The organism is Rhodopseudomonas sp. NSM (assembly GCF_052445935.1).
Taxonomy (GTDB): domain Bacteria; phylum Pseudomonadota; class Alphaproteobacteria; order Rhizobiales; family Xanthobacteraceae; genus Rhodopseudomonas.
In genome coordinates, this window is sequence record NZ_JBQTCH010000011.1 from 1 (window position 1) to 55,224 (window position 55,224).

The 55,224-nt window shown below is 67.0% G+C and carries 55 protein-coding genes and 1 riboswitch (1 of these 56 only partly in view); of the genes, 21 read left to right on the plus strand and 34 right to left on the minus strand.

Features of this window, described 5'->3' with window-relative positions; all coding sequences use genetic code 11:
• Positions 1-148 precede the first annotated feature (148 nt).
• Genes ACTZWT_RS22565 through ACTZWT_RS22575 form a run of 3 tightly spaced genes read right to left on the minus strand, consistent with a single transcriptional unit; the run spans position 149 to position 3,134 of the window.
• Complete coding sequence (locus tag ACTZWT_RS22565) at positions 149-1,075, minus strand: SGNH/GDSL hydrolase family protein (protein ID WP_444771924.1); 927 nt, start codon at positions 1,073-1,075, stop codon at positions 149-151.
• Positions 1,075-1,854, minus strand: coding sequence for an SGNH/GDSL hydrolase family protein (locus ACTZWT_RS22570; RefSeq protein ID WP_444771925.1), 780 nt, complete (start codon positions 1,852-1,854; stop codon positions 1,075-1,077). Before ACTZWT_RS22570 ends, ACTZWT_RS22565 begins: the two co-directional genes overlap by 1 nt.
• Entirely contained in the window at positions 1,851-3,134 is a 1,284-nt protein-coding gene (locus tag ACTZWT_RS22575; RefSeq protein ID WP_444771926.1) for an OpgC domain-containing protein, read from the minus strand. Before ACTZWT_RS22575 ends, ACTZWT_RS22570 begins: the two co-directional genes overlap by 4 nt.
• 217 nt (positions 3,135-3,351) lie before the next feature.
• Here ACTZWT_RS22575 and apaG point away from each other — a divergent pair, with 217 nt between their 5' ends.
• Positions 3,352-3,744, plus strand: coding sequence for a Co2+/Mg2+ efflux protein ApaG (gene apaG, locus ACTZWT_RS22580; RefSeq protein ID WP_444771927.1), 393 nt, complete (start codon positions 3,352-3,354; stop codon positions 3,742-3,744).
• 200 nt (positions 3,745-3,944) lie between these two features.
• Here apaG and ACTZWT_RS22585 read toward each other — a convergent pair whose 3' ends face one another.
• From ACTZWT_RS22585 to ACTZWT_RS22595, 3 genes are all read right to left on the minus strand, one after another.
• The gene (locus ACTZWT_RS22585) at positions 3,945-5,015 is read right to left on the minus strand and encodes an Hsp33 family molecular chaperone (RefSeq protein WP_444771928.1); all 1,071 of its coding nucleotides are present in this window, start codon (positions 5,013-5,015) and stop codon (positions 3,945-3,947) included.
• Positions 5,016-5,235: 220 nt separating this feature from the next.
• The gene (gene argF / locus ACTZWT_RS22590) at positions 5,236-6,162 is read right to left on the minus strand and encodes an ornithine carbamoyltransferase (RefSeq protein WP_444771929.1); all 927 of its coding nucleotides are present in this window, start codon (positions 6,160-6,162) and stop codon (positions 5,236-5,238) included.
• Positions 6,163-6,209: 47 nt separating this feature from the next.
• Entirely contained in the window at positions 6,210-7,421 is a 1,212-nt protein-coding gene (locus ACTZWT_RS22595; RefSeq protein WP_444771930.1) for an aspartate aminotransferase family protein, read from the minus strand.
• 478 nt (positions 7,422-7,899) lie between these two features.
• On the opposite strand from ACTZWT_RS22595, the gene ACTZWT_RS22600 reads away from it, so the two are divergent.
• Positions 7,900-8,409 carry a GcrA family cell cycle regulator gene (locus ACTZWT_RS22600; protein WP_444771931.1) on the plus strand — a complete coding sequence of 170 codons (510 nt, stop codon included), beginning with the start codon at positions 7,900-7,902 and terminating at the stop codon, positions 8,407-8,409.
• 546 nt (positions 8,410-8,955) lie between these two features.
• On the opposite strand, the gene phoB is transcribed toward ACTZWT_RS22600, so the two are convergent.
• From phoB to ACTZWT_RS22650, 10 genes are all read right to left on the minus strand, one after another.
• Entirely contained in the window at positions 8,956-9,657 is a 702-nt protein-coding gene (phoB, locus tag ACTZWT_RS22605; protein WP_011439681.1) for a phosphate regulon transcriptional regulator PhoB, read from the minus strand.
• Between the two features lie 61 nt (positions 9,658-9,718).
• On the minus strand, positions 9,719-10,435 hold the full coding sequence (gene phoU / locus ACTZWT_RS22610; protein WP_444771932.1) for a phosphate signaling complex protein PhoU: 717 nt from the start codon (positions 10,433-10,435) through the stop codon (positions 9,719-9,721).
• 25 nt (positions 10,436-10,460) lie between these two features.
• On the minus strand, positions 10,461-11,285 hold the full coding sequence (gene pstB, locus ACTZWT_RS22615; RefSeq protein WP_444771933.1) for a phosphate ABC transporter ATP-binding protein PstB: 825 nt from the start codon (positions 11,283-11,285) through the stop codon (positions 10,461-10,463).
• Positions 11,282-12,127: a phosphate ABC transporter permease PstA gene (gene pstA, locus ACTZWT_RS22620; protein WP_444771934.1), complete on the minus strand. Its 846-nt coding sequence runs from the start codon at positions 12,125-12,127 to the stop codon at positions 11,282-11,284. The genes pstB and pstA overlap by 4 nt, the downstream gene beginning before the upstream one ends.
• 2 nt (positions 12,128-12,129) lie before the next feature.
• Positions 12,130-13,128: a phosphate ABC transporter permease subunit PstC gene (gene pstC / locus ACTZWT_RS22625; protein ID WP_322514637.1), complete on the minus strand. Its 999-nt coding sequence runs from the start codon at positions 13,126-13,128 to the stop codon at positions 12,130-12,132.
• 290 nt (positions 13,129-13,418) lie between these two features.
• The gene (gene pstS, locus ACTZWT_RS22630; protein ID WP_444771935.1) at positions 13,419-14,429 is read right to left on the minus strand and encodes a phosphate ABC transporter substrate-binding protein PstS; all 1,011 of its coding nucleotides are present in this window, start codon (positions 14,427-14,429) and stop codon (positions 13,419-13,421) included.
• 152 nt (positions 14,430-14,581) lie between these two features.
• Complete coding sequence (locus ACTZWT_RS22635; RefSeq protein WP_444771936.1) at positions 14,582-15,919, minus strand: sensor histidine kinase; 1,338 nt, start codon at positions 15,917-15,919, stop codon at positions 14,582-14,584.
• A 2-nt stretch (positions 15,920-15,921) separates the two neighbouring features.
• Positions 15,922-16,956 carry a lysylphosphatidylglycerol synthase domain-containing protein gene (locus ACTZWT_RS22640; RefSeq protein ID WP_444771937.1) on the minus strand — a complete coding sequence of 345 codons (1,035 nt, stop codon included), beginning with the start codon at positions 16,954-16,956 and terminating at the stop codon, positions 15,922-15,924.
• Between the two features lie 259 nt (positions 16,957-17,215).
• Complete coding sequence (locus tag ACTZWT_RS22645) at positions 17,216-17,512, minus strand: hypothetical protein (protein ID WP_444771938.1); 297 nt, start codon at positions 17,510-17,512, stop codon at positions 17,216-17,218.
• Positions 17,513-17,516: 4 nt separating this feature from the next.
• The gene (locus ACTZWT_RS22650; protein WP_444771939.1) at positions 17,517-18,911 is read right to left on the minus strand and encodes an OmpA family protein; all 1,395 of its coding nucleotides are present in this window, start codon (positions 18,909-18,911) and stop codon (positions 17,517-17,519) included.
• A gap of 157 nt (positions 18,912-19,068) precedes the next feature.
• Here ACTZWT_RS22650 and ACTZWT_RS22655 point away from each other — a divergent pair, with 157 nt between their 5' ends.
• Together ACTZWT_RS22655 and ACTZWT_RS22660 are read left to right on the plus strand one after the other, a co-directional pair.
• Complete coding sequence (locus ACTZWT_RS22655) at positions 19,069-20,127, plus strand: polysaccharide deacetylase family protein (protein ID WP_444771940.1); 1,059 nt, start codon at positions 19,069-19,071, stop codon at positions 20,125-20,127.
• 132 nt (positions 20,128-20,259) lie between these two features.
• The gene (locus ACTZWT_RS22660; RefSeq protein WP_444771941.1) at positions 20,260-21,066 is read left to right on the plus strand and encodes an SDR family oxidoreductase; all 807 of its coding nucleotides are present in this window, start codon (positions 20,260-20,262) and stop codon (positions 21,064-21,066) included.
• Positions 21,067-21,311: 245 nt separating this feature from the next.
• Here ACTZWT_RS22660 and ACTZWT_RS22665 read toward each other — a convergent pair whose 3' ends face one another.
• The 11 genes from ACTZWT_RS22665 to ACTZWT_RS22715 all read right to left on the minus strand — a co-directional run bounded on the left by ACTZWT_RS22665 (position 21,312) and on the right by ACTZWT_RS22715 (position 31,539).
• Positions 21,312-22,223: a flagellin gene (locus ACTZWT_RS22665; protein WP_444771942.1), complete on the minus strand. Its 912-nt coding sequence runs from the start codon at positions 22,221-22,223 to the stop codon at positions 21,312-21,314.
• Positions 22,224-22,237: 14 nt separating this feature from the next.
• A complete protein-coding gene (gene flgK / locus ACTZWT_RS22670) occupies positions 22,238-24,004 on the minus strand; it encodes a flagellar hook-associated protein FlgK (RefSeq protein ID WP_444771943.1) in 1,767 nt (588 codons plus the stop codon).
• 22 nt (positions 24,005-24,026) lie between these two features.
• Positions 24,027-24,482 carry a flagellar protein FlgN gene (locus tag ACTZWT_RS22675; protein WP_444771944.1) on the minus strand — a complete coding sequence of 152 codons (456 nt, stop codon included), beginning with the start codon at positions 24,480-24,482 and terminating at the stop codon, positions 24,027-24,029.
• Positions 24,483-24,502: 20 nt separating this feature from the next.
• Positions 24,503-24,757, minus strand: a complete 255-nt coding sequence (locus tag ACTZWT_RS22680; RefSeq protein ID WP_444771945.1) for a hypothetical protein — start codon at positions 24,755-24,757, stop codon at positions 24,503-24,505.
• 3 nt (positions 24,758-24,760) lie between these two features.
• Complete coding sequence (gene flgE, locus ACTZWT_RS22685) at positions 24,761-26,026, minus strand: flagellar hook protein FlgE (protein ID WP_444771946.1); 1,266 nt, start codon at positions 26,024-26,026, stop codon at positions 24,761-24,763.
• A gap of 19 nt (positions 26,027-26,045) precedes the next feature.
• Positions 26,046-26,708 carry a flagellar hook assembly protein FlgD gene (locus ACTZWT_RS22690; protein ID WP_444771947.1) on the minus strand — a complete coding sequence of 221 codons (663 nt, stop codon included), beginning with the start codon at positions 26,706-26,708 and terminating at the stop codon, positions 26,046-26,048.
• A gap of 582 nt (positions 26,709-27,290) precedes the next feature.
• Entirely contained in the window at positions 27,291-27,578 is a 288-nt protein-coding gene (locus ACTZWT_RS22695; protein WP_444771948.1) for a hypothetical protein, read from the minus strand.
• Between the two features lie 180 nt (positions 27,579-27,758).
• Positions 27,759-28,154, minus strand: a complete 396-nt coding sequence (locus tag ACTZWT_RS22700) for a flagellar export chaperone FliS (RefSeq protein ID WP_444771949.1) — start codon at positions 28,152-28,154, stop codon at positions 27,759-27,761.
• Positions 28,155-28,160: 6 nt separating this feature from the next.
• The gene (gene fliD, locus ACTZWT_RS22705) at positions 28,161-29,840 is read right to left on the minus strand and encodes a flagellar filament capping protein FliD (protein WP_444771950.1); all 1,680 of its coding nucleotides are present in this window, start codon (positions 29,838-29,840) and stop codon (positions 28,161-28,163) included.
• 67 nt (positions 29,841-29,907) lie between these two features.
• Positions 29,908-30,732, minus strand: coding sequence for a flagellin (locus ACTZWT_RS22710; RefSeq protein WP_444771951.1), 825 nt, complete (start codon positions 30,730-30,732; stop codon positions 29,908-29,910).
• Between the two features lie 141 nt (positions 30,733-30,873).
• Positions 30,874-31,539 carry an RNA polymerase sigma factor gene (locus ACTZWT_RS22715; protein WP_444771952.1) on the minus strand — a complete coding sequence of 222 codons (666 nt, stop codon included), beginning with the start codon at positions 31,537-31,539 and terminating at the stop codon, positions 30,874-30,876.
• 121 nt (positions 31,540-31,660) lie between these two features.
• Here ACTZWT_RS22715 and ACTZWT_RS22720 point away from each other — a divergent pair, with 121 nt between their 5' ends.
• From ACTZWT_RS22720 to ACTZWT_RS22730, 3 genes are all read left to right on the plus strand, one after another.
• Positions 31,661-32,074 (plus strand): hypothetical protein, encoded by a 414-nt coding sequence (locus tag ACTZWT_RS22720; RefSeq protein WP_444771953.1) that lies wholly within the window; start codon positions 31,661-31,663, stop codon positions 32,072-32,074.
• A complete protein-coding gene (locus ACTZWT_RS22725) occupies positions 32,071-34,503 on the plus strand; it encodes an HAD family hydrolase (RefSeq protein ID WP_444771954.1) in 2,433 nt (810 codons plus the stop codon). The genes ACTZWT_RS22720 and ACTZWT_RS22725 overlap by 4 nt, the downstream gene beginning before the upstream one ends.
• A 72-nt stretch (positions 34,504-34,575) precedes the next feature.
• Positions 34,576-35,991, plus strand: a complete 1,416-nt coding sequence (locus ACTZWT_RS22730; RefSeq protein ID WP_444771955.1) for a hypothetical protein — start codon at positions 34,576-34,578, stop codon at positions 35,989-35,991.
• An 87-nt stretch (positions 35,992-36,078) separates the two neighbouring features.
• On the opposite strand, the gene fsrB is transcribed toward ACTZWT_RS22730, so the two are convergent.
• Positions 36,079-37,392: a siderophore utilization protein FsrB gene (gene fsrB, locus ACTZWT_RS22735; protein ID WP_444771956.1), complete on the minus strand. Its 1,314-nt coding sequence runs from the start codon at positions 37,390-37,392 to the stop codon at positions 36,079-36,081.
• A gap of 279 nt (positions 37,393-37,671) precedes the next feature.
• Positions 37,672-37,860, minus strand: coding sequence for a hypothetical protein (locus ACTZWT_RS22740; protein ID WP_322515315.1), 189 nt, complete (start codon positions 37,858-37,860; stop codon positions 37,672-37,674).
• Between the two features lie 169 nt (positions 37,861-38,029).
• On the opposite strand from ACTZWT_RS22740, the gene ACTZWT_RS22745 reads away from it, so the two are divergent.
• The 3 genes from ACTZWT_RS22745 (at position 38,030) to ACTZWT_RS22755 (ending at position 41,243) form a co-directional block, all read left to right on the plus strand.
• Complete coding sequence (locus tag ACTZWT_RS22745; protein ID WP_444771957.1) at positions 38,030-38,914, plus strand: IclR family transcriptional regulator; 885 nt, start codon at positions 38,030-38,032, stop codon at positions 38,912-38,914.
• A gap of 71 nt (positions 38,915-38,985) precedes the next feature.
• A complete protein-coding gene (locus ACTZWT_RS22750; protein ID WP_444771958.1) occupies positions 38,986-39,963 on the plus strand; it encodes a Bug family tripartite tricarboxylate transporter substrate binding protein in 978 nt (325 codons plus the stop codon).
• Between the two features lie 62 nt (positions 39,964-40,025).
• On the plus strand, positions 40,026-41,243 hold the full coding sequence (locus tag ACTZWT_RS22755) for an ABC transporter substrate-binding protein (protein WP_444771959.1): 1,218 nt from the start codon (positions 40,026-40,028) through the stop codon (positions 41,241-41,243).
• Positions 41,244-41,578: 335 nt separating this feature from the next.
• Here ACTZWT_RS22755 and bamA read toward each other — a convergent pair whose 3' ends face one another.
• A complete protein-coding gene (gene bamA / locus ACTZWT_RS22760; protein WP_444771960.1) occupies positions 41,579-44,026 on the minus strand; it encodes an outer membrane protein assembly factor BamA in 2,448 nt (815 codons plus the stop codon).
• On the opposite strand from bamA, the gene ACTZWT_RS22765 reads away from it, so the two are divergent.
• Complete coding sequence (locus ACTZWT_RS22765; RefSeq protein WP_444771961.1) at positions 43,983-44,192, plus strand: hypothetical protein; 210 nt, start codon at positions 43,983-43,985, stop codon at positions 44,190-44,192. The genes bamA and ACTZWT_RS22765 overlap by 44 nt on opposite strands.
• Before the next feature lie 234 nt (positions 44,193-44,426).
• A complete protein-coding gene (locus ACTZWT_RS22770; protein WP_444772061.1) occupies positions 44,427-44,735 on the plus strand; it encodes a hypothetical protein in 309 nt (102 codons plus the stop codon).
• Positions 44,736-44,795: 60 nt separating this feature from the next.
• On the opposite strand, the gene ACTZWT_RS22775 is transcribed toward ACTZWT_RS22770, so the two are convergent.
• The gene (locus tag ACTZWT_RS22775; RefSeq protein ID WP_444771962.1) at positions 44,796-45,821 is read right to left on the minus strand and encodes a YheT family hydrolase; all 1,026 of its coding nucleotides are present in this window, start codon (positions 45,819-45,821) and stop codon (positions 44,796-44,798) included.
• Between the two features lie 182 nt (positions 45,822-46,003).
• Here ACTZWT_RS22775 and ACTZWT_RS22780 point away from each other — a divergent pair, with 182 nt between their 5' ends.
• From ACTZWT_RS22780 to ACTZWT_RS22800, 5 genes are all read left to right on the plus strand, one after another.
• Positions 46,004-46,198, plus strand: a complete 195-nt coding sequence (locus ACTZWT_RS22780) for a hypothetical protein (RefSeq protein WP_444771963.1) — start codon at positions 46,004-46,006, stop codon at positions 46,196-46,198.
• 63 nt (positions 46,199-46,261) lie between these two features.
• Positions 46,262-46,723: a GIY-YIG nuclease family protein gene (locus ACTZWT_RS22785; protein ID WP_444771964.1), complete on the plus strand. Its 462-nt coding sequence runs from the start codon at positions 46,262-46,264 to the stop codon at positions 46,721-46,723.
• Positions 46,724-46,872: 149 nt separating this feature from the next.
• Positions 46,873-47,085: an FmdB family zinc ribbon protein gene (locus ACTZWT_RS22790; RefSeq protein WP_444771965.1), complete on the plus strand. Its 213-nt coding sequence runs from the start codon at positions 46,873-46,875 to the stop codon at positions 47,083-47,085.
• Positions 47,086-47,274: 189 nt separating this feature from the next.
• The gene (locus ACTZWT_RS22795) at positions 47,275-47,898 is read left to right on the plus strand and encodes an Abi family protein (RefSeq protein WP_444771966.1); all 624 of its coding nucleotides are present in this window, start codon (positions 47,275-47,277) and stop codon (positions 47,896-47,898) included.
• Between the two features lie 107 nt (positions 47,899-48,005).
• The gene (locus tag ACTZWT_RS22800; protein ID WP_444771967.1) at positions 48,006-48,545 is read left to right on the plus strand and encodes a hypothetical protein; all 540 of its coding nucleotides are present in this window, start codon (positions 48,006-48,008) and stop codon (positions 48,543-48,545) included.
• Positions 48,546-48,615: 70 nt separating this feature from the next.
• Here ACTZWT_RS22800 and ACTZWT_RS22805 read toward each other — a convergent pair whose 3' ends face one another.
• The 3 genes from ACTZWT_RS22805 to cobT form a co-directional block, all read right to left on the minus strand.
• Positions 48,616-48,861 (minus strand): hypothetical protein, encoded by a 246-nt coding sequence (locus ACTZWT_RS22805; RefSeq protein WP_444771968.1) that lies wholly within the window; start codon positions 48,859-48,861, stop codon positions 48,616-48,618.
• A 155-nt stretch (positions 48,862-49,016) separates the two neighbouring features.
• Positions 49,017-49,688 carry a 5,6-dimethylbenzimidazole synthase gene (gene bluB, locus ACTZWT_RS22810; RefSeq protein ID WP_444771969.1) on the minus strand — a complete coding sequence of 224 codons (672 nt, stop codon included), beginning with the start codon at positions 49,686-49,688 and terminating at the stop codon, positions 49,017-49,019.
• A 26-nt stretch (positions 49,689-49,714) separates the two neighbouring features.
• Complete coding sequence (gene cobT, locus ACTZWT_RS22815; protein WP_444771970.1) at positions 49,715-50,770, minus strand: nicotinate-nucleotide--dimethylbenzimidazole phosphoribosyltransferase; 1,056 nt, start codon at positions 50,768-50,770, stop codon at positions 49,715-49,717.
• Between the two features lie 93 nt (positions 50,771-50,863).
• Positions 50,864-51,082: riboswitch (cobalamin riboswitch) on the plus strand.
• A gap of 41 nt (positions 51,083-51,123) precedes the next feature.
• Here cobT and ACTZWT_RS22820 point away from each other — a divergent pair.
• The 4 genes from ACTZWT_RS22820 to cobN all read left to right on the plus strand — a co-directional run.
• A complete protein-coding gene (locus ACTZWT_RS22820) occupies positions 51,124-51,657 on the plus strand; it encodes a DUF1636 family protein (protein WP_444771971.1) in 534 nt (177 codons plus the stop codon).
• The gene (gene cobU, locus ACTZWT_RS22825) at positions 51,654-52,178 is read left to right on the plus strand and encodes a bifunctional adenosylcobinamide kinase/adenosylcobinamide-phosphate guanylyltransferase (RefSeq protein ID WP_444771972.1); all 525 of its coding nucleotides are present in this window, start codon (positions 51,654-51,656) and stop codon (positions 52,176-52,178) included. Before ACTZWT_RS22820 ends, cobU begins: the two co-directional genes overlap by 4 nt.
• A gap of 2 nt (positions 52,179-52,180) precedes the next feature.
• Complete coding sequence (gene cobW, locus ACTZWT_RS22830) at positions 52,181-53,188, plus strand: cobalamin biosynthesis protein CobW (RefSeq protein ID WP_444771973.1); 1,008 nt, start codon at positions 52,181-52,183, stop codon at positions 53,186-53,188.
• Between the two features lie 174 nt (positions 53,189-53,362).
• On the plus strand, positions 53,363-55,224 hold the 5' end (the start) of the coding sequence (gene cobN / locus ACTZWT_RS22835; protein WP_444771974.1) for a cobaltochelatase subunit CobN. It continues 1,885 nt past the right edge of the window; only the first 1,862 of its 3,747 coding nucleotides appear in the window; its start codon is at positions 53,363-53,365; its stop codon lies beyond the right edge, outside the window.

A 55,224-nucleotide genomic window follows, 5' to 3' on the forward strand; every position in this document is an offset into this window, starting at 1 on the left:
CTCGACCCGGCAATCCATCCCTCTTCGCAAAATCGCCTGTTGCGATCGCGCTATCAGGTCCGCTCCGCGGACGATGGATGCCCGGGTCAAGCCCGGGCATGACGACGGCAGATGTAGCGCGGGCCTTGCCTGGCGGCCGAGCGGAGCCTCACATCGGCCGGTAGGCGCGGACGTCGGACGGGACGGTGACGCCGAGCTTGATCTGGCCGACCGACCGGATGATGTCGTCGGCAAGCAGTTGCGCGAAGCAGGCGTAGCCCCAGTCGTTCATGTGCAGGCCGTCGGCGATGACGAAATTCTCGAACGGCAGCGCCTGCTTTTCGTGCCAGTCCTTCATCACCTGAAAGCGCGGGAAGATCGCGACCCGGCGCAGCTCGGCGAGCCGGCCGAGTGCGGCGATCATCTTGCCGGCGCTTTCGGCGCGCTCGTTGACCCGCGGCGCGTATTGCGGATCGACCAGCACCACGTCGGACCCGGTGGCCTGGATCGCCGCGATGCCCTCCTCGACCAGCCGGCCGGTCTCGGCCGGGTCGAGATTGCGCAGGATGGCGTTGGTGCCGACCTGCCAGATCACCAGATCGGGCTTGGCGTCGAGCACGGTGGCCTTCAGCCGCGCCATCATCTCGGGCGCGTCCTCGCCGCCCTTGCCGCTGTTGATCACGCTGATGTCGGCGCCCGGATAGTGGCGGCGCAGGCGCTCGGCCAGACGGTTCGGATAGTTGTTCGCCGGCGACGTCGAGCCGTAGCCCTGGGTCGACGACGAGCCGAACGCCACGATCACCACCGGCTGGCCGGCGATCAGCTTGCGGGCGACGTGGGGCAGCGAGCCGATCGACTTGCCGCCGCCCTTCGGCGCCAAACATGGCACCCGCGTCAGCGCATCGCCGGCCTGCCTGGCGGCCTGCTTGACCCGGTCGATGGTCTGGCCGGCGACGCCCTTCGGGGCGGCGTCACGCCCAGGTGGCGTCGGCTCGGCGGACCCGGCTTGCCCGGACGCGCCGGACACCGTGACACCCAGCAGCAACGCCGCCGCGACCGCAATTGCGGCGAACTCCGCGGACCTTCGACTCCTCATTAACGCAACGTCCTCAACTCCGACGGATTGATCTTCGCCGCATCGATGACGAAGGTCGACAGCGCACGCGCGAGGCAGTGATGCACCCGCATCGCCAGGTCGATCCCGGGCGAGGGATTGAACAGGTCGAACTCGCCGGTCTCGTTCCAGTGCCGCATCAGGGCGAAGCGGTCGAAAAGCGGCACGTCGTGTTCCTGCGCCACGGCTCGCATATTATCCAGATAGGGCGCCGGATTGATCATGGTTTCGATCCGGGGGCTGTATTGCAGATTCATCAGGATGACGTCGGCGCCGGCCTTCTGCGAGGCCTCGATGCCCGCGCTGAGCCCGTTGCGGAACTCGTCGGTATCGATCGAGCGGATCGCGTCGTAGGTCCCGGTCTGCCAGATCAGCAGCGCAGGCTTGCGGTCGGCAACGAGCTGGCCGAGCCCGGACGCGACTTCCGCGGCGGTGCGCTTGACCCGCATCTCGAAGGTGACGTTGACGGCGATGCCGGGCAGCCTGTCGCGCAGCAGCGTCTGCAGCCGTGCCGGATAGGCCGTGCTTTCGGCCGAGCTGATGCTGGAGGAGCGGCTGCCGACCACCAGAATGTCGAGCTTGCGGTCATTCTTGAGCGCAGCCACGACCCTGCCCAACGTGATCCCCGTGGACAGCATGTAGGCCGGGGCGTCGCAGCCCGGATGGGCCGGATCCGCAGCGGCGCGAGCCGGCGCGGCGAACGCGCCGAGCAGGGCCAAGCCCAGCACCCATCCCAAGCTGGCCAGTCCGCCCGCCCTCATGCATCGCCCCCCGCAAGGTCGGCATCCGGGCTTGTTTTTTGACCGCCGCCCTTTGCCACCGCGTTCTTGTACCATGAAAACAGCCATGCCGAGGCGGACATGATGACGATGCCGGCCAGGCTGACAAAGAAATGCATCACCGCTCCGCCGGAGATTTCGGCCAGCACGAAGTAGCCCGCGAATGCAAGGAAGATGCCGAGGCAGAAGATTTCCAGCGAATGCTGGCCGCACAGGATCAGCGGCCGCAGCCAGGGCGAATTCAGCCCGCGCCAGTCGCGATGCAGGAAGCGCACCGTGATCGCCGCCAGCGCCAGGAAGTGGGCGAAGCGCAGCACGTCGAGATTGGGCTTGTCGATCGGGTACATCCACTGCTCGAGCCATTTCGGTAGGATGTGGTAGAGCTGCGGCATGTGCCATGTCAGGGTGATGAAGAACGCCGCCAGCAGATAGGCCACCGACAGCCACAGCGTGACATTCGACGCCAGCACCCGCGACAGCCGCTGCGCGCCGCCCATCGCGCACCAGGCGCCAAACACGAACAGCAACTGCCATGCATAGGGATTGAACGCCCAGACGCCGCTCGGATAGGCGGTGAGGTGCAGATCGAACTGCCAGGTCGCGGCATACAGCAGCGTCGCCAGCGCCAGCGCGATATCGGGCGAACGCCGCATCGTCCACAGGATCGGCGGCAGGAAGAACATCAGCACGATGTACAGCGGCAGCACGTCCATATTGACCGGACGGAACCGCAGCAGCAGCGCCTGGACGATGGTGACGTCGGGCTGCTTGAGGAAGTCCAGGATGCCCATTTCTTCGGTATAGAGCGGGTTCTGGAAGCTGTTGGCGACGTAGGAGATCTCGGCGAGGAAGATCGTGAACAGGAAGACGTGGGCGACGTAGATCTGCCAGACCCGCTTCATGATCCGCGCCGACGCCACCACCACGCCCTGGTCGCGCATCGCGCGGCCGTAGACGAAGGCCGCAGTGTAGCCGGAAATGAAGATGAAGATCTCGGTGGCGTCGCTGAAGCCGTAATTGCGGATCGTCAGCCAGGTCAGCACATTGGCCGGCAGATGGTCGATGAAGATCAGCCACAGCGCCAGGCCGCGGAACAGATCGAGCCGCAATTCGCGCTTCGGCGGCGGCTTGCGTACTTCCGGTTGCAACGGCGGCGGCGGCAACGGGGCCGTGTCCTGCGGCGGCGGCGGGAGGCCCGCGGGCGGCGCTCCGGCGGTCGGTTCGGCGACGGGCGAGACTACGGGAGTGACGACGGGAGTCATGGGTTTCCGAACGGGCGCATCATCGCCATGGCGCAAATAGCCTCAGATCAGGAATCCAAATCTCCGCTCCTGATTTTGAACCGAAAGTGCTCTAGGCAGCAACTATGTTGAAAGCGCGGCTCCACGGATCGGCCGCGGGACCTGAAAATCGTTCCGAACGGCTGGTTTGGGCGGGGGAATCTGCGATATGATTGCGACGCAAGCTGGAACAAGCCTGATGTACCGCGCCATAACCCGCCAGATCGAGGTGACCGTCGAGCCGAACTATCTGCCGGAGCGCTCCTCTGCGGAGAATCGGCAGTTTTTCTGGTCCTACACCGTGGTGATCACCAACTCCGGCGCGGAGACCGTGAAGCTGCGCACCCGGCATTGGGTGATCACCGACGCTTCCGGCCGGACCCAGGAGGTCCGTGGCGAGGGCGTGGTCGGCGAACAGCCGGTGCTCGCGCCCGGCGAACGCTTCGAATACACCAGCGGCGTCCCCCTCCCCACCGCCTCCGGCTTCATGGCCGGCCGCTACCAGATGGAAAGCGAAAGCGGCGAGAAATTCGAGATCGACGTCCCGGCGTTCTCGCTGGACAGCCCGGAAGGCAAGCGGACGCTGAATTGACGCTCCGTGCCCCGGATGCTGCGCAGCGCGCCGCGCTTGCGGCGTGATGCGCTGCTGATCCGGGGCCCCGGTTGGGGTGCACCCGAGGCAGCTGCGGGACATCTCGTGTCGGACCGAAAAAACCGGGGTCCCGGATCTGCGAAGCAGCACTGCGTTCTGCATCGCGTCCGGGACACAGGTTGTTCTCAACGAGGAGCGAACTACTCGTTTGTCGCGGCGCCGTTGGTCGCCCCGGCGTCCTTCGCCTCTGCGTCCGCGGCTCCGCCGGCCGTCTCCACCCCCGCCTCGTCCGGCGTGAATTCGTAGACCGAGCTGCAGAACTCACAGGTCACCACGACCTTGCCGTCCTTGACCATGTCGGCGCGGTCTTGCGCCGAGAAGCGGGACAGCATGCCGGAGACGGCGGTGCGCGAGCAGGAGCATTGCGCGCGCAGCGGCAGCGACGAGAACACGCGGACGCCGCGCTCGTGGAACAGGCGGTACAGCAGCCGCTCGCCGGACAGGTCGGGATCGATCAGTTCGATGTCCTCGACGGTGGCGATCAGCGACTGGCCCTCGACCCAGGCGTCGTCCTCGGTCACGGCGTGGACCTCGGCGCCGTCCGGCGCGTCGCCGGGGTGCAGATCGGCCGGCCGCGCGCGCTCCGGCGCCTTCGGCAGGAACTGCAGCAGCATGCCGCCGGCGCGCCAATGGTGCCGGCCGCCCTCGCCGCCGCGCCATTCCTCGCCGACCGCGAGCCGCACCCTGGTGGGGATCTGCTCGGAGCGCAGGAAGTATTCGTGCGCGGCCTCCTCCAGCCCGCCGCCCTCCAGCGCCACCAGCCCCTGATAGCGGCTCATGTCCGGGCCCTGATCGATCGTCATCGCCAGATGGCCGTTGCCGAGCAGCGCGCCGGAATCGAGCCCGGGCGCGAGCTTGCTGTCGTCGAACCGCGCATAGGCGCGGAGCCGGTCGGGCGCCTGGAAATCGACGATCAGGAACGACACCGGACCGTCGGTCTGGGTCTGCAGGATGAAACGGCCATCGAATTTCAGCGCCGAGCCGAGCAGCGTCGCCAGCACGATCGCCTCGCCGAGCAGTTTGGCGACCGGCGTCGGATAAGCGTGCTTCTCCAGCAGCTCGTCGAGCGCCGGGCCGAGCCGGGTCAGCCGGCCGCGCAGATCGAGCGGGCCGACTTCGAACGGCAGCACAGCATCGTCGATCGGAACCGCGGACGGCGCGCGAACCGGGGGCGTCTCGGAGGTCTTGGGATTTTGCGATTGCGAGGTCATGGCGCTTATCTGGGGGCGGGAGGTGGGGATCGGAAGGGTCGAGCTGGAGGGCGAATGGCAGCGATGCAGGCGGCCTCTTCCTTCTCCCCCTGTGGGAGAAGGTGGCGCGGACGAAGTCCGCGTCGGATGAGGGGTGGACGCGAGGCACTGTGCCCGCCCCCTCACCCGCCTTCGCTGCGCTCAGGCACCCTCTCCCACAAGGGGAGAGGGAAAGTGGCGACTACGCCACCGCGCCCAGGCACCACGCCAAAATGCCCTTCTGCGCGTGCAGGCGGTTTTCGGCTTCGTCGAACACCACCGATTGCGGGCCGTCGATCACCTCGTCGGTGACCTCCTCGCCGCGATGCGCCGGCAGGCAGTGCATGAAGATCGCGTCCTTGTGGGCAAGCGACATCAGCTTGGCGTTGACCTGAAACGGCTTGAGCAGATTGTGGCGATGCTCGCCGTCCTTGTCGCCCATCGACACCCAGGTGTCGGTGACGACGCAATCGGCGCCGCGCACCGCCGCCTCCGGATCGTTGCCGAGCGTGATCGCGGCGCCGCTGGACTTGATCCAGTCGCGCAGCGCCTTGTTGGGCGCGAGCTGCGGCGGGGTGGCGACATTGAGCTTGAACTCGAAGCGCTGCGCCGCATGCGCGAACGACGCCAGCACGTTGTTGTCGTCGCCGGTCCAGGCCACGGTCGCGCCCTTGATCGAGCCGCGGTGCTCCTCGAACGTCATCACGTCGGCCATCACCTGGCACGGATGCGACCTGCGGGTGAGGCCGTTGATCACCGGCACGGTGGCGTTAGCGGCGAGCTCCAGCAGCGAATCGTGATTGAGGATGCGGATCATGATGATGTCGACGAAGCGCGACAACACCCGCGCGGTGTCGGCGATGGTCTCTCCGCGGCCGAGCTGCATCTCGGCGCCGGTCAGCATGATCGACTCGCCGCCGAGCTGGCGCATGCCGACGTCGAACGACACCCGCGTGCGGGTCGAGGGCTTCTCGAAGATCATCGCCAGCGTCTTGCCGGCGAGCGGCTTGTCCGAATCCGCATTGGCCTTGCGCTTCGCCTTCATCGCGTCGGCGGCGGCGAGCATGGCGCGCAGCTCCGAGGTCGGGACCTCGGTCAGATCGAGGAAATGCCGCGGGGCGTTGTTCATGGCAGGACTCTCGAGTCTCCTCACGGAACTGTTCTCGGCGCTACTCATCACACCGCCTCCCGCTGCGCGCCCTGGCCGGACAGCACGCCGCAGGCGCGCTCCAACCGCGTCACCGCCTCGTCGATCTCGGCCTCGCTGACGATCAGCGGCGGCAGCAACCGCACGACGTTGTCGCCGGCGCCGACCGTGAGCAGCTTCTGGTCACGCAGGGCGGCGACCAGATCGGGCGACGGCACCACCGCCTTGAGGCCGATCAGCAAACCCTCGCCGCGGACTTCGCTCAGCACCTGCGGATAGCGATCGACGATGCCGGCGAGCTTCTGCTTCAGCAGCAGCGAGATCTTCTTGACGTGATCGAAGAAGCCCGGCTTCAGCATCACGTCGAGCACGGCACTGGCGGCCGCGACCGCGAGCGGATTGCCGCCGAAGGTCGAGCCGTGCGAGCCCGGCGCCATGCCCTTGGCGGCGTCCGCGGTGGCGAGGCAGGCGCCGATCGGGAAGCCGCCGCCGAGCGCCTTGGCCAGTGACATGATATCAGGGGTGACGCCGATCCGCTGGTAGGCGAACAGCTCGCCGGTGCGGCCCATGCCGGTCTGCACCTCGTCGAAGATCAGCAGCAGACCATGGGCGTCGCACAATTCACGCAAGGCGCGGAAGAACGAAGGCTCCGGCGAGCGGACGCCGCCCTCGCCCTGCAGCGGCTCGATCAGGATGCCGGCGGTGGTCGGGCCGATCGCCTTCTTCACCGCCTCGATGTCGCCGAGCGGGACCTGGTCGAAGCCGCTCAACGGTTCGCCATAGCCTTCAAGATACTTCGCCGAGCCGGTGGCGGCGAGCGTGCCAAGCGTGCGGCCGTGGAACGCGCCCTCGAAGGTGATGATCCGGGTGCGCTCCGGCGAGCCGTTCGAGAAATGATGGTGCCGCGTCATCTTCAGCGCGCACTCCATCGCCTCGGCGCCGGAGTTGGCGAAGAACACGGTGTCGGCGAAGCTCTGCTCGCACAGTCGCGCGGCGAGGCGCTCGCCGTCCGGGCTCTTGAACAGGTTCGACATGTGCCACAGCCGGGTCGCCTGCTGCTGCAGCGCCTCGACCAGATGCGGGTGGCAATGACCGAGCGAATTGACCGCGACGCCGCTGGTGAAATCGAGATAGCGCTCGCCATTGGTGGAGACCAGCCAGACGCCCTCGCCGCGCTCGAAGGCGACATCCGCCCTCGCGAATACCGGCAGGAGATGGGACGTAGATGCTGTGCTCGACATGGCCGATCCGATCGGAAAAAGCGGGCCGCCGAGCCGGCCGCAATCACTGCGGTCGCGGGCCCGGCATGCCCCGGAAACGAAAGTACCCCGGAAACGAAACGTGCCGCCTTTCCAGGCGGCACGTGTAGTCATTCTAGGTGTGCTGAAGTGCCTGTCAACCGCGGCTTCGGCCAGGGTTCCCGGAGTTTGCCGCAAGCTCGCCGCTGTGACGTTCAAGACTCACCCGAGAGAGAAGGTGTGGACGCACCAGGTCTGACTCTTGCGCGTGAGTCACGCCATATTGTAGCGTTTTCCTCGTCAGGCACGACATGTCGTGCGCAGTTTGTAATCCTTTACGAGTTCTCGGTCGGGGCGAAACGCCCGGACGGCACCGGCCGTCCGGCGAGGGCTAAGGGATTCTGACGGCAGGACAATTGACGACCTCGCAGCCGCGGCTCGGCGCTGGACCAGTACCGCGCGGCAGGAAGGGATTGAGACGATGACGGCATTGACCTGGACCGACGAGCGCGTCGAGCAATTGAAGAAACTCTGGGAAGGCGGACTGTCGGCGAGTCAAATTGCCGCGGAGCTCGGCAATGTGACGCGCAACGCCGTGATCGGCAAGGTTCACCGCCTCGGCCTGTCGGGCCGGGCCAAGAGCCCGTCCTCGGCGGCGCCGCGGCCGCGCAAGGCGCGCCCCGCCCAGCACATGATGCGGGTGACGCGGCCGGTGGCGCGCGGCAATACCGCGCTGGCGCATGTGTTCGAAGTCGAGGCCGAGCCCGATCCGGTCGCCTTCGACAATGTGGTGCCGATGAACCAACGGCTGTCGCTGCTGGAGCTCAACGAGGCCACCTGCCACTGGCCGGTCGGCGATCCGTCGAGCCCGGAGTTTTTCTTCTGCGGCGGCAAGTCGCTGCCCGGCCTGCCCTATTGCTCGCATCATTCGCGGATCGCCTACCAGCCGGTCGGCGACCGCCGCCGCCAGCAGTCGAAGCCGACGCGGTAATCGCTCCTCTGCGCGGAGCATTGCCGCCGCCGCGCAGCGCCGTCCTCGCCGGGCTCGCCGCTCCCGACGGTCTTCGCCCGGCTCGACCGGGAGACCCAGTAACCCCGAGCGTCAGCACTTATCACCACCACTCTGCAATACTGGATCCTCCGCTTTCGCGGAGGATGACGATCGTCGGGACAGTTGCAGACGAAGCCGTCAGCGGCGCTTAGTAGCCGCAGGGTGGGCGAAGTCGCGGAGCGACGTTCCCCCGCGGATCACCTGACGAGCTGATGGTGGGCACGCTGCGCTTTGCCCACCCTACAGGTTGCTAACAGCTCGCCGCGCGTAGCCGCAGCGCCCGAGGTACAACAGCCCGTCATCGCCCGGCTCGACCGGGCGACCCAGTATCGCAGGGCGGCTGTGATGGAGTTGCCAGCGCCGCAGGGCGCGTCGTTATCACTCAGCAGCGCCTGGGAATACTGGATCCTCCGCCTTCGCGGAGGATGACAGCTGAGATGTGCGGCCGAGCCGGCGCAGGATCAGCCGAGCCGTAGGGTGGGCAAACTACTCCACCTTGGCGAAGCGGTCGTCGAGCGCGTAGCCGGCGCCGCGCACGGTGCGGATCGGGTCCTGCTCGCGGCCGGGATTGAGCAGCTTGCGCAGGCGCCCGATATGGACGTCGACGGTGCGCTCGTCGATGTAGATGTCGCGGCCCCAGACGCCGTCGAGCAGCTGCTCGCGGCTGAACACCCGGCCGGGATGTTCGAGGAAGAATTCGAGCAGGCGATATTCGGTCGGGCCGAGATCGATCGGCCGGCCCGAGCGCGCGACGCGGCGCTTGTCGCGGTCGAGCTCGAGGTCGCCATAGGTCAGCACGGTGGCGAGCCGCTCCGGCGCGGCGCGGCGCAACAGGCCCTTGACCCGCGCCAGCAGCTCCGGCACCGAGAACGGCTTGACGATGTAGTCGTCGGCGCCGGTGGCGAGGCCGCGGACGCGCTCGCTCTCCTCGCCGCGCGCGGTCAGCATGATGATCGGCAACTGCTTGGTGTCGGTCCGCGCCCGCAGCCGGCGGCACAGCTCGATGCCGGACAGGCCGGGCAGCATCCAGTCCAGCACCACCAGATCCGGCAGCCGCTCCTTCATGCGCGTATCGGCGTCGTCGCCACGGGCGACGGTTTCGACGTCGTAACCGTCGGATTCGAGATTGTACCGCAGCAGCGTGGTCAGCGCTTCCTCGTCTTCGACCACCAGAATGCGCGCACCCATGTATCGTCCTCGTCTTCAGTCGAGCGGATCCGGGGCGCGATCTGCGCCCCGCTGATACGCGTCAGTTGCCCGGCGTCGCGTTGGCGAAGGTGGTCACGTCGCCCTTCGGTCGCTTGTCCAGAATCTGCTGGCCCTCGACCATGTAGAACACGGTCTCGGCGATGTTGGTGGCATGATCGCCGATCCGCTCGATGTTCTTGGCGCAGAACATCAGGTGAATGCAGAACGAGATGTTGCGCGGATCTTCCATCATGTAGGTCAGGAGTTCGCGGAACAGCGAGGTGCAGATCGCGTCGACTTCCTCGTCGCCGTTCCACACCACCATCGCCGCCGGCAGGTCGTGCGCGGTGTAGGCGTCGAGCACCGCCTTGACCTGCGACTGCACCAGATCGGTCATGTGTTCGAGGCCGCGGATCAGCTTCAGCGGATGGAAATCGCTGTCGATCGCGTTGACCCGCTTGCCGATGTTCTTCGACAAATCGCCGATCCGCTCGAGATCGGTGGCGACGCGCATCGCGCCGACGATCTCGCGCAGGTCGACCGCCATCGGCTGCCGCCGCGCGATCGTCAGCACGGCGTGCTCCTCGATGACGCGCTGCATCTGGTCGATCTCGGCATCGGCGGTGACGACGCGGGCGCCGAGCGCGACGTCGCGCCGGACCAGTGCATCGACCGAATCGACGATCTGGCGTTCGGCCAGCCCGCCCATCTCCGCGACCATCCGCGTCAGTTCCTGCAGGTCGCCGTCGAACGCCTTGGTGGTGTGTTCGAAGCCCATGTCCATTCTCCTCGCGCGTGGCGCGTCAGCCGAACCGGCCGGTGATGTAGTCCTGGGTGCGCCGGTCGTTCGGCGAGGTGAAGATCTTGTTGGTCGGACCGAACTCGATCAGTTCGCCGAGATACATGAAGGCGGTCGATTCCGAGACGCGCGCCGCCTGCTGCATGTTGTGGGTGACGATGGCGATGGTGTAGTCTTCCTTCAATTCGTCGATCAGTTCCTCGATCTTCGCGGTCGAGATCGGGTCGAGCGCCGAGCACGGCTCGTCGAACAGGATGACTTCCGGCCGCACCGCGATGGTGCGGGCGATGCACAGACGCTGCTGCTGGCCGCCGGACAGGCTGAGCCCCGAGGCGCTGAGCTTGTCCTTGACCTCGTTCCACAGCGCGCCGCCGCGCAGCGCCTTCTCGACCCGGCCGTCCATCTCCGACTTCGAGATCTTCTCGTACAGCCGGATGCCGAAGGCGATGTTCTCGTAGATCGTCATCGGAAACGGCGTCGGCTTCTGGAACACCATGCCGACCCGCGCCCGCAGCAGATTGAGGTCGAGCTTCGCATCGAGGACGTTGTGGCCATCGAGCATCACCTGTCCCTCGGCACGCTGGCCGGGGTAGAGGTCGTACATCCGGTTGAACACCCGCAGCAGGGTGGATTTGCCGCAGCCGGACGGGCCGATGAAGGCGGTGACGCGGTTGGCGGCGAGATTGAGGTTGATGTCCTTCAGCGCGCGGTTGTCGCCGTAATAGAAGTTCAGATCGCGCACGGTGACCTTCGCGGGGCCGTCGGGCAACTCGATCGCCCCGGGAGCCGGTCCGGCCGGAAGGCTGGTCGCAATGGAGATGTCGGTCATTTCGGGGTCCTCTCGGCGCCGAGAATGCGCGCGCCAATGTTCAGGGCAAGCACGGTGAGGGTGATGATCAGGGCTCCGGTCCAGGCCAGTTGTTTCCAGTACTCGTAGGGGCTCTGCACGAAGTTGTTGATGGTGACCGGCAGGTTGGCCATCGTCTTGGACAGATCGAGGCTGAAGAACTGGTTGCTGAGCGCGGTGAACAGCAGCGGCGCGGTTTCGCCGGCGACCCGCGCGGTCGCCAGCAGCACGCCGGTGATGAGGCCGGCGCGGGCGGCGCGGTAGGAGATCCGCTTGATCACCAGCGAGCGCGGCAGGCCGAGCGCGGCGGCGGCCTCGCGCAGCGAGCCCGGAACCAGCAGCAGCATGTCCTCGGTGGTGCGCACCACCACCGGGATCACGATCACCGCCAGCGCCAGCGCGCCGGCGAAGGCCGAGAACCCGCCCATCGGCACCACGACGGCGCCGTAGATGAACAGGCCGATGATGATCGACGGCGCGCTGAGCAGGATGTCGTTGATGAAGCGGATCACCGAGGTGAGCCGGTCGTAGCGGCCGTATTCGGCCAGATAGGTGCCGGCGAACAGCCCGAGCGGGGCGCCGATGCCGACCCCGAACAGGGTCATGATCGCGGAGCCGACGATGGCGTTGAGCAGCCCGCCTTCGGCGGAGCCCGGCGGCGGCGTGTTCTGCGTGAAGATCTGGACGCTGAGCCCGGCGAAGCCGTTGTAGAACAGCGTGAACAGGATCATCGCGAGCCAGGACACGCCGAACAGCGTGGCGCCGTAGCACAGCGCCTTGATGATGAAATCAGAGCGGCGGCGGGAGGCATAAACCGGATTCATGATCAATTCCCCGCCTTCTTTTCGAGCCGCATCAGCATCAGCCGCGCCGCCGTCAGCACCAGGAAGGTGAGGATGAAGAGCAGCAGGCCGAGCAGGATCAGTCCGGACTGGTGCAGCCCGTCGCTTTCGGCGAATTCCGAGGCGATCGCGGCCGAGATCGTGGTGCCCGGCGAGAAGATCGAGCCGGTGATCCGGAAGGCGTTGCCGATGATGAAGGTGACCGCCATGGTTTCGCCGAGCGCGCGGCCGAGCGCCAGCATGATGCCGCCGATCACGCCGACCCTTGTGTAGGGGATCACCACGCTGCGAACCACTTCCCAGGTGGTGCAGCCGACGCCGTAGGCGGCTTCCTTCAGCACCGGCGGCACGGTCTTGAACACGTCGACCGAGATCGCGGTGATGAACGGCAGCACCATGATGGCCAGGATCAGCGAGGCGTTGAACAGGCTGAGATAGGACGGCGGCCCGGCGAAGATCGTCTCCAGCACCGGCACGCCCTCGAAGGCGCGGATCATGTAGGGCTGCATGTAGTTCGCCATGAACGGCCCGAGCACGAAGAAGCCCCACATGCCGTAGATGATCGACGGGATGCCGGCCAGCAGTTCGACCGCGAGGCCGATCGGGCGCCGCAGCCATTGCGGGCACAGCTCGGTGAGGAAGATCGCGATCCCGAGCCCGATCGGAATGGCGATCACCATGGCGATCACCGAGGTGACCAGCGTGCCATAGATCGGCCCGAGCGCGCCGAGGATCGGCGGATCATTGGCCGGCGCCCAGCGCGCGGTGAACAGAAAGGAGAACCCGAATTCCTGGATCGCCGGCCATGCGCCGGCAATCAGCGACAGGATGATGCCGCCGAGGATCAGCAACACCGAAATCGCGCATGCGCGCGTCGTCCAGTAGAACGCGGTATCGCCGGCCTTGAACGCGCCGAGGGCTCTGGCGCGGTCGTAAGGTCCGGCGGCCTCCATTCCTGTGGTCTGAACCGCCATGTCTGCCACGCCCGTCACCCTGATGTTGTCACGCTACCCGAACGCAACGTGCGCCCTGAAGCGATTTGTTTGAACTGATCGCAATTGAACCGGATGCAGAAGCCTCAAGCCCGGGAGCCCCACCTCGGGCAAGACGAATCCCGGACGAGTCGCACATGGATCACGCCGCGAAGCCCTGCGGCCCAGGCCGGCCCAGGCACCGGGATCCATCGTCACCTCGGTGGTGATGAATCCCGGCCTGGCTCGCCTCACCCGCGGCCGGACGACGTCCGGTCCGCGAGTGTCGTTGTCGGGTCAGATCAGCTCTTGATCTCGGCGGACCAGGTCTTCTCGACCTGCTTGACCACCGACGGGGGCATCGGGATGTAGTCGAGTTCTTCGGCCATCTTGTCGCCCTTCTCGAACGCCCAGGTGAAGAACTTGATGGCTTCCGAGGAGGCCGCCTTGTCGACCGGCTCCTTGTGCATCAGGATGAAGGTGGCGCCGGTGATCGGCCAGGAGGCCTCGCCGGGCTGGTTGGTCAGGATCACGTAGTAATTCTTCGATCCGGCCCAGTCGGCGTTGGCGGCCGCGGCCTGGAAAGCAGCAACAGTGGGCTGCACGGTCTTGCCGGCCTTGTTGACGATCGCGCCGTAGGTCAGCTTGTTCTGCTTGGCGTAGGCATATTCGACATAGCCGATCGAGTTCTTGGTCTGGCTGACGTTGCCGGCAACGCCTTCGTTACCCTTGGCGCCGACGCCGACCGGCCACTCGACCGCCGTGCCGGAACCGACCTTGGTCTTCCATTCCGAATTGACCTTCGACAGGTAGTCGGTCCACAGGAACGTCGTGCCCGAACCGTCGGAGCGGCGCACCACGGTGATCGCGTCGCTCGGCAGCTTCAGCTTCGGATTGAGCTTGGCAATCGCCGGATCGTTCCAGGTCTTGATCTTGCCGAGATAGATGTCGCCCAGCAGTTCGCCGGTGAACACCATCTCGCCGGGCTTGATGCCCTCGAGGTTCATCACCGGAACCAGCGCGCCCATCGCCTGGGGCCACTGGATCATGCCTTCCTTTTCGAGCTGCTCGGGCTTCAGCGGCATGTCGCTGGCACCGAAGGTCACGGTCTTGGCGATGATCTGCTTGATGCCGGCGCCCGAACCGATCGACTGGTAATTGAGGCCGTTGCCGGTCTCTTTCTTGTAAGCATCCGCCCACTTCGAATACAGCGGGAACGGGAAGGTGGCGCCCGCGCCGGTGATGTCGGCCGCGAAGGCCGAGGTCGACGCCGCAACCAGTCCGGCTGCGACGATGGACTTGATGAAATTCATGATGGTCTCCGTTGGTAAGCGAAGCGCTGAACGCGCCCGACTGCGCTTACCCCGCTCGCTTTACGAGCGGTCGATTGACCTTTTATGAGGGTTTGATGACACTCATGTGACTAGTGTAACCAACTGAAATAACGTCAATTTTCGGCGCGAACCTAGGGCTTTACCGGAGGAAAACAGACGGTGAAAGTCGCGCCGTTTTTTGGTACGCTTTCGATCAAAAGCCGGCCCCGGTGGCGGTTAACAATATGTTTCACCAGCGATAATCCTAATCCAGTACCGCCCTGGGAGCGGCTATCGCCGACGTCGACCCGGTAAAATCGCTCGGTCAGCCGGGGCAGATGTTCGGGCGCGATGCCGGGGCCGAAGTCGCGCACCGCGACGCGATATTCGGTGCCGCCGTCCGTGGACGATGTCGCCGCGACCGAGACCACGACGCGGCCACCGGAGGCGCCGTATTTCAGCGCGTTCTCGATCAGGTTCTCGAATACCCGCAGCAATTCCTCGCGGTCGCCCGCGATTACCGCCGGAGCCGCGGGCATTTCGATTTCGATCGCGACCTGGCGTTCCTTCGCCAGCGGTTCGAGCCCGTCGGCGACCTGCCTGATCAGCGGCGCGAGCTCGATCTGCACATCCGGCCGGACATGGGCGCTGAGCTCGACCCGCGACAGCGACAGCAGATCGTCGATCAGCCGCGCCATCCGCGTCGCCTGCGCCTGCATGATGCCGAGAAAGCGCTCGCGCGCCTTGGCATCGTCGCGCGCCGGCCCCTGCAGCGTTTCGATGAAGCCGGACAGCGCCGCCAGCGGCGTGCGCAATTCGTGACTGGCATTGGCGACGAAATCGACGCGCATCTCCTCGACGCGGCGCAGCGGCGTGAGATCGTGAAACGTCATCAGCATGCACTGGTCCATGCCACCGAACGCGGTCGGCACCTGCACCGGCGCGATGATCAGTTCGAGCCAGCGCTCGATCGGCGCGTGATCCAGATAGCTGACGCGACGCGGCTCGGCGGTGGCGATCGCCTCGCGCAGCGCGACGACGATTTCGGGATTGCGCAGCGCGAATTGCGCGAGTTCGCGGACACGCAGCGCCGGCGCGAGCTGCGCCGCGGCGGCATTGAGATGCAGCACCCGACCGGCGCGATCGAGCAGCACGGCGGGGTCGGGCATGCCGGCCACGATGGCGCGCACCACCGGCGTCTCGACCGGGCTGACGCCGGGAACGTCGTCGCGCTTGTGCACCACATCGTGCAGCCGCCACGGCACCAGGGCCGCCGCCGCGACGCAGAAGAACACCGCGCCCGCGGCGATGGCGGAGATCTCGCCGAGCGCAGCCAGCGTCGCCAGCGCGATTGCGGCTGCGAGCAGAATGATCGCGGCGTGACGCAGGCGGTCCGCCCAGGGCGTCACCACCGGCGCGGGGGTCTTGTCCGGGGGCTGGACCGGCGGTGCGCCGTGGCGGGTGGACTCGTCGGGCGCATGCGCGATCATGGTCAGCCTGGGGTGGGATCCTGTCGGATCGGCTTCGGATCGAGCGCCGCGGAGAGCCGGTCCATTCGCTTCATACGCGCGCCGATGACGATTTCCCGGATCGCGAGGATGACCACCGAGAGGACGAACGGCACGATGTAGTACAGCATCCGGAACAGCAGCATGCCCGCGAGCAGCTCTTCCTTGTTCATCTGCCACAGGCCGACCAGCATCGCGGCATCGAACACCCCGAGCCCGCCGGGCGAATGGCTGGCGAAGCCGAGCAGCGTCGCCGAGACGAAGATCACCGCCACGACGACGAAGCCGAGATTGGGTTCGTCGGGCACCAGCACATACATCGCCAGCGCGCAGAAGCCGAGATCGACGATGCCGATGCCGATCTGCAGCATGGTCAGCGGTCCGCCCGGCAGCTCGACGGTCCAGCTGCCGCGGCCGACCCGGCGCGGCTTGATCGACACCCACAGCACATAGGCGGCCAGCCCGCCGATGATCGTCAGCGCCAGCAGGCGGTTGACCCAGGGCGGAAGCTGATCGATCGAGGACGCCGCCTCCGGATGATAGGCGATCCCCAAGCCGAGCACGGCGGCATTGCCGAGCCAGAAGGTCAGGCCGGCGAGAAAGCAGATCTTGGCGACGTCGATGCCGTCGAGCCCCCAGGCGGTATAGATCCGGTAGCGCACGGCGCCGCCGGTGAACACGCTGGCGCCGACATTGTGGCCGATCGAATAGCTGGTGAAGGCGGCGAGCGCGGCGGTGCGATAGGGCACGTCGTTGCGGCCGATCGTGCGCAACGCGAACAGGTCGTAGAAGGTCAGGGTGAAGTAGCCCGCGGCGACGAACACGCCGGCCAGCACGATCGAACTCGGCGGGATCTTGTGAATCGCGGCGAGGACGTCGTCGACGTCGATGCCGCGCACCTGGTGGAAGAGGACGTAACAAGCGGCCGCGATGACCGCGATGCTGATCGCAACACCCAGCTTGTGCAGGATTTGCTTCTCGCGCAGAAGCGCGATCGCCCTGCCGATTGCGGCCACCATCTAGACCTCGAATCCCTCTCCGCCGCCTGGGACGTTGTGATCGATATCACGGCAACCGTTACCGGTCCGTGGCCGGGACGCCTTGGTAGCTTGTTCCCGGGTTCGATGGAATTCGGACGATCCCGCCAATCCCGCTCCTTGATTCAAATCCGGCCGAGCCGACCGGTTTCACATCCGGATTTCACATCCACTTTTCGCATCCACCCGCCTGTCCGCGGAGTTTTTGCCGGGCAAGGCGCGCCTGGCGCATTCGCCGGGGTCAGCGCCCCTTCATCTGCCGCGCGACGACCCAGTAACGCAGCCACGATCCGATCGCACACCCCACCAGATAGGCTGCCATCATGACAAGGAAAAGATCGAGCCAATAGCCGGCACGACCCGGGACGATGCGGGCGAGCGACAGACCGACCAGCACCGCCGCCACCCCGCCGAGCCCCATCGAGGCGTTCTTCGACAGCCCCTCGCCGCGTTGCACCACCGCAATCCAGCCCGCGGCGAACCCCAGCAGCACCGAGCCGAGCAGCCAGCCTCCATAGAAATCCGCCATCGCCATCATGCCGTCACCTGATCACGAAATCGATGCGGCGATTTTTCGCCTTGCCAGCATCGCTGTCATTGCCGGCGAGCGGAATCCGGCTGCCGTAACCGAATGCCTGGAAACGTTCGGGCGCAAGACCCGCCCTGACCATATAGTCGACCACCGCCCGCGCGCGCTTCTCCGACAGCGCCTGGTTGAAACCGTCCTCGCCATCGCTGTCGGTGTGGCCGGCGACCTCGATCGAGGCCCCGGGACACCGCATCGCGGTCTCGATCAGCCGGTCGAGCAGGCCGGCAGAGTCCTTCTCGATGGTGGCGCTGGCGGATTCGAAGCGCACCGTGCTCTTGCCGAGCAGGTCGTCGAACAATTGCTGGCAGACCGAGGCATCGACCGGCGAGGCCGGCGGCTTGACCGAGAGGTCGGCCTTGACCGTCCAGCCCTGCGGCATGTCCTTGTTCAATTCGCCGCGGATCTGGCTGACCGCCGCCTCGAACAGCGCGTCCCCCGACAGCCGCACTTCGCGGTCGGACACCACCAGCGTTCCGGTCGAGAGCCGCGACAGCGCGCCCAGCGCCGGCGTGACGGCATTGGCGAAGCCCTGCGGCGCGCCGATGCTGGCCTTGAGATTGTCGACCACCTTCTCGCTGAAGAACTTCCGGCCGGCGGCCGTCGCCAGCGCCGCATGGACATTGTTGTCCGGGACGTAGCCGGTCAGCGTCAGCGTCGACGCCACCGGATCCTTGTTGGCCTGGAACACGTAAGGCGGCGCCTGGATGGCGTTCTCCGCGACCGAATAGCCGTCCGGCAGGTTCCTGAGCGCGGCGCCGATGGCCTCGCGGCCGCCGAGATCGCGCGCCATGCCGGTGAGGCTGACCCTGGTGTCGGACAGCGTGATCTTGCCTTCCTTCAGCTTGCCGATCTGGTCGACCAGCAGCAGGGCGGCGGCATCGAACCGGGTCGGGGCGCCGCGGGCGAGCGTCATGCGGTCGGCAACCTCGACGCCGGCCATTTCGGCGCGGGCAGCGTCCGCCAGCCGCGCCCGGCTGGCAGGCAATGGCGCGCTCCCGGCCAGCGTGACGCGAACGACATCGCGCTCGATCGACCAGACGAACGGCGTCGCCTGCGGCACCAGCCGGGTCTGATCCAGCACCAGACGCACGCCCGGAACGGCCTCCACCGCGGCGACCGCACTGCGGCGGCCTTCCTCGGAAAACGCATCGGCCGAGAACAGGATGTCGCGGCCGGCCGGCGTCAGCCGGGTCTTGTCCAGGACGGTGCTCTTGAGCGCCGCGGCGGACCGCTGGGCGACATCGGCTTCGACGTCCGGCGTGGTGGTCCACGCCGCGATCGCCCATAGAGCGATCAGGATGATGGCGCCGCGCCACCATTGGCCGCTCGATCTGAAAAGTCCGCGCATTCCGCTTCCCGTGGATCAGAAGCAGAGAGAAATCAAACCGTTGGAAGGCTGTCAAACGCAATTCAAGAAAAAAGCCGCCGATCCGGCCGTTCTCTATAACCGTTTCTTCAACATGAGGGCGCTAGCATTGTCCCGAAATGAATCAGCCCGCAGCCCGATGAAGCAGTTCCGCCACAATATCATCCGCGCCGGGCTCGACGCGCTGTATTTTACCGGCGCCTATCATGTGCTGCGTCCGATCTTTTCCGGGATCGGGACGATTTTCATGCTGCACAATGTGAAACCGGCGCGGCCGGACGCGTTTCAGCCGAACCGCCATCTCGAGGTCACGCCCGAATTTCTGCGCGCGACGCTGCGACATCTGCGCGCCCAGAATATCGACATCATTTCGCTCGACGAGCTGCACCGCCGGCTCACGGCGCGGGAATTCGGCCGCCGCTTCGCCTGCATCACGCTGGACGACGGCTATCGCGACAATCGGGACTTCGCGCTGCCGGTATTCGAGGAGTTTCAGGCGCCGTTCACCGTCTATGTCGCGAGCGACTTCGCGCAGGGCACCGGGCGGCTGTGGTGGATCACGCTGGAGCGGCTGATCGCCCGCCGCGACTGGATCGAAACGGAGATCGGCGGCGTCGGGATCAGGCTCGATGCGCGCACGCCGGAGGCCAAGCAGGATGCGTTCGACCGGCTGCACGACATGCTGCGCGCCCTGCCCGAGGGCGACGATCTGCCGCGCGCCATGAGCGCGCTGTGCGCCCGCACCCGGACCGACGAAATCGCCGCCGGCCGCGAACTCTGCCTGACCTGGGACGAACTGCGGAGCTTTGCCGGGCACGAGCTGGTGACGATCGGCGCCCACTCCATCACCCATTGCAACCTCGCCAAGCAGCGCGACGCGCTGGCCGCGCACGAATTGTCGATCAGCCGCGCCCGGATCGCAAGCCACCTGCAGCGCGAGGTCGCGCATCTCGCTTATCCCTATGGCGACCGCGCCGCCGCGGGGCCGCGCGAATACGAGCTGGCGCGGCAGGCCGGCTACAAGACCGCGGTGACGACGCGGCCTGGGATGCTGTTCGCCGGCGTCGCCGATCACCTCACCGCGCTGCCGCGGGTCTCGCTCAACGGCAACTACCAGGACGACCGCATCCTGCCGGTGCTGACGTCGGGCGCCGCCACCGCGATGTGGAACGGATTCCGCCGCGTCGACGCGGCCTGATAGTCGTCTCAACTTCCCCTTGCGCACCGGCTGATATTTCCGAGAGGCGGAACGCGGCGCGCATCGCTGCGCCCTCGCCTTGACTCGCTGTGGGCCGCGCCGCAAACCATCGGGCAAACAACGGGAGGATGCATGTTCCACAATCTGTTTTCGCTGGAAGGCCGCGTCGCAGTCGTGACCGGCGGCTCGCGCGGCATCGGCAGGATGATCGCCTCGGGCTTTCTCGCTTACGGCGCGGCGCGGGTCTACATCACCGCGCGCAAGGCCGCGGCCTGCGAAGCCACCGCGGCGGAACTGAGCGAACAGCATTCCGGCGACTGCATCGCGCTGCCGATCGACATCTCGACCATGGCCGGCATCGAGATGCTGGCCGGCGAGATCAAGAAGCGCGAACCGAAGCTCGACATCCTCGTCAACAATGCCGGCGCCGCCTGGGCGGCGGATTTCGACGAATTCCCGGAGAGCGGCTGGGACAAGGTGATGGACCTCAACGTCAAGACGCCCTTCTTCCTGACCAAGGCGCTGCACGCGCCGCTGCGCGCCGCCGCCACCGCCGAGCGCCCCGGCAAGGTGATCAACATCGCCTCGATCGACGGCATCTTCGTCAACCCGCTGGAGACCTATCCGTATGCGGCCTCAAAAGCCGGACTGATCCATCTTACGCGGCGGATGGCGGTGCGGCTGATCAGGGACCACATCGTGGTGACCGCGATCGCGCCGGGTCCGTTCGCGTCGGACATGAACAAGGCCGCCCGCGACGAAGCCGACGCGGTGGCCAGCCGGGTGCCGTCCGGCCGGATCGGCACCGACGAGGACATGGCCGGCACCGCGATCTATCTGGCGTCGCGCGCCGGCGACTACGTCGTCGGCACCACCATCGCGGTCGACGGCGGCGTCGCCTACGCCAACCCGGGCATCAAGGGCGACGGCTGGGCGTAAGCCGGGCGGACGGGAGCGCTCGCGTCGGCTCGGCGAGCGCCTGCTAGAGCAGCTCTGGTTTTGATGGAATCACCGCCGTCATCCTGAGGTGCCCGTTGGGCCGCGCCATGCGCGGCCCAACGGGCCTCGAAGGATGAGCCGCAAGCGCCTTGGCCGCATCCTTCGAGGCTCGCTGCGCTCGCACCTCAGGATGACGACTCTGCACGCGAGAATACCGCATGGCTTCAATCATTCGCTGAACCGCTCTAGGCCAGATAGCTCGCGAGGTTGAGGCTCTGCACCTTGGCGATCGCCGAGTAGGAGGCCGTCAGTTGCGCCTGATAGGTCGACAGCTTGGCGGTGACCGCGGCAACGTCGACGCCGGTGAGGTCGCTGCCGAGCGTCTCGGCGTAGGATTGATACTCGGTCTGATACGAGCTCGCCTTGGCGATCGACGACGCCGCGTTCGACAGCCGGGTCTGGACCACGCCGATACTGTCGATCGCGCCGACCGCGAGATCGAGCGCCTCGTTCAGCGTGTCGGTCGACAGCGGCGAATTGTTGGCCACCAGATTCATCGCCCGCATCGCCTGCTCGAAGGCGGTGCTGTCGGCCGTGACCCCGTAGGACACCGTCTGGCTGTCGGAGACGCGCACCGAGGCGAGGTGGCTGTTGCCCTGATAATAGCTGGTGTCCGCCGACGACGGCGAGGTCGCGGCCGCATAGGTCGCCGACGAAATATCGACCGGCGCGGTCTTGGTGTCGGAGCCGGAAAACAGATAGCCGGCGTTGTACTGCGTGTTGAGCAGCGAGGTCATCTGTTCCAGCATGCTCTGCGCCGATTGCGTCACGCTGGCCGCATCGGTGCTGGCGGCATTGCTGGCGCTGGTCAGCAGCGTGCGGAATTCGGTGATCAGGTCGGCGATCGAATTCACCGCCGAATACATCACCTCGACCTTGCCGTTGGCGAGCGTCGCGGCGTCGATATAGGATTGCGACCGCGTCACCGAGACCTGCAGGTTCAGCACCTGCTGCGAGCTGGAACCGAGCCCGCCGAAATCCGACGACACCAGCCCGGACGCCTCCTGGATCTGCTGATTGGCCATCGTGCTCTGCGTGCGCAGCGCGGCCGCGACCATCTGGTCGGCGTTGGCGAAAGTGGCGACGCGGCTCAACATCGGATGCTCTCCTGTCAGCCGACGCTCTGCACGGCGGTCATCAGCGACGAGAACATCTCGTTGATCACCTGAATCAGTTGCGACGCGGCGGTGTACTGATTCTGCAGCGAACTGATCTTCGCGGTCTCCTCGTCGAGGTTGACGCCGGATTGCGAAGTCAGCGCGTTGGCGAGGCTGGATTGCGTCGTGCTCTTGGCGGTGTAGGTGGTCGCCGCCGAGGTCGCCTTCGAGGCGACGTTGGAGATGATATCGGCGGCGTAGTCGGCGAACGATCCGGTGGTCGAGCCGAGCCCGCCGGACGCACTGAAGCTGCGGGAGGAGGTCAGCGCCGAATACAGGCTGTCGACGACTTCGGTCGAGCCCGCGGTCAGCACCTTGCCGCCCGTCGTCAACGTCGCGGAGGAGTCGAGCGTGGTCACCTGGAACAGCCCGGAATTCGCCAGGATGTCGCTGCGCACCGCGAAGTTCGACGCGCCGGTGCCGGTGACCAGATCGTTGAGGCCGAAATAGTCGGACAGGCCGGCGCCGGCGGCGCCGACCGCGCTGGTCATCTCGTTGATCGCGACGCCGTTGCTGCTGCCGGTCGCGGAGATCACCAGCCGGCCGCTGGAATCGATCGAGGCGCTGAGGCCCGAAATGCCGTTGATGCCGTCGACCAGATCGCCGACCGTCGCATAGCTCGACAGATCGAGATCGCCATAGGACACCAGATTGCCCGACTGATCGACGGCCGCGATCCGCACGGTGCCGGTGGCCGACAGCGCCGTCGACGACGTCACCGCAGTGGTGCCGGTCAGCGTCGCGGGCGGCGGCAGCGCGGTGCCGGCATTGCTCGCGGCGTTCAGGCTGTCGGCCAGCGTCGTCGCCAACTGGTCGAGCTGCGCCTGCGCGGCCGGCAGTTCGGTGTCACGCAGGTCGAGCAGCGCGCCGATTTCGCCGGAGCTGATCTGCGAGGTGACGTCGACGCCGTTGAGGGTGATGCCGCTGAGGCCGGACGAAGTGCCGTCATAGGTCGACGACGCCTTGACCGAGGACGCCGCCGTGAAGCCGAGCAGATGCGCGCTGCTGTCGACCAGCGCCTGCCCGCCGGAGGTGTAGACCTGCATGTCGCCGGACGACGACACGAAGTAGCTGATATTCATCTTCTCGGCGACCGTCTGTAGCGCGACGTTGCGCTGGTCTTCCAGATCGGCGGTTGACTGGCCGGAGGCGGCCGCCTGCTTGATCTGGTCGTTGAGGTCGTCGATCGTCTGCAGCGCGGTGTTGACCTCGTCGACGTCGGACGCAATCTCGGCGTCGGCGTCCGCCCGCAGCGACTGGATGCCGCTCGACGTCTCGCGCAACTGCGACGCCAGATCGTCCAGCGCGCTGACGACATTGGCCTGCAGCGAGGCGCTGCTGGGGGTCCCGGCCAGCGACGTCACCGCCGATTCCAGCGACGCCAGCGTATTGGCAAGCGAGGTGCCGGTGTCGTTGGCACCCGAGGTGCTGCCGTACAGCGCCTGCAGGCGATCCAGATAGGTGTCGTCGATCTCGGCGGCGCCGAGTTCGGAGGTCGCGGCGATGACGGACTTCATCAGCAGCTTGTCGACGCTGCTGGTGATCCCGGTGATCGCAACGCCGGTGCCGGCGCCGCCGCTGGTGGTGGCGACCTGGTTGGCGGTCTTGACGCTGTAGCCGGTGGTGTCGGCGTTCGAGATGTTCGACGACGCGACGCTGATCTGAAACTGAGAAGCCGTCAGGCTGCTGACAGCGATACTGCGCGCGATGTCGAGCGACATGGAACCCTCCGCTGCGGTCAGGTCAGATCCGAACGCCCCGTGCGGCGGAGGCGGCCTGGCCGCTGATGCGGCCGTTCGCCCCGTAGGGCGAGTTGCCGGAAATCTGTTCGCGGATCGCCGCCATCACGGCGTCGATGCGCCGCTGGCTGGCCTCGATCGCCGCGCGCAGCCGGATGATGTTCTCGTCCATCACGCCCCGGAGCCGCTCGATCCGATCCAGCACCTTGATCTGCAGCGCGCGGTCCGGCGTGCTCAGCAGCACGTTCTTCATCGCGACCTGCTTGACCCATTGCTCGAACAGATCCGACAATTCGAGCTTGCGGGCGGTGTGCCGCGATTGCGACGCCGGCAGCCCCATCGCCAGCGCGATGTTCTCTTCGGTCACGACGTCGATCAGCTGGTCGATCAGTTCGACCAGATCCTCGATGCGGGAGCTGTCCTGGACGATCGCGGGCTGCAGCGGGGGGCTCTTCATCATCTCGTTCACTCCGTCGTCGTTCATTTGCGGTGAGGCGCGCCGCGCCCGATCGAGGCGGTCCGGCCGTAGGCCGACGCCGCGTTGCTGCGCGCATTCAGCGTTCTCATGTCCTGCGCCAGCGCCTCGCAGCGCGCGCTCAGCGCGGCGCGGACGCGCCGGATGTCGCTCTCGAGGCTCAGGATCAGCCGTCGCTCGCCGCCGCGGATCAGCTTGGCCGCCGTCAGCAGGCGATCCAGCCGCGTGAAAAGCTCGTTATCGTCGCCGCGATCGGTCATGACTCAGATCGCCGCGATCAGGGTGTCGAACATCTTGTTGACCGCCGTGATCACTTGCGACGCGGCCGAATACGCCTGTTGCGCCGAGATCATGCTGCTGAATTGTTCATTGGTGTCGGTGGTGCTGGATTCGAGTTCGCTGCCGTAGATCGTGCCGGCGCCGTTGGTGCCGGATTGCTGCAGCGTCGCGGTCCCGGACGCAGCCGTCGTCGCGTACAATCCGCCGCTCTGCGCTTCGAGCTGGTCCGACGCGGTGAAGGTCGCGACGGGGATCTTGTAGATCGCGATGGTCTCGCCATTGGAGTAGGTCGCGTTGACGGTGCCGTCGTCGCCGACCGCGACGCTGCTGAGCTTGCCGAACGCCAGGCCGTCGGACTCGATGCCGTCGATGGTCACGGCCGGCGTCGACAGGTCCGAGGACAATTGCGTGAGACCGTCTTTTCCGCCGACGGTGCCGAGGTCGAGTGTGATCTTGCTGTCGGCGGCGCCGGTGGTCCAGTCGCTGATCGTGACGGTCGCCGGGCTCGGATTGGTGCTGGCCAGCGAGCCGTCGGTGTTGAACGAGACGGTGATGGTGTCGGTCGGGGCCGCGGCGAGCGTCGTCGTCGAGTCCGACGCCAGCGTCGGCTTGCCGAAGCTGGCGCTCCAGGTGTTCTCGGCGGTCTTCGCCCACGTCACCTGCATCGTGCTGGCGGTGCCGAGCGAATCGTACATCGGCATCGACGTGGTGAAGGTGTCGCCGACCGCGGCGTCGGCCGGCAGGTTCGCGGCGAACGACGTCGAGGTGGTGGCGCCGCTGCTGGTCTTGGCCACGCTGGTGTCGATCGGGACCAGATTGCCTTCGCTGGCGGTGCCGATGACCTCGCCGGACGCGTCGGTGCGCCAGCCGAGCAGATAGGCGCCGTCATTGACGAGGTAGCCGTCGGAGTCGATCGTGAACGAGCCGTTGCGCGTATAGAGCGTCGACCCGCCGTCGAGCGAGGTCGTCACCGGAAAGAAGCCGTTGCCCTGGATGGCGATGTTGGTCGAGGTCGTGGTCGAGGTCAGCAGGCCCTGCGTGGTGATGTTGGACGACGCCGACGCCGTGACACCGCCGGACGAGTAGGACGACGCGCCAGACGCGTTGGTGACCAGCGACTCGAACGAGGCCGAGGTGGTCTTGTAGCCGACCGTCGACGAATTCGCGATGTTGTCGGAGATCATCGCCAGCGCCGAACTCTGCGCGTTCAACGCGGAGATCGCGGACGAAAGTGCGCCTGACAAACTCATGCTGTTACTCCGGGCTGGTTCAGGCGGTGACGCCGATGACGTTGTCGGTGCTGACCGAGGTGTTGCCGATGTTGAGCATCGGCGTGCCGGTGGAATTATCGATCGAGGTCACCTTGCCGGTGACGGTGGTGTAGCCGTAGACCGACTGGCCGGTGGAATCGGTCGCCGACACTTCGAGCGTGTATTGACCGCCGTCGGAGAGCTGCGTGCCGTCGGTGGTGGTGCCGTCCCAGGTGAAGGAGTTGGTGCCCGACGTCGTCGTGCCGCTGCCGCTCCAGACCGCATTGCCGGACGAGTCCTTGACGGTGAGCGTGACGCTGGAGGCGGCCGAATCCAGCGAGTAGCCGAACGAGACCTGACCGTCCTGCAGCGTGCCGGTGTCGGCCTTGGCGGTGACGGTCTGGCCGATGTAGTTCGACGAGTTCAGCGTCAGCAGACTGTTGAGCGACGTCGTCAGCGTGGTGAGGTTGGTGTTCAGCGTCTGCTGCTGCTCGAAATTCGCGTAGGAGGTGAGCTGATTGACGAAGTCCGTGGTGCTGGTCGGCTCCAGCGGATTCTGGTTCTGCAGCTCGGTGACGAGCAAGGTCAGGAATTCGTTCGACGTGAGGCTCGCGGTGGTCGACGCGGTCGACGCGACCGTCGAGGCGGTGGTGGTAGTCGCCGTCGTTGCAGCAACAGTCATGGCGCGCTCCAGCAACCTCCGGGCGCGCTGCGCCTCGGATCTGCCTTGGGTGAATTGGAGGGGTCTCGAAATCCGTTCCCTAGTGAAACGGCCGCTGCCGGCGGTTCAGGCGAAGTATTTTGCGGCGGACGAATGGATGTCGGGCGCGGCTTCCCGCGTCGCGACTTGTTGCTGTGCTGCAGTCGTTTTTTGGATTTCCGTTGAATCGAAACCAAGCCCGAAAGCCCGGCAAAAATTGCCTTCCGCCAGGGTGTGGAATGTCCTTATGCGGACCGGCGACCGGCACCGCGCAACCGCTCCCGCTTGCGGGGGAGGTCGGATCTCAATCGAATGTTCGGCCGCTGCATTCGCAACATGTCGTCCCCGCGCAGGCGGGGACCCATAGCCCCTGGCTTCGCAAGTGAAGGAAGGCCGCTCCCGCAGCGGTTCAATCGAGAAGCTGCGGCGTATGGGTCCCCGCCTGCGCGGGGACGACGGAGGACAGGCATGGCCAGACGCGACGCCGGGCTGGAGCCCATCTGTCATCGCCCGCGCTTGCGGGAGCGGGAGTGCGCGGCGGCGCGTGGCGGTCGCCCGAGAGCGCTATCGCTTGGTGTCGTCGTCGGGATTGTTGCCGGGATCGTCGTCGCGGCGTTCCGGCGCGGCTGCGGCTTCGCGCGCCTTGCCGACGATCCGGTCGACCAGACCGGCCGGCGCGCGCACCGGGGCGGAGCGCAGCGCCGCGCGGAGTAACTGCGCCTCGGCCAGCGCAAGCCGGGCTTGCTCGGAATTGCTCAGCAGCAGGTCGGCCTGCTCACGCTCGGCGGCCGGCCACGCGGTCAGATCGTCGCCGCGTCGATCGAGCAGATCCTTGAATTCGGCAACGTCCATTCTGGAAACCGTCCGACCAGCGCGATATTCCGGCAGCAATGACGGCCGGCGGTTGCGCGGACAGTCGACCGCTCGTAAGGCAGGGGCGGCCGATAGGCAACAGCGGCGCGGCTTATCAACCGCAAAAATGCGCGGTTTCGGATCCGGAAGCGGGCGGCGAGTCGTCGGCTCCGGCCGGTGTCAGTTCGCCTTCGGGGCCTCGCGTTCGACATAGGCCCAGGCATCCCGCAGTTCGGTCAGGCTGGCGATGATGCGCTTGTAGCGTTCCGCCGAATCCGGCCGCCCATAGGACCGCAGGCAGGCCATGATCAGGCTGTGATACGTCGCGTGCAGGCCCTCGGCCACCGCGCCGCCTCTGTCGAAATTCAGATGGTGGCTGAGGCCGCGCAGGATCGCGGTCGCGCGGATCATCTGCGTGTGGCTTTCCTCGAACCGCTTCGCTTCGCCCGCGGCGATCGAGCTCTGCAGCGCCTTGACGACGCCGTCGAGCAGCATCACCACCGCGCGCAGCGGGGGAACGGCGACGGCGGCGCTGCGATAGGCCTGGGCCGCGTGAAGGCGGGCGTGGTTCTGCATGATCGATTACTCGTCGTTGAGGAGAGCGGAGAGATAGTCGAGCGTGGTGTCCGCGGTGGAGATCGCGCTCTGGTACTTGGCGTATTGGCTGACCAGCATCGCGCGGTAGATCTCGGCCCGCTCGTTGATGTCGTTGATCTGCTGCTCCATCCGGTCGTCCTGCGATTGCAGGTTGGTGATCAGATCCTGCAGCGATCCGGTGCTGGTGTCGGAGGCGAGCTCGGCGATGTTGTTGATCTGCGCGGCGATGCCGGACGTCGAGCTCACGGTGATCGACGCCGAGCTGGAGCCGGAATAGGTGAACGCCATGCCGGAATAGACGGTGCCGGCGGCGCCGATGATGGTGTTGCCGCTGACGGTGAACAGCGAGGAGTCGCCGCCGACCGAGGCCGACAGCGTTCCCGATTCGTCGACGGTGAGATCCAGCACGAACGACGCCGGCGGCGACGAATTGGTGTTGATCACCGCGAGCGAACTCGACGACGCGGACGTCTTCGCGGCCAGCAGCCCGATGACGCCGGAGAGGTCGCCGGTCAGCGTGGTCGACAGCACGCTGGTGTCGAATTCGAGCGTATTGGTCTCGGTGAACGACAATCCCAGATCGGTCATCGACAGCCCGCCGATGATCGAATTCATCGCCTGTTCGAGCTGCGTCATGATGCTGCGCATGGTGCCGTCGCCGAACAGCACGGCGCTTGAATCCGCCGATCCGTCCGAGGTCAGCGTCTGCTGGGCCGTGACCTCCTCGCGGACCGCGTTGTAGGCGGTGACGAAGGTCTGCAGCGCGGTGGCGATCTGGTCGACGTCGACGTCGATGCTGACATTGATGGTCGAGCCGTCCGGCGTGGCCTGCAGCAGGCTGAAGCTGACGCCGCTCAGCACGTCGGTGACGTCGTTGGTGTCGCGGGTCAGGCTGATGCCGTCGACCGTGAACAGCGCCGGCTGCGGCTCCTGCAGTACGTCGGTGAAGTCGCCGGACGAATCGGTGACGCCGAGCGTCGTGAGCACGTCGTCGCCGGAGACGACGCTGGTGGTGATGTCGGCGTTGTCTTTCAGCGCCGTCAGCGTCATCGCGTATTCGGTGCTCGATATCTGGATGATCGAGGCCTGGACGTTGGTGGTGTCGCTCTGCGCGTTGATAGTGTCGACGACGTCCTCCATCGACATCCCGCTGGTGATCGAGATGTCGGCGCTGGTGCCGCCCGACAGGCCGATCGAGAACACGCCGGCGAGCCCCAGATCGGCGGTCTTGTCGGCGACGCTGCTGCCGATCACCTTGTGGGCGGTCGCGATCTGCGAGACCGTGAGCGTGTGGTCGCCGGTGGCGGCGCCGTTGCTGATCGACATCGACACCGCGGAACCGGCGCTGACGTCGCCGGTCGAACTCAGCGTGGCGGCGCGGGCGCCATAGGTGCTGGACGACAGCGAATTGACGATCGATTTCGCCATCGACGTGGTGCTGGTCGTGAGCGTGCCGAGCAGCGTCTGCAAATTCTGGTAGGCCGCGATCTTGGCTTCGTTGGCGGTGATGCTGGTCTCGATGGTGGTCGCCGCGGCGGTCTTGGTCGCCACCTGGGCTTCGATCAGCGCGTCCCAGTCGACGCTCGTCGTGGTCGTGGTGCCGGAGGTGGTGGTCGCCAGCGCAGCAGTGGCCGAGGCGGACGTTGAACTGGTGACTGTCGCCATCGAAGTCCAGTCTCCTGCGTGAATTGGTGAGCCGGCGCAATTGCCGGCTCACCTGGTCGGGACGGCGTCAGCCGAGCAGATTCAGAAGATATTGCGGCATCTTGTTCGCGGCCGATTCCGCCGACACGGCGGCCTGGACCATCACCTGCGCGGACGACAGGCTGGCCTGCTCCGCCGCGATGTCGACGTCGGTGATCGCCGAATTGGCGGACTCCAGGTTCTGCGACTGCGTCGAGATCGAGCTGGCGCTGAAGTTGAAGCGCGATTCCTGCGCGCCGATATTGGCGCGCGCCGCCGAGACGGTGTCGATCGCGAGGTCGAGCGCATCGATGGCGTCGGTCGCGTCGTCCTGCGCGCTGATGCTGAGCGTGTCGACGCCGAGCTCAGTCGAGGTCAGGCTGTCGATCGTCACGGTGATCGTATCGGCGGAGGTCGAGCCGACCAGCACCGCTGCGCCGGAGGCGAAGGTGCTGGAGCCGTCGAGCAGGCTCTGGCCGCTGTAGCGCGTGCCGGTCGCGATGCTGTCGATCTGGTCGCTCAGCGCCTGGAATTCCGAATCCAGATAGGCGCGGCTCGAATCGGTGACGGTCGCCGAGGACGATTGCGACGCCAGCGACTTCATGCGCGAGAGGATGTCGCTGATGTTCGAGGCGCCGCCGTCGGCGACCTGCAGGATCGAGGTCGCCTGCGACGCGTTGGTGGCCGCCTGCTGCAGCGTGGTGACGTCCGACGAGATGCGGGTGGAGATCGCGAGGCCGGCGGCGTCGTCGGAGGCCTGGGTGATTTTGGAGCCGCTGGACAGCTTCGAGAGCGAGCTCGACATCTGCTGCGAGTTGATATTCAGGTAGCGGACCGCGGAATTGGCGGCGGTGTTGGTGGAAATCACGGGCATCGAGACGCTCCTTGCAGTGTTCGGCCGCTGTTGCGGACCAGGTTGAGGGACGACCGGACGCAGGCCAGCCCCCGTCCGTCCGCTAAACGGAACGGCACGCGCAATTCAGGCGGGGTTTGTTTCAGGCCCGGCGATTTATGGTTAGCAGTCGGTGAACGCCTGCAGCAGGTCCGGCTCGTGGCGCCGCAGGATATCGCGGAGCTGCTGACGGCCGCGCTTGAGCAGCGACTCGACCGCGGCGACCGTCGTGCTCATCACCTCGGCGATGTCGGCGTTACTCATGTTCTCGTGATACGACAGGATCACCGCGACGCGCTGCTGCTCCGGCAGTTTCTGGATCGCGGTCTCCAGCAACTGGGTGACCTCGTTGCGCTGCATCGCGCTGCAGGCGTCGGGCTTGGCGTCGGCCGGCTCGGGCACGGCGTCGACATTGTCGGTGCGCGGCCGGCGATGCAGATCGATGCAGCGATTGGTGACGACGCGATAAAGCCAGGTCGAGAATTTCGCCCGGCCGTGCTCCCAGCGGCCGCGATGGGTCCACACCTTCAGCATCGTGTCCTGCACCACGTCCTCGGCGTCGGCGCGGCTGCCGAGCAGGCGCAGCGCGATGCCGAAAGCGCGATCGATGTGGCGCTCGACCAGCAGCCTGAACGCGGCCTCGTCGTTCGCAGCGAGCCGGTCCAGCAGATCTTCGTCGATATCCCGCGCGGCATCGGCTTGCCGAGGCTCGAATACGTCCGTGGTGATCGCCGGCGATGACGGCGGCGTCGCGGTGTCGACCGGTTCGGTGTGGAGAGCGTGCGCCATCCCCTGCTCCAATCCTATGCCGACGAACGGGCGGTGTGGTCGGCCTGTGAAATTTGTACGGGCCGCCCCGGAAATCCGGTCGGAGATTTTCGACTTATTTTGCAGATAGTTAGGAGGAAAAATGTGCCGGGTGATCGGCAAAAAATGCCGCTATGGCCGGTGCTTCGACGCGGCGTCGGGAGGTCCGCAAAACGGGGCTGTGATGTCATTCGAAGAAATCTCGGCGCACGAGTTGATCGCGCAAGCGCGACGGATATTCGGGACGCAAATACGCATGCGACTACGCAACCCGCGACTAATCGACGTGAGCGGGCGCAGCTCCGTCACCGGATTCCGTCACCGGATCGAGCCGTCGTCGCCACGACAGGCTGTGAATTCCGCCCGGAATTTCTTGCCGAATCGCGTTTTAAAAAATAGCCGACTTCGCCGCGAGGCGAAGCGCAAATGTCGCGCAATGTGTCAGGATCGCAGGACGCGCGCCTGCTTTTTTGTTTCTGAACGTTTACTAAGCGCGGGCGAGCGGGGCGGGCAATGAACGTACACATTTCGGAAACAACCAGAGTCACCCCGAAACATTCAGACGCAAACTACGTCTCGTTCGATATCTTCGACACCTTCGTGGTGCGCGGGTGCACGACGCCCGACGGCGTCATCGCGCAGGCGTTTCAGCTTTCGCCCGTGGCCGCGCGGTTTCCCGCGGCGGCCGCGTCCTATGTCGAGCACCGGCGCCAGGCCGAAGCCCGCGCGCGCAAGGCGGCGATCCGGCGCGACGGCCGCGCCGAAGTCGGCATCGCCGAGATCTACGCGGCATTTCCGTTCCGGCTGTTCGGCCTGCGCAGGGACGCGCTGCCGCAACTCGTCGCGGCCGAGTTGGCCGCCGAGCACGAATTGTGCCGCTGCAATCCGGATATTCTCGCCCAGTATCGCGAGCTCCGCGCGGCCGGCGCCCGCACCGGCTTCATCTCCGACAGCTACTGGAGCGTCGAGCAGTTGGGATCGCTGCTGCGCGCGTGCTGTCCGGATCTGCAATGGGACTTTCTGTATTCGTCGAGCGCGAGCGGCACCGGCAAGGCGGAGCGGCTGTTCGAGATCTATCTCGCCGAGCAATCGGCCGATCCGCGCCGCGCGGTGCACGTCGGCGACAATCCGAACGCCGACATCGACGGCGCGCGGCGGTTCGACATCACCGCGCTGCACGTGCCGCAGGCGAGCGCGCGGCTCGCGTCGATCTTCAATCGCGAGACGCCGGTCGGCGCGTTGCTGTGCCAGTCGCCGGTCGGAACGCTGGACGGCGGTGCGCGCACGCTGCGGCGGCTGGTGGCGGCGCGCGTGCCGGCGCAGTCGCCGGCGTTCGGGCTCGGCGTCGGCGTGCTCGGTCCGGCGATGCAGGCGTTCGACGCGTTCATTGCATCGCGCATCGGGCAGATCGGCAACGCGGGCGGCGAGTTGCGCGTCGCCTTCCTCGGCCGCGACGGCTTTCTGTCGCACCGGATCCGCGCCCAGGCCGGCGACACGCAGGCGCGCTACCTCGAGATCAGCCGCCGCGTCAGCGTGATGGCGTCGGCGGCGACGCTCGATCCGCTGACCCGGCTGGTCGGCACGATTTCGTCCCTCGATGCCGCGGCTTTCTCCGCCATCACCCGGCATCGCTCGACCAAGGTGGCGGCGTTCTTCGCGCGGCAGCCGCACGGCCGGAGCACCGGCGCGGAGCTCGCGAAGGCGCTGCCCGAACTGATCGACGCGCGCGACATCGCCGCGATCGCCGCGTCGCTGCGCGCCGAACTGATGACCTATCTGCGCGCGCAGTTTCCCGATCTCGATCGCTGCACCGATCTGGTGCTGGTCGATCTCGGCTATTCCGGCAGCATCCAGAAATCGCTGCGGCGGGTGTTCGATCTCGAAGGCATCGCGGCGCGGATTCACGGACTCTATCTGCTGTCGCTCGACGACGACTTCGCCGAATGCGACGAGCGCGACACGTTCGAGGGGATGATCTCCGACCTCGTGGTGACGCCGCACGTCAAGCGGCTGCTGTTGCGCAACGTCGCGGTGCTGGAGCAGCTGTGCTGCGCGCCGACCGGCTCGGTCGCAGGCTATCGCGACGGCGCCGTCCTGCACGAGGCGATTCTGCACGTCGATCCCCAGCAGGCCGTGGCGCGCGAGGTCCAGGCCGGGGTGCTGGCCTATGCGGCGGAGGCCGGCGCGCTGGCGCCGAAGCTCGGCTTCGCGCCCGCGGCCCCTGACCGCATCGCCGCCGACGTCACGGCCATTCTCGGCCGGCTGCTGCTGCTGCCGACCGACGACGAACTGATGCTGCTCGGCGCGCTCCAGCACGACGTCAATCTCGGCACCACCGCGCTGACGCCGCTGCTCGACGGCGCGTTGCTCGCCGCCCGCGAAGTGACGCAGTCGTTGCCGGATGCCTGCACCGCCGCCGATCCGCCGATGTGGCTGGCCGGCTCGTTCGCGGCCCTGGAGCCGGCGCAGAGTTATCTCTATCTGCTGTTCGGCTGCAACCTGCTGCCGTCGGACCTGTTCGGCGACGTCAAATGCGGCCAGATCGACGTCGTGCTGCAGGACCGCAAGGGCGTCGCGAGCACCGTTGCGGTCGCCTGCTATCGCAACGGCTTCAACGAGATCCGGGTCCGGATTCCGATGTCGCGCGGCATGGCGATACGCACCATCCAAGTGCCGGTCGCAAGGCTGGCCCCGGCAGGGCTGATCACCGGCCCCTTCCTCCAGAGCGGGCCGAGTATCAATATGGCCGCGGGCAGCGGCGAGATCCGGCTGCTCGATCGCTGCGACGCCGAACAGGACGGCCTCGCATGGCATGGCCCGCACTACGCCGCGACGCGCGACGACGCCGTGCTGACGATCGCGATTCCGACGCTGACCGATGCGGTGGCGATGCTGAGCATCGGCGTCACGCCCGCGAATGGCGCGCGGGTGCTGGCGCTCGACTGATTGCCGATCCGACCGCCTGAATCGACTGCCCCGTCCGTATGACGAGAGGATTGTTTTCGGCGGGGGCGGACAGTGAGCGGCACTCTGGATCTTATCATCGGACACAGCGAAGCGGCGGCTCCGCGCCTCGGCGCGGCGCAGCTCGCGCGGCTGCGCCAGTTGGTCGGCGGCTATCCGGTCGTGGTGTGCTGGGACGGCATGTCGCCGGTGCCGGCGACGGCCGCGGCGGTGGTGGTGCTCGATGCCACCAACGCGGCGCGGATCGAGATGCTGATCGGATCGCTGCACGAGAACGCGATCATCATCCTGCCGACCAGCGAGAACCCGGCGTTCGATCTGCTGAAGTCGAAGCTCTACGCCCACGGCTCGATCGGCGCGGAAGGCGCCGAGGCGCCGCATCACGTCTGGTGGGGCGGCGTCAAGCCGCCGGTGGTGCGGACCGGCGTGTATCGCCGGGAAGACACCCTGTTCGTCTCCGCGACCCCGCACGACGATGCCGACGGCGCCACTGCGCGCGGACTGATGACAGACCTCAGCCAGCTCGGCCTCGACGCGATGGTTGCGCCGCTGGCAGCCCCCGACGCTGCCGCGCAGCGATGCGCCAGGGTCGATTTCATTCTCGAGCAATGGGGACGCGCCGGACGTGGCGTGTTCTGGATCGATCCCGCCGCGCGCGTCGCGGCGCATCCGCTGCTGCCGCAGGCGGCCGGCTGCGACTTCGCGGTGCATCGCCAGCCGAACGGCGCGATGACGACGGGCGCGCTGTACTTCAACCAGACCGACGCCGCGCGCGCGCTGCTGGAGATGTGGCAGCGCCTGACGCACGCCTATCCGGACCTGCCGGACTCCTTCCTGCTGGATCAGGCGTGGGTCCTGATCACCTCGCAGCGGCAGATCGAAACCGCCTGGCTGCCGGACGCCTATTGGCGTGCCGACGAACTGGCCGCGCGCGAGCACAGCGTAATCGTCCGCCCCTCCGGTGCAGCGGACGCCGAACCCCAGCTCGACCGCTTCGCCGCGCCGCTGCAGCTCGGCCGCCGCTTCTCGCGGCATCAGGCGCCGGAAGCTCACCTGATCATGACCGCGCCGGGCGCCGGGCGCGGGCCGATCACCGTGGTGGTGCGCGATGTGCTCGCGACCGGCGCGCGCCATATCGGCAGCGTCGTCGAGGCGATCACGCGCGTGTTCGCGGCGGACAATGGCGGCTTCTCGCAACTCGAGGTCGTGCTGTGCGCATGGGATGAGGACATCGACCAGGTGCTGCAGATCCGCGACTACTCGTGGGTGCTGCTGATGGACCCGTCGGAGCCGGTCACGGAGGATATCTTCCGCGCGCTCCCCGGCGCGATCGGCGAGCACCGGCCGCAGGAAAATCCGCGCAGCAGCCGGGAGGCGTGTGGCCGCGCCGCGTCGCCGATCGGCCTCGTCGCATCGCGCCAGGCTTTCATCCAGCGGCCGAGTTCGGCCTACGCGATGACGCGTCACTGAGCGCGAAACGGCGACCCGGATGGGCAGCGAATGCCGCGGATTTAGCCGGGCTTCAATATCAATAACGCCGCGCGCGGTCGGCCGCGCTCAGCCGGCCCGCTCGGGCTCGCTGGCGACGTCCCAGCGTGATGCCGGGCGCGATCCGGCGCGCGCGCCGCGCCGCGAGGCGATCCGGGCGCGGCGCTTGCGCCACCAGATCACCACGCCGGTGACCGACAGCGCCGCCACCACCAGCCCCATCGCCGAGATCAGGATGCGGCCCGGCAGGCCGAGGATGCGGCCGGAATGGAGCGGGAACTGCATCTGCACGAAGACGTCCGCCGCGGTGCCGACCCAGGGCAGCCGCTCGCCGATCGGACGGCCGTCCTCGCTGTCGTAATACAGCTGCGCCGGGGCGACACCGGCGGCGCCGTGATCGTCGCCGGGCTTGAAGAACGCGGCCGCGAACACGCCGTGCGCCGGGCCGTAGAACAGCGAGCCGAGCGGCGCGGTGAAGCCGCGCGCACGGCCGTCGGCTTCGGCGCGCGCGGCGATCTGCGCGAAACTCATCTTCGGCTCGATCGGATCGTCGAGGCTGCGATAAGGACGCTGCTCGAACGGCGTCGGCGTGTAGTTCGACACCGTCTTCATGATCGGCGAGAACACCTCGAAATACAGATTGAGCGAGAACGCCGTGAACGCGACCACGAACAGCACCGCCCAGGTCCACAGGCTGAAGGCGCGGTGGATGTCGAAATTGATCCGGTAGGCGCTGCCCGAGGTCTTGATCTTCCAGGCCGGCGCCCAGCGCGCCCAGAACCCCTTGCCGAGCTCGCGCCTCACCGCCGGCGCCTGCCCGGCGCGCAGCAGCCGCCGCGCCGGCAGCGTCAGATAGAAGCCGACGAAACAGTCGATCGTCCAGATGATCGCGATGATGCCGAGCAGCCGCGCGCCCCAGCGGTCGCTGCCCCAGAATTCGGGGACGTGCATGGTGTAGTGCAGCTTGTACAGGAACGAGACGAAGTTCTCGCTGGTCACCGGCCACACCGCGCCCCAATAGCGCCGGCCGAGCTCGGCGCCGGTGTTGGGATCGAGGAAGATCTGGTTGTAGTCGAGCGCGTAGCGCTTGCCGGTCGAAGGATCGATCCGCGGCTGCACGAAGAACGCCAGCGAGTGGCCGGGCTCCGGCGTCATCGGAAAGAAGATCACGCGGGCGCGCGGATCGCGGCTCTCGATCTGCTTGACGAGATCGACCGACGGGATCGCCGGCCCCGGGGTCGAGACGTCGTAGAACTTGGCGTTGAGGGCTTCGTCGATCTCGTGATCCCACGAGATGATCGCGCCGGTGACACCGGAGAAGAACAGAAAGGCGGCGGTGATCAGCCCGGCCCAGCGGTGCAGTCGTCCGAATATCGCTCTCATGCCGACCCGGTCCCATTCTTTGTCGTTGCGCGCCGGCGCGGGGGCCGTTCGCACGACCGCGAGGTCCCGGACGTGCCGCCGTCCGCTCGCGCGCGAAGGCAGCAGCAACGAGACGCCGTCGCCCGGCGATTCCGCGCACCCGTCCGGCACAAGGCAGGACGAACTCCGGATGGAGTTACCGCGTTGGGCGGCCGAGTGCATTTCTCGCGTTTTGGAATCGTTCAAACGGAACCGGCCGCGATCTGCGGCCCGGCAATCGGGGGCGAGGACACCCGCCGGTCAGGCCGACCAGCGATCCTCTTCTTCCTGCATCGCCTGTTCGTTGAGACGCTGCGCGATGTCCTCGGCGAGCTTCTCGGTCTTCGCCTCCGCGATGGTCTCGCCGTCCTGCTTCGTCACCGCGGTGTTTTCGACGTGGACCGGAAAATCGTCCGGTTCGAGCGCGTCGTCGTCCTTCGGATCGGCCATCGGTTCCTCCCTCGGTTCCGCGTAGTGGGGCGTGGTGGCCCAACGCCCGGCGTCCCCGATCGTGCCGCCGACCCGCGACATTCAGGGGCTAGTCGTCCACGTAATGGACGATTAAGCCGTCATTTCGATAATAATTGGACAGCACCGCCAAACGCTCCATAATGCTTCGATGACCGACACCCTTCAGCCACGCCAGACCTTCGGACCGCTTCTGTCCGCCGAGGCGATGCTTGCGGACAGCGCCGGCGACGCCGCCTTCGCCACCACGCTCGCCAAGGGCCTGATCGTGCTCGAAGCGTTCGACGCCGGCGCGCCGCTGCTCGGCAACATGGAGATTTCGGTGCGCACCGGGATTCCGCGGCCGACGGTGGCGCGGCTGACCCATACGCTCGCCGAGCTCGGCTATCTGCGCTACGAGCCGACGCTGTCGAAATTCGGCGTCGGCTCGCGGGCGCTGCGGATGGTGCACCCTCTGCTCGCCGACATGCCGTTCCGCCAGCGTGCGCGGCCGCTGATGCAGGATCTGGCCGTCAGCGTCCGCGGCACCGTCTCGATCGGCCTGCTCGACGGCCCCTCCGTGATCTATGTCGAGACCGCGCGCTCCGGCGATGTCGGCCCGCACAGCCCGGACATCGGCATGCCGATTCCGGTGGTGCGCACCGCGATGGGCCGCGCCGCGGCGTCGCTGCTGCCGGCCGATGAAGCCGCCCAGCTCGGCCGGCAGATCGAGGCGGCCGACGCCGCGGCGTGGGCGAGCGACGGCGAGCTGTACCGCGCCGGCCTCGCGCAGTGCGCGCAGCGCGGCTTCTGCACCTGCTTCGGCGAATACATGCCGTCGATCCACGCGGTCGCGGCGCCGCTGTTTCGCGCCAGCCGGCTGAAGCGGACGTTTGCGATCAATTGCGGCATTCCGGAATTCCGGCTGCAGCCGGGCCAGCTCGAGGCCGAGATCGGCCCGCGCATCCGGGCGCTCGCCGCCGCCATCCGCGCCATGGTTCACGAAGCCGACGCCACCGCCGCACCGCGGATGCGGCACAGCAGAAGCGCGCCATGAGGTGATCTGAACGACGATCGACAGGTCCGCCGGCTCAACGAGCGGACCGCAACAACGACGGAGGAGACATCATGCCCCTGACCCGCCGCACCCTGCTCGCCTCGGCCGCCGCGCTCGCGGCGACGCCGATATTGTCCGCACGCGCCGCCGACGAATGGCCGACGCGGCTCGTCCGCATGATCTCGCCCTACGGCGCCGGCGGCGCCAACGACATCTCGCTGCGGATCTTCAACGAGTTCTTCGAGCGCGAGCTCAAGCAGCAGTTCATCGTCGAGAACAAGCCCGGCGCCGGCACCCGGATCGCCAACGAGATGGTCGCCCACGCCGCCCCCGACGGCTACACCGTGCTCTACGCCGCCGCGCCCTACGCCACCGCGGAGGCGCTGTTCGGCAAGCTGAACTACCAGCGCAGCGAGCTCCGGCCGGTGGCGATGGCGGTGATCGCGCCGATCTTCCTGATCATCAACGCCAAGGCCGACTACACCACGCTGCCCGAGCTGATCGCCTACGGCAAGGCGAAGAAGGACGGCCTGACCTTCGGCTCGCCCGGCCCCGGCTCGCAGCCGCATCTCGCCGGCGAGATGCTGTTCCGGACCGCCGGCGTCAAGGGCCTCAACATCCCGTTCCGCGGCGATTCCGCAGCCTATACCGAGCTGCTCGCCGGCCGCGTCGACGCCACCTTCACGGCGATCAGCACCGCGCTGCCGCACATCAAGGCCGGCAATTTCCGCGTGCTCGGCGTCGCCTCGGCGGAGCGCAGCACGATCTATCCGGACGCGCCGACGCTGGTCGAGCTGGGCTTCCCGCAGATCGTCGCCGCCGGCTGGTACGGCTTCATGGCGCCGGCCGCCACGCCCGCGCCGATCGTCGCGAAGCTGGAGAGCACGGTGCTGCGCGCGCTGCAGGACCCGACCGTGAAGCAGAAGCTGCTCGCCCAGGGGCTCGAAGCCCACGGCCGCAGCGGCGCCGACTTCGCGGCGTTCATCGACAGCGAAACCAGCAAATGGAGCAAGGTGATCGAGGAGGCCGGCCTGAAGGGACAGCAATAACGCCGGCCGAGCGCGCCCGCCGGATCGGTCACGACAATCAAGAATCAAAAAAGAGGAACACCATGAGGAAACGAATCGTCGGCCTCGCCGCCGCGGCGGCCATCGCCTTGTCGGCGCCCACCGCGCACGCCCAGAAGAAATACGATACCGGCGCCAGCGACGCCGCCATCAAGGTCGGCCAGACCGCGCCGCTGTCGGGCCCGGCCTCGGCCTATTCGTCGATCGCCAAGACCCAGGCCGCCTATATGCGGATGATCAACGAGCAGGGCGGCATCAACGGCCGCAAGATCGACCTCATTCAGTACGACGACGCCTATTCGCCGCCGAAGACGGTGGAGCAGGTCCGCAAGCTGGTCGAAGGCGACGAGGTGCTGCTGACCTTCCAGATCATCGGCACCGCGCCGAACGCGGCGGTGCTGAAATATCTCAACGGCAAGAAGGTGCCGCAACTGTTCGCCGCCACCGGCGCGGCGCGGTTCACCGATCCGAAGAACTTCCCGTGGACGATGGGCTTCAACCCGAGCTACTTCGTCGAAAGCCGGATCTACGGCCAGTTCATCCTGGCAAAGCATCCGAACGCCAAGGTCGGCGTACTGTATCAGAACGACGATCTCGGCAAGGACTATCTGGCGGGCATCAAGGCCGGGCTCGGCGACAAGGCGGCGAAGATGATCGTCGCGGAGGCGTCCTACGAACTGAGCGAACCGACGATCGATTCGCAGATCCTGAAGATCCGCGACTCCGGCGCCGACCTGCTGTTCAGCGCCGCGACGCCGAAGCAGGCCGCGCAGGCGATCAAGAAGCTGTACGAGATCGGCTGGCACCCGGTGCACATCATCGACATCAACGCCGGCTCGATCGGCGCAGTGTTGAAGCCGGCCGGGCTCGAAGCCTCCAAGGGCGTGATCAGCGTCGGCTACGTCAAGGAGCCGGACGATCCGCAATGGGCGAACGATCCCGGTAACCGCCGCTATCTCGATTTCATGGCGAAATACTATCCCGAAGGCGACCGCAATTCGAGCTTCAACGTCTACGGCTACATCACCGCCCAGCTGCTGGTGCATGTGCTGAAGCAGTGCGGCGACAACCTCACCCGCGACAATGTGATGTACCAGGCGAGCCACATGACCAAGGTGCCGCTCGACATGCTGCTGCCGGGCATCAGCGTCACCACCACGCCGACCGACTATCGCGTCAACAAGCAGTTCCAGATGGCGACCTTCGACGGCCAGAAATGGGAGCGCTTCGGCGACATCATCACCGACGCCGCCAAGGAATAGCGCGCAAGGAGGAGCGCGCCGATCTTCAGCGCAGCGCGCGAACAACCGCAGCGCGCTCGCGCTCCCGGCGCCGCAATGGCGGGCCGAGGCGGCGGGTCACAGCCCGCCCGCCCGCCTCGCCCGCTCGCGGGCTGAGAGCAGCTCTGGTTTTGATGGAATCACCGCCGTCATCCTGAGGTGCCCGCTGGGCCGCGCCATGCGCGGCCCAGCGGGCCTCGAAGGATGAGCCGCAAGCACCTTGGCCGCATCCTTCGAGGCCCGCTGCGCTCGCACCTCAGGATGACGACTCCGCACGCGAGAATGCCGCGTTGCTTCAGTCATTCGATGACGTGCTCTTAGAATGACGTTCCGCCGCCGAATTTGAACTCCTGCACGGTGTCGTACCTGCCTTTCGACAGCGGGATGGCGTAGTCGAACCGCAGCGGGCCGAATGGCGACGCCCAGATCAGTCCGATGCCCACCGAGCTGCGGATGATCTTGCTGTCGTCATATTGCAGCCCGCAACTCGGGCAGGCGGGCGAATTCACCTCGCCGGTCGCGGTCCACGAGGTCGGGCCCTGATAGCCCCACAGCGATCCGGCGTCGGCGTACACCGCGCCCTTCAACCCGACCTCTTTGGGCAGGAACCAGAACGGCATCTGCAGTTCGAGGGACGCGCCCCAATACTTCGTGCCGCCCAGCGCATCGCCCGATTCGCTCATGTTCCAGTAGCCGATGTCGCGTGGTCCGATGCCGTTCGTCGCAAAGCCGCGCACCAGGTTTGCGCCCATCTGGAAATGATCCAGCATTCTGAGCTCGTTGTCGCCGAGCTTGCTGAGCACGCCGCTTTGCAGGTGGATCAGTCCGACGATTTCGGCGACCAGCGGCGTGTAGTACTTCGCGTCGCCCGTGGTCTTCATGTAGGTCACATCTCCGCCGACGCCGGCGAAGTCCTGGCGAAAGTCGAGAAGCAGCCCATTGGTCGGGTTCCTGGTATTGTCCAGCGTGTTGTAGTTCAGCGTGTAGCCGATCGACGAGGTGATCTTGGCACCGTCGGCGAGTTCCTTGCGAACCGGCAGGCTGGTTTCGCCGTCAGCGTAGCAGCCGTAGCCGTAATACGATGAACCGCTCGAATTGGTCGGGTCCGCGCCCCCCAGCACTTCCCTGATATAGGCCGGGGTCGGATTGTAGGAGAGGGAGGTGTTCGCGCTGTTGTTGTTGCAGTTATTGTAAGCGTCCGACAGCGTCACCTTCTGCTGGTACAGCGAGTACCGCAACTGCAGGGACAGATCCTCGCGCAACGCGATGCCGAGACGGGGTGAGAACCCCAACGTCGTCACGTCGTAGCTGGTGTAGCTGTTCTGAAGTTGCTGCTTGTAATAGACGTCCAGTCCCAGCGCGAGCCGATAGTCGAACAGATAGGGCTCGACGATCGACAGCGACGCGCCCCGCGAATACTGTCCGTAGGACACCGACACCTTGCCGAAAAGACCGCGCCCCATCAAATTGCGTTCGGAGATCGACACCTCGCCCAGCGCGCCGTCGCTGGTCGAATAGCCGCCCGAAACCGAGAAATCGCCGGTCGACTTCTCCTCGACCTCGACGGCGAGGATGACGCGGTCGGTCGACGACCCCGGCTCCGTGGCGATCTTCACCGCCTTGAAGAAATCCAGGTTCTTCAGGCGCCGCTCGGCGCGGTCCACCAGCGCCCGGTTGTAGGCGTCGCCTTCGGCGACATCGAACTCGCGCCGGAGCACGTAGTCGCGCGTCCGCGTGTTGCCGCGGATCTCGATCCGCTCGATGTAGATGCGCGGCCCCTCGTCGGCGTTGAAAATGACCGACACGGTGTGAGCGTCGAAGTTGCGGTCGCCGCCGGGCTTCACCACCGCGAAGGAAAAGCCGCGGCGCGAGGCCTCGATCTGCATTTCCTCGACGGATTTTTCCACCAGCTCGACATTGTAGAGCGCACCGGCCTTGACGCGGGAATAGCTGCGCAGCCAGTTCGGATCGAAGCCCGGGATGTTGGCGCGGAAATCGACCGATCCGATCCGATATTGTTGTCCTTCCTCGATCTTGAAGGTGATGAGGAAGCCCTTCTTGTCGGGATCGAATTCGGTCAGCGCGGCCACCACCTGCGCGTCCGCGAAGCCGTTTTTGAGATAGAAGCGACGGATCAGGTCGCGATCGGCTTCCACCCGATCCGGATCGTAGATGTCGTTGCTGGCGAGGAAGCTCAGGAAGTTGGTTTCCCGGGTCCGGATCACATCCCGCAGCCGCGACGCCGAATAGGTCACATTGCCGACGAACTCGATCGACTTGACGCCGGTCTTCGTCCCCTCTTCGACCCGAAACACGAGGTCGACGCGACCATTCGGCCGGTCGATCACTTCCGGGGTGACATGCACGTCGTAACGACCCGAGCGTCGATAGATCTCGGCGATTCGCAGCGTGTCCGACTGGACCAGCGCTCGCGAGAACGCGCCGCGCGGCCTGGACTGCACCTCGGCCGAAAGCTGTTCGTCCTTGATCTTCTTGTTGCCCTCGAACGCGACCCGCCCGATCACCGGATTCTCGACCACAGCGACCGCCAGGCGGCCTCCGGCGCTGTCGATCCTGACGTCCTGAAACAGGCCGGTCCCGATCAGGCCCTTCAGCCCGTCATCGAGCGCCGACTGGTCGAGACGGCCATCGGGCCCCGGCTTGAAATAGGAGCGGATGGTGTCCGCCTCGACGCGCCGATTGCCCTCGACGGCGATGCGCGTGGCGGCGCTCGAGGCGACCTGCGCGGTAGCTTCGTCCGACATCAAGGTCACGCACGACGCGAGTATCGCCGCCGCGAAACGTGACCGTGCAACTGTTCTGCCCCAACGCCGTATCATTCCCGACCTCGTGATCTATCAGTTTTCTGAAGATGCGATCGGCGTGGCGGCGGTGTGGCCTCCGGATTTCGCAATCGTTGCTGAGAATTGAAAATCGTGGTCGTAGTTCGGCATCCATCAGGGCGCGTCCTGCGCCGTGGATGCGCGAAACGACGGCATCGGGCCGCAGCCTCGTTCATCACAGCAATCTTCCGACATCGTCGCGTGATTTACTTCTCTGCCGGCCGGTGCGATGGGCGAATGATCAACCCTTCACCGGTGGATGGACTCGATGATTTGGACAACGAGGACGAGCAAGATTTCGGCCGCTGCTTTCGCCATGATGATGTCGCTGGGCGTGCCCGACAGCAGCCCCGCCTCGGAGCGCAAACCACGCGCTTCCCTGTCCGTGTACGACTACGGAAGAGACGGCCCGAACCAGGCGCGTCAGTCGGGGCCGCGCACGCGGGTGTACGTGACCAAGCGATCGTGGCTCGACGGCGGGACGGAGGTCATTCCCGGCGACCGCAAATTCAGCGACTATGCGTTCCCGCCCGGCTACTCGTTCGCACGCGAGAACAACAATCGACCGCTCGATCGCAATCCGCTCGATCCCGCGTCCGATCTGGGCGGCGTCGCGCGATTTCCCTTCTAGAACTCCGGTTCCGATAAAATCAGAACCGGAGCTCTGGATTCTCGATTTGACGCGTTTTCTTCACGCGAACCGGTATCCACTTCGCTCGAAAACGCTCTGAAGCGAGCGATCCGGCGGCGGTTCGCCGAGCGCGCCGAGCCAGTCGCACACCGCTTGCGGCATCGTATGCACATGTCCCGGGAACGGCGCGGCGGCGAAGCCGACATGGCCGCCGTCGTCGGGCTGCCACAGCGTGACATGGTCGCCGACCTGATGCGGCGCCGGCAGCGAGGCGCCCGGCACGAACGGATCGTTGCGGGCGTTCAGCACCAGCGCCGGCACGCGGATCCTGTGCAGATGCGGCCGCGCCGAGGCCCGCGTCCAGTAATCGTCGACGTCGCGGAAGCCATGCAGCGGCGCCGTGAAGGCGTCGTCGAACGCGCGCAGCGTGGTGGCGGCTTCGAGCTTGTCGCGGTCGAACAGGCCGGGATGCTGCGCCCATTTGGCCAGCGCCCGCGGCTTCATCGTGCGCAGGAAGTTGCGCGTGTAGATCTGCCGGTTGAGGCCCTGGTCGATCGCGGCGCCCGCCGCGATCAGATCGAGCGGCGCCGACACCGCCGCCACCGCGCGCACCGTCTGCGCGGCGCCCTCGCCCGCTTCCTCGGTCCAGCGCAGCAGCGCATTGCCGCCGAGCGACACGCCAGCGGCGAACACCGGCGCGGCGGCGCGTTCGCGGATCCGCGTCAGCAGCCAGCCGATTTCCTCGAAGTCGCCGGAGTGATACGAGCGCGGCGCGAGGTTGATCTCGCCGGAGCAGCCGCGGAAATGCGGAATGCTGAAGCGCCAGCCGCGCGCCTGCGCCGCCTGCGCGAACGCGATCGCGTAGCGGCTCGACGAACTGCCTTCGAGGCCGTGAAACAGCACCAGCCACGGCGCGCCTTCGCCGCCCGGCAGATGATCGACGTCGATGAAATCGCCGTCCGGCGCGCGCCAGCGTTCGCGCACGAGCCGCAGTGCCTCGGCCGGCCGCGGCCGCGCGGCCAGCGCCGGCCAGATCGTCTGCAGATGGCCGCCGGGCAACCACCACGGCGCGCGATATTGGCGCATGAGAGTCAGCGTTCGAGACCGGACCGTGCGGGCGCAAGGCGGCGGCAGCCTGCCGCCATCAGCCGGGAGGCGTCAATACCTTCGCACGATCCCGGTTGCGCGGCGGCGGCTTCGCAGTAAGCTCGGGTCACGACGACAACAGCCACGGAGCCGGCAGCCCGGGCGAACATCGAGGAAACCCCATGAAGCCTCACGACACGGGACATTTTCGCGATCTGTCTCCCGACGAACTGGAGGTTCTCGCCGCCGCCGAATGGGCGCAGGCGGAGGAGCTGTCCGGCGGTCCGAAGGGCCTGGTGATGAAATCCGCCAGCGAGATGCACGCCCGCGCCAAGATCAAGCGGATGCTGCTGAGCCAGGTGCCGACCCGGCACTGAAGCGCCACTCCGGTTTGATCGATCGCGTATCGGCCGCCCGCCTTTGCGTGCCACACTCCGGCGATGCCGCAGCCGCCACTCGCCCAGTGCCCGAACAGCCGAGGCGCCTATGTGGTGGCGATCGCGATCGCGTCGCCGCTCGGCATCCGCCTCGGCAAGGCCGCGCCGGTGCTGCTGCGCCCCGGGCGCTATCTGTATTTCGGCTCCGCCTATGGCCCCGGCGGCTTGCGGGCGCGGCTCGGCCGGCATTTCCGCAAACAGAAAACGATCCGCTGGCATGTCGACCAGTTGACCACCGCGGGCGAGGTGCTGGGCGCATGGGCGGTGCCGCAGGGCAATGAATGCGCGCTGCTGCGCCGGCTCGATGATCTGCCCGTCCCGATCGACGGCTTCGGCGCCAGCGACTGCGCGACCTGCCGCAGCCATCTGCTGCGCTGGCCGCGCCGCGTGCCCCGCCGGGCGATCGTCGCCGCGCTGTCGGCCGATTCCGGAACGCCCCCCGTCTGGCTGCGCGCGTGCGCCTGATCCGCCGCGCGTCGCCGAGAAGCCGGATCGAGCCCGGCCTTCGGGCGCCGATTTTACCGGACCGAAATGATCTGGCGCAATGCGGCATGGCGCGATCCCCGGTTGGTTTGCTGCGCACCTTCGTCCGCAGTCCCGGTCAGGATCATGCCATGCCGATCTACGGTTATGTCTGCAACAAATGCGGCCACCGCTTCGAGACGCTGCTCTACGCCAACGAGACGGCGAGTTGCCCGACCTGCGAAGGCACCGATCTCGATCAGCAATTGTCGCTGATCGCGCGGCCCGCCAAGGCCGGTCCGGACGTGCCGATGTGTGATGGCGCCGGCGGCTGCGGCCGCTGCTCCCCGGACCTCTGCGCCTGACGGGGGCGAAGCCCGATGTTGGGCGACCGACGACGTTGTCCGCGTCGGCGTCGCGAGATCGACTGCGATCGCCAGGCTCAGACCAGCCTCAAGAATGACTGACCCCGGGAGCATGTCTTGCGACAGAGGCCGACCCGGGGTGTACTCCATGAATATAGCAACGATCATTCTGACGACAAGTGAATTATCTTGCGAACAGTTGCAATCAACGCGGCTCTGGAAAGAACGCTTACGCGGGAGCGGCTGGGGAAGTATTTAGAAGCGGCCAACCAAGATTTGGACGCTGCGATCGCGTTATACGAGAATAATACTCGGCTATCCGAGGCGTTCTATACAGCGCTCCAGTCCCTCGAAATTTGCGTGCGCAACTGCCTCACCCGTGAAGTGTCACTGCGCTATCGCGGCACCTGGTTTGATGACCCATCGGTTCCGCTGAATGACCATTCGCGGCGGATGATCTCCGAGGCAATTCAAGAACTCCGGCGCAGTCGGCGAGAAGCGCTCCCGGGCAGAGTGATCGCCGAATTGAAATTCTCGTTTTGGGTAGGGCTTCTCGGTCCACACTACGACGCAACGCTTTGGCGAACCTGTCTCTACAAGGCCTTCCTTGTCGGCGGTGGAAAGCCACGAAAGACGGTTCATTCTCGACTGAACGCGCTACGGCGATTCCGCAATCGGATCGCTCATCATGAACCGATCTTCCATCGCGACGTCGCGGCAACGCACACCGAAATCATCGAGACCATCCGCTGGATGTGCCGGCACACCGCAGCATGGGCCGAGTCGAACAGCCGAGTTCCGGACGTGCTCTAACCGTCTTGCTTGCGCCGCGGCACTGCTGCGCACCCCCCGCCGCGGAACGAACCCGCCCCGAGCGTCGTTCTTCAAGCCGAACGATCCCGATCCGAGGCAGAGAACAGATGACGCAGATTTCCCGCGTATTCGACAATCCCGGCCGCGCCAACGCCGCGCTCGACGATCTCAAGGCGCGCGGCTTCGGCAAGGCCGAGCTGGCGGCCGGTCCCGAAGGGCGCGGCAAGACGCTGCTGCGGGTCGATGCCCCGTTCGGCACCGCAGTGCAGGTCGAGGACATTCTCGATCGCCACGCCAAGGGAACCGCCAGGGGCGCCAATGGAGCCGCTCCCGTGCCGGCCGCGGCAGCCAAACCTGCCGCACCGAGTTCCAGGCCCGCCGTGGCGGTGGCGCCGACCCCGCCGCAAGCCGGTTCGCAGCTGGGCCGGCCCGCCGCACCCGCCGGCGGCGGAACGCCGGCGGCAAAGCCTCAGGTTGCGCAGCCCTCTGCATCCGCGCGCGACGGCGCACGCAGCGGCCCGCGCACGCTGTCGCAGCTGCTCGGCATTCCGGAGCTGATCGATTCCAATACGTTCTTTTCCGGCTTCCCGCTGCTGATCCGGCCGGCGCCGAAGCGCACAGAACAACCGCCCGCGAAACCGAACTGACCGGCGTCGCCCATGACGTCGCCCGTGACAGCGTCACGCCGCCGGCGACAGCGGCGCGACGAGCGGGGGATCAGTCGGATTTTTCCGACGTCCGGGTGCCGTTGCGGCGCGAAGCGGCGGCGCTTGCGCCGGCTTCGGTGCACGGGATCTTGGTCCAGCTGCCGTCGGGCGCTTTCATGTAGGAGCTGCAGCCATTCGCGGGCGCCTCGCTGACGCTGCCCTGATGCGCCTGATTGCTGGCCAGCGCGGGCGCGGCAAACAGCGTGACAGCGGCGATCGTCGCGATGCCGATGAACTTGGTGCGTGATGTCGTCATGATCCGGTCCTCCTGTCGGAACGGGCCGGACTATCGAGACAGATTGTGACAAAATCTTGCAATTGCGGCACGGCTGCGCCGCTTTGCTTAATACGCGACAAATTTCAACTACGCGCGCCGCGCAGACTGGTACGCCCGCAGACCAAAGCCGGTGCTCAGCGCGACAGGACGTCGCGCCCGGCCCGGGTGCGGTCCTGCCAGGCGACCCGCACCAGCTCCGGATCGACGTGCTCCTCGACCGGCCAGCCGACGCAGAGATAGGCGATGAATTTCCACTCCGCCGGCACGTCGAGATCGCGGGTGATCTGTTCCGGATCGAGGATCGACACCCAGCCGACGCCGAGGCCGTGGGTCCGCGCCGCCAGCCAGAACGTCTCGATCATCGCGACGACCGAATAATCCAGCGCCTCCGGCATGGTCTGACGGCCGACGCCCTGGCCCTGCGCGGTGGCGCGGTCGCAGAACAAAGCGAACTGCCGCGGCGCGACGTCGATGCCTTCGAGCTTGAGCCGCGCATACAGCGCGGCGCGCTCGCCGTCATAGACGTTGGCGGCGACCGCGTTGCAGCGCAGGAAGTTGCTACGCACTTTCTCGCGCATCGCGGCGCTGTCGACGCTGACGAACCGCCACGGCTGGCTGTTGCCGACCGATGGCGCGAGCTGGGCGAGATCGAGCAACTGATGAATCAGCTCCGGCGCCACCGGATCGCGGCGGAACCGCCGGACGTCGCGCCGCCATGCGATCAGCTCGGCGAACTTGTCGCGGAACGCGGCGTCGAATTCGGGCGGATGGGCGTTGGCGGCGGCGGCGTCGTGCAGATCGATCATCGTGGTCACCTCGTTGTCGCGCGGGCTCACAATTTGCCCGCCAGCACGTCGCTGAGATCGGCGACGTCGGTCATCAGCCGCGCCGCCGCACGGAGCAGCGGCACCGCGAGAATAGCCCCTGTGCCCTCGCCGAGCCGCAATTCGAGGTCGAGCAGCGGGCTCGCCTGCAACGCGTCGAGCGCGATGTCGTGGCCGCGCTCGGCCGAGCGGTGCGCGAACACGCAATAGCCGCGCGCTTCCGGCGCGAGCCGGACCGCGAGCAGCGCCGCGGCGGTGGCGATGAAGCCGTCGATGATCACCGGGCGGCGCTGCGACGCCGCGCCGAGGATGGCGCCGGCCATCATCGCGATCTCCAGCCCGCCGAATTCGCACAGCACCTCGAACGGCGCGGTCGCATCGCTGCGCGCGGCGGCCATCTCGATCGCGGCGCGCTTCTTCTCCATGCCGGGCGCGTCCTGCCCGGCGCCGATGCCGATGCAATGATCGAGCGGCGCCGGCGCCAGCCGATGCAGCAGCAGCGACGACGACGCGGTGTTGCCGATGCCCATTTCGCCGAGCGCGATGATGTCGGCACCGGCCCTGATCTCGGCGATCGCCAGCTCGCTGCCGCGGGCCAGCGCCAGCGCCGCCTGCGCGATCGTCATCGCCGGCTCGCGGGCGGCATTGGCGGTGCCCTTCCGCACCTTGGCGCCGATCAGGTCGGGATGATCCGGCAGCTCGGCGGCGACGCCGGCGTCGATCACCCGGACGTCCACATGGGTCGCGGCCGCGAACGCATTGGCGCAGGCCTTGCCGGCCAGATAGGTCATCACCATCGCCACCGTCACCGCGGCGGGATACTGTGACACGCCCTCTGCGGTCAGCCCGTGATCGCCGGCGAACACCATCAGCACCGCATTGTCGCCGCGCGGCTCCGCCGGATGCCGCATCGCGGCGAGTTCGACCGCCAGATGCTCGATCCGGCCGAGCGAGCCCGGCGGCTTGGCCTTGCCGTCGACCCGCGCGCGCAACGCGGCATACAGCGCGGGATCCACCGGCGCGATCGGCGGCTTCTGCCAGACAATGAGAGTGTCGGTCCGCATCATGGTCCCCTGCTGATGAAGGCGGGCAACTGACTCGTCCCGAGCCCATACGTCAACACCACCTTCGCGTGGTTGACCGCGCCGGGTACCGCAGCTAGCGTGGCCGGCGATGGTCCTTCCGCAAGGAAGGTGAAAAGGGAATCCGGTGCGAGTGAACTCGATTCGAGCGATCTCCATCCCGGTGCTGCCCCCGCAACTGTAAGCGACGAGCCCGCGCCTCGGCCACTGGGATGTCCTGCTGGACTCCTGGGAAGGCGGCGACAAGGGCAGCGACTCGCGAGCCAGGAGACCTGCCATCGCGAATTGTGCTTTGGCGGCGTCGGGGCGGGGTGCACCGGACGGAAAGCAGGGCGGTGGCGAGTTCGTCACCCCGCGCGATCCGGCAAAGCTCGAAGCCGCAAGGCGCCGATCCAGACGGCGCCGCCGAGAGCGAGGGCATGGATCTCAGCCCGAACGACCATCCGACCACCGCGCAAGACGTTGAACAGACCGACGCATCGGCGCGCCCGACCGGTCCGGTGATGATCAGCGTCTGCACCAGTTGCAAGGCTTCCGACGGCGGCAACGCCGGCGCGCCGCTGCTCGACGCGATCCGGGCCGCGCTCGGCGGCGCCGCCGATCTGCAGGTGCGCCCGGTGCAATGCCTCGGCGTCTGCAAGCGCCCGGCCACCGTCGCGGTGTCGAGCGCGGACGGCTACAGCTTCCTGTTCGGCGATCTTTTGCCCGACACCGGCGCCGCAGCGATCGCCGGCTTCGCTGCCGCCTATCGGGACAGCGCTTTCGGCCTGGTGCCGTGGCGGCAGCGCGCCGAGGTGCTGCGCAAGGGGATGGTGGCGCGGCTGCCGCCGCTGCGCTGGTCGCCGGACGATGGGCGCGCCCCGTCATGACCGCGCTCGTCTCCACGCTGGTGCTCGGCGGTGCGCGCTCCGGTAAATCGGTGTTCGGCGAGAAGCTCGTCGCCGGCAGCGGGCTCGCGAAGATCTATCTCGCCACCGCGACCCGCAGCGACGACGAGATGACCCAGCGCATCGCGCATCATCGCTCCCGCCGCGGCGACGGCTGGACCACGGTCGAGGAGCCGCTGGCGCTGGTCGATGCACTGACCCGCGAGGCCGGCCGCGGTCGCGCGGTGCTGGTCGACTGCCTGACGCTGTGGCTGTTCAACCTGATGGAAGCCGGCCGCGATCCCGAGGTCGAAGCCAAGCGGCTGACGCGCTATCTCGGCGTCGCCGCCGCCCCGATCGTGCTGGTGTCCAATGAAGTCGGGCTCGGCCTCGTCCCCGAAACCCCGCTCGGCCGCGCCTTTCGCGATGCCCAGGGCCGGCTCAACCAGATCGTCGCCGCCGCCGTCCCCCATGTCGTGTTCGTCGCAGCCGGCCTGCCGCTGTGGCTGAAGCAGGAGAACTGATCATGTCCGCCCGTGTCCCCGTCACCGTGCTCACCGGCTTTCTGGGCGCCGGCAAGACCACGCTGCTGCGCGCGCTGCTCAACCAGTCGAGCGGCCGCCGCATCGCGGTGATCGTCAACGAATTCGGCGACGCCGGCTTCGACGGCGCGCTGGTCGAGGAATGCGGCGATCCGGTCTGCGCGCCGGGCGACATCGTCGAACTGACCAATGGCTGCATCTGCTGCACCGTCGCCGACGACTTCATCCCGACGATGGAGAAGCTGTTGAACCGCGAGCGCCCGCTCGACGCCATCGTGATCGAGACCTCCGGGCTGGCGCTGCCGCAACCGCTGCTGAAAGCCTTCGCCTGGCCCGCGGTGAAGACCCGCGCCACCGCCGACGGCGTCGTCACCGTGGTCGACGCGCTCGCGCTGGTCGAGGGCCGGATTCCGCTCGACGACGATGCGGTCAAGGCGCTGCGCGACGTCACGCATGACGATCCGATCGAGGAAGTGTTCGAGGATCAGCTCGCCTGCGCCGATCTCGTCGTGCTGTCGAAGGCCGATCTGGTGACGCCGGAACAACTCGCCGCGCTGGAGACGAAGCTCAAAGCCAGGCTGCGGCCTAACGTGCGGATCGTGCCGTCGCACGGCGCACTCGCCCCGTCGGTGCTGATCGGGCTCGGCTCAGCCGCCGAGGACGATCTCGCCGCCCGCGCCGGCCACCACGCCGAGGGCGAAGAACACGACCATGACGATTTCGATTCGATCGTGGTGGCGCCGCAGCCGGCGGACACCATCGACACCATGCGTAGCCGCGTCGGCGCAGCGCTTGGGCTCGATGGCGTGCTGCGGGTCAAGGGCCACGCAAGGATCGCCGGCAAGCCGGCGCCGGTGGTGGTGCAGGCGGTCGGCGCCCGCATCGACCTCGCCTTCGCCCGCCCCGACGCGCAGCGCGCCGACCATCTGGTGGTGATCGGCCTGAAGGGCTTCGACACGGCGGCGGCGCGCGCCGCACTGGCGGGCGCTTAGCATGACCGCTCACCGAGCTCGTCATCCTGAGGCGCACGCCGTCTTCGGCGTGCCTCGAAGGACGACGAGCGTCGCGGCCCGCGGCCATCCTTCGAGGCGCGCACAAGCGTGCGCGCACCTCAGGATGACGCTGCGATGTGTGGATAGGGCGGTTGCGCCGCGGCGGTGCCCCCCATGCACCTGAAGCTCGATGCAAACGCCGGCATCGACGACGGCGACGTCGCGCGCGACCTGGGGCAGGCGCCCGCGGAGATCGTGGTGCTGTCGGCGGCGGACACCGACCTCGCCGCCTTCGCCGCGGCGCGGGCGACGCTGCCCGATGATTTCCCGAGCCTGCGGCTGACCAATCTGCTGGCGCTCGGCCATCCCGCCTCGGTCGATCTCTATGTCGAGCGCACGCTGCCACAAGCGAAGATCGTGATCCTGCGGATGCTCGGCGGCGAAGCCTACTGGCCGCACGGCGTCGACAGCCTGCGCCGTGACGCCTTCGCGCGCGGCGCGCTGTTCGCCTGCATTCCCGGCGAGATGACCTGGAACGCCGAGCTCGCCGCGCGCGGCAATGTCGACCCCGACGACGCGCATGCGCTGTGGCGCTATTGCACCGAGGGCGGCGTCGACAATCTGCAGCTGGCGCTGCGCTACGCCGCCTGGATGATCCTGCGCGACGACCCGCCGCCGCCGCCGCGACCGATGCCCGCCGCCGGCTTCTGGCCCGGCGAGCCGGCCAGGTCGCAGCGCAGCCGCGCGCTGGTGATCTTCTATCGGGCGCTCGCCGCCAGCGGCGATACCGCCGCGATCGAGGCGCTGCGCGCGGCGCTGGATGCGCGCGGGCTCGACGTCGCCTGTCTGTATGTCACCAGCCTGAAGGATGCGCGCTCGATCGCGTTCCTGCAGAGCGCGCTCGCCGCCGCCCCGCCCGACATCATCATCAACGCCACCGCCTTCGCGACCGCCACCGCCACCGACGATGCCGGCGTGCTGGCATCGGCGGATTGCCCGATCCTGCAGATCGCGCAGGCCGGCATCAGCCGCGAAAGCTGGCAGCAGTCGAGCCGCGGCCTCAATCCGCGCGATCTGGCGATGCATGTGGTGTTGCCCGAGGTCGACGGCCGGATCTTCGCCGGCGCGGTCGCGTTCAAGCAGCGCGGCGATGACGGCGGCGACGCGCCGGCGGTGTATCAGCCGCTCGACGACCGCATCGACGCCGCCGCCGACCTCGCCAAGGCCTGGGTGCGGCTGCGGCGGCTGCCGATCCGCAAGCGCCGGATCGGCATCGTGCTCGCCAACTATCCGAATCGCGACGGCCGGCTCGGCAACGGCGTCGGGCTCGATACGCCGCAATCGCTGTGCGATCTGCTCTACGCGCTGCGCGCCGAGGGCTACGACACCGGCGCGCTGCCGGCCGACACCGCCGCGCTGATGCAGATCCTGCAGCGCGGCCCGACCAACGAATTGGCGGAGCGCGACCGGCGCATCGGCGGCGTGGCCTGGCCGGTCGCGGACTACAAGGCCGCGTTCGCGACGCTGCCGGACGCGATCCGCCGCGCCGTCGAGACGCGCTGGGGCCGCGCCGAGGCCGATCCGCACGTCGCCGACGGCCGCTTCCGGCTAGGCCTGCATCGCTTCGGCAATATCCTGGTCGGGGTGCAGCCGGCGCGCGGCTACAACATCGATCCGAAATCCAGCTTCCACGATCCGGACCTGCCGCCGCCGCATCATTATCTGGCGTTCTATCTGTGGCTGCGGCGCGAATTCGACGCCCATGCGGCGATCCATCTCGGCAAGCACGGCAATCTCGAATGGCTGCCCGGCAAGGGTGCCGGGCTGTCGCGCGATTGCTTTCCCGCCGCGCTGCTCGGGCCGCTGCCGCATCTGTATCCGTTCATCGTCAACGATCCGGGCGAGGGCATCCAGGCCAAGCGCCGCAGCGCCGCGGTGATCATCGACCATCTGACGCCACCGATGACCCGCGCCGAGCTTCATGACGAGATGGCGCGGCTCGAAGCGTTGGTCGACGAATACGCGCTCGCCGCCGA

What these genes read in the sequence shown, in the direction of transcription:
- ACTZWT_RS22565 (WP_444771924.1), bottom strand. Translation starts at nt 1,075, where the DNA reads ATGAGGAGTCGAAGGTCCGCGGAGTTCGCCGCAATTGCGGTCGCGGCG.
- ACTZWT_RS22570 (WP_444771925.1), bottom strand. Translation starts at nt 1,854, where the DNA reads ATGAGGGCGGGCGGACTGGCCAGCTTGGGATGGGTGCTGGGCTTGGCC.
- ACTZWT_RS22575 (WP_444771926.1), bottom strand. Translation starts at nt 3,134, where the DNA reads ATGACTCCCGTCGTCACTCCCGTAGTCTCGCCCGTCGCCGAACCGACC.
- apaG (WP_444771927.1), top strand. Translation starts at nt 3,352, where the DNA reads ATGTACCGCGCCATAACCCGCCAGATCGAGGTGACCGTCGAGCCGAAC.
- ACTZWT_RS22585 (WP_444771928.1), bottom strand. Translation starts at nt 5,015, where the DNA reads ATGACCTCGCAATCGCAAAATCCCAAGACCTCCGAGACGCCCCCGGTT.
- argF (WP_444771929.1), bottom strand. Translation starts at nt 6,162, where the DNA reads ATGAACAACGCCCCGCGGCATTTCCTCGATCTGACCGAGGTCCCGACC.
- ACTZWT_RS22595 (WP_444771930.1), bottom strand. Translation starts at nt 7,421, where the DNA reads ATGTCGAGCACAGCATCTACGTCCCATCTCCTGCCGGTATTCGCGAGG.
- ACTZWT_RS22600 (WP_444771931.1), top strand. Translation starts at nt 7,900, where the DNA reads ATGACGGCATTGACCTGGACCGACGAGCGCGTCGAGCAATTGAAGAAA.
- phoB (WP_011439681.1), bottom strand. Translation starts at nt 9,657, where the DNA reads ATGGGTGCGCGCATTCTGGTGGTCGAAGACGAGGAAGCGCTGACCACG.
- phoU (WP_444771932.1), bottom strand. Translation starts at nt 10,435, where the DNA reads ATGGGCTTCGAACACACCACCAAGGCGTTCGACGGCGACCTGCAGGAA.
- pstB (WP_444771933.1), bottom strand. Translation starts at nt 11,285, where the DNA reads ATGACCGACATCTCCATTGCGACCAGCCTTCCGGCCGGACCGGCTCCC.
- pstA (WP_444771934.1), bottom strand. Translation starts at nt 12,127, where the DNA reads ATGAATCCGGTTTATGCCTCCCGCCGCCGCTCTGATTTCATCATCAAG.
- pstS (WP_444771935.1), bottom strand. Translation starts at nt 14,429, where the DNA reads ATGAATTTCATCAAGTCCATCGTCGCAGCCGGACTGGTTGCGGCGTCG.
- ACTZWT_RS22635 (WP_444771936.1), bottom strand. Translation starts at nt 15,919, where the DNA reads ATGATCGCGCATGCGCCCGACGAGTCCACCCGCCACGGCGCACCGCCG.
- ACTZWT_RS22640 (WP_444771937.1), bottom strand. Translation starts at nt 16,956, where the DNA reads ATGGTGGCCGCAATCGGCAGGGCGATCGCGCTTCTGCGCGAGAAGCAA.
- ACTZWT_RS22645 (WP_444771938.1), bottom strand. Translation starts at nt 17,512, where the DNA reads ATGATGGCGATGGCGGATTTCTATGGAGGCTGGCTGCTCGGCTCGGTG.
- ACTZWT_RS22650 (WP_444771939.1), bottom strand. Translation starts at nt 18,911, where the DNA reads ATGCGCGGACTTTTCAGATCGAGCGGCCAATGGTGGCGCGGCGCCATC.
- ACTZWT_RS22655 (WP_444771940.1), top strand. Translation starts at nt 19,069, where the DNA reads ATGAAGCAGTTCCGCCACAATATCATCCGCGCCGGGCTCGACGCGCTG.
- ACTZWT_RS22660 (WP_444771941.1), top strand. Translation starts at nt 20,260, where the DNA reads ATGTTCCACAATCTGTTTTCGCTGGAAGGCCGCGTCGCAGTCGTGACC.
- ACTZWT_RS22665 (WP_444771942.1), bottom strand. Translation starts at nt 22,223, where the DNA reads ATGTTGAGCCGCGTCGCCACTTTCGCCAACGCCGACCAGATGGTCGCG.
- flgK (WP_444771943.1), bottom strand. Translation starts at nt 24,004, where the DNA reads ATGTCGCTCGACATCGCGCGCAGTATCGCTGTCAGCAGCCTGACGGCT.
- ACTZWT_RS22675 (WP_444771944.1), bottom strand. Translation starts at nt 24,482, where the DNA reads ATGATGAAGAGCCCCCCGCTGCAGCCCGCGATCGTCCAGGACAGCTCC.
- ACTZWT_RS22680 (WP_444771945.1), bottom strand. Translation starts at nt 24,757, where the DNA reads ATGACCGATCGCGGCGACGATAACGAGCTTTTCACGCGGCTGGATCGC.
- flgE (WP_444771946.1), bottom strand. Translation starts at nt 26,026, where the DNA reads ATGAGTTTGTCAGGCGCACTTTCGTCCGCGATCTCCGCGTTGAACGCG.
- ACTZWT_RS22690 (WP_444771947.1), bottom strand. Translation starts at nt 26,708, where the DNA reads ATGACTGTTGCTGCAACGACGGCGACTACCACCACCGCCTCGACGGTC.
- ACTZWT_RS22695 (WP_444771948.1), bottom strand. Translation starts at nt 27,578, where the DNA reads ATGGACGTTGCCGAATTCAAGGATCTGCTCGATCGACGCGGCGACGAT.
- ACTZWT_RS22700 (WP_444771949.1), bottom strand. Translation starts at nt 28,154, where the DNA reads ATGCAGAACCACGCCCGCCTTCACGCGGCCCAGGCCTATCGCAGCGCC.
- fliD (WP_444771950.1), bottom strand. Translation starts at nt 29,840, where the DNA reads ATGGCGACAGTCACCAGTTCAACGTCCGCCTCGGCCACTGCTGCGCTG.
- ACTZWT_RS22710 (WP_444771951.1), bottom strand. Translation starts at nt 30,732, where the DNA reads ATGCCCGTGATTTCCACCAACACCGCCGCCAATTCCGCGGTCCGCTAC.
- ACTZWT_RS22715 (WP_444771952.1), bottom strand. Translation starts at nt 31,539, where the DNA reads ATGGCGCACGCTCTCCACACCGAACCGGTCGACACCGCGACGCCGCCG.
- ACTZWT_RS22720 (WP_444771953.1), top strand. Translation starts at nt 31,661, where the DNA reads ATGTGCCGGGTGATCGGCAAAAAATGCCGCTATGGCCGGTGCTTCGAC.
- ACTZWT_RS22725 (WP_444771954.1), top strand. Translation starts at nt 32,071, where the DNA reads ATGAACGTACACATTTCGGAAACAACCAGAGTCACCCCGAAACATTCA.
- fsrB (WP_444771956.1), bottom strand. Translation starts at nt 37,392, where the DNA reads ATGAGAGCGATATTCGGACGACTGCACCGCTGGGCCGGGCTGATCACC.
- ACTZWT_RS22740 (WP_322515315.1), bottom strand. Translation starts at nt 37,860, where the DNA reads ATGGCCGATCCGAAGGACGACGACGCGCTCGAACCGGACGATTTTCCG.
- ACTZWT_RS22745 (WP_444771957.1), top strand. Translation starts at nt 38,030, where the DNA reads ATGACCGACACCCTTCAGCCACGCCAGACCTTCGGACCGCTTCTGTCC.
- ACTZWT_RS22750 (WP_444771958.1), top strand. Translation starts at nt 38,986, where the DNA reads ATGCCCCTGACCCGCCGCACCCTGCTCGCCTCGGCCGCCGCGCTCGCG.
- ACTZWT_RS22755 (WP_444771959.1), top strand. Translation starts at nt 40,026, where the DNA reads ATGAGGAAACGAATCGTCGGCCTCGCCGCCGCGGCGGCCATCGCCTTG.
- bamA (WP_444771960.1), bottom strand. Translation starts at nt 44,026, where the DNA reads ATGTCGGACGAAGCTACCGCGCAGGTCGCCTCGAGCGCCGCCACGCGC.
- ACTZWT_RS22770 (WP_444772061.1), top strand. Translation starts at nt 44,427, where the DNA reads ATGTCGCTGGGCGTGCCCGACAGCAGCCCCGCCTCGGAGCGCAAACCA.
- ACTZWT_RS22775 (WP_444771962.1), bottom strand. Translation starts at nt 45,821, where the DNA reads ATGCGCCAATATCGCGCGCCGTGGTGGTTGCCCGGCGGCCATCTGCAG.
- ACTZWT_RS22780 (WP_444771963.1), top strand. Translation starts at nt 46,004, where the DNA reads ATGAAGCCTCACGACACGGGACATTTTCGCGATCTGTCTCCCGACGAA.
- ACTZWT_RS22785 (WP_444771964.1), top strand. Translation starts at nt 46,262, where the DNA reads ATGCCGCAGCCGCCACTCGCCCAGTGCCCGAACAGCCGAGGCGCCTAT.
- ACTZWT_RS22790 (WP_444771965.1), top strand. Translation starts at nt 46,873, where the DNA reads ATGCCGATCTACGGTTATGTCTGCAACAAATGCGGCCACCGCTTCGAG.
- ACTZWT_RS22800 (WP_444771967.1), top strand. Translation starts at nt 48,006, where the DNA reads ATGACGCAGATTTCCCGCGTATTCGACAATCCCGGCCGCGCCAACGCC.
- ACTZWT_RS22805 (WP_444771968.1), bottom strand. Translation starts at nt 48,861, where the DNA reads ATGACGACATCACGCACCAAGTTCATCGGCATCGCGACGATCGCCGCT.
- bluB (WP_444771969.1), bottom strand. Translation starts at nt 49,688, where the DNA reads ATGATCGATCTGCACGACGCCGCCGCCGCCAACGCCCATCCGCCCGAA.
- cobT (WP_444771970.1), bottom strand. Translation starts at nt 50,770, where the DNA reads ATGCGGACCGACACTCTCATTGTCTGGCAGAAGCCGCCGATCGCGCCG.
- cobU (WP_444771972.1), top strand. Translation starts at nt 51,654, where the DNA reads ATGACCGCGCTCGTCTCCACGCTGGTGCTCGGCGGTGCGCGCTCCGGT.
- cobW (WP_444771973.1), top strand. Translation starts at nt 52,181, where the DNA reads ATGTCCGCCCGTGTCCCCGTCACCGTGCTCACCGGCTTTCTGGGCGCC.